This is a genomic window from Cytophagales bacterium, from assembly GCA_019456305.1.
GTDB lineage: Bacteria > Bacteroidota > Bacteroidia > Cytophagales > VRUD01 > VRUD01.
Map to the genome: position 1 here is coordinate 1 of VRUD01000013.1, position 57671 is coordinate 57671.

General features: G+C 39.0%; 44 protein-coding genes and 1 pseudogene (1 of these 45 running past the window's edge). 26 read left to right on the plus strand and 19 right to left on the minus strand.

Going from position 1 to position 57671, the window contains the following annotated elements:
• Window positions 1–224: 224 nt before the first annotated feature.
• Window positions 225–3737 (plus strand): DNA polymerase III subunit alpha, encoded by a 3513-nt coding sequence (gene dnaE, locus FVQ77_04250; protein MBW8049545.1) that lies wholly within the window; start codon window positions 225–227, stop codon window positions 3735–3737.
• Between the two features lie 129 nt (window positions 3738–3866).
• Here dnaE and FVQ77_04255 read toward each other — a convergent pair whose 3' ends face one another.
• Together FVQ77_04255 and FVQ77_04260 are read right to left on the minus strand one after the other, a co-directional pair.
• Window positions 3867–4049, minus strand: a complete 183-nt coding sequence (locus tag FVQ77_04255; GenBank protein MBW8049546.1) for a hypothetical protein — start codon at window positions 4047–4049, stop codon at window positions 3867–3869.
• Window positions 4050–4107: 58 nt separating this feature from the next.
• A complete protein-coding gene (locus FVQ77_04260) occupies window positions 4108–4566 on the minus strand; it encodes a hypothetical protein (protein ID MBW8049547.1) in 459 nt (152 codons plus the stop codon).
• Window positions 4567–4835: 269 nt separating this feature from the next.
• Here FVQ77_04260 and trxA point away from each other — a divergent pair, with 269 nt between their 5' ends.
• Together trxA and FVQ77_04270 are read left to right on the plus strand one after the other, a co-directional pair.
• Window positions 4836–5156: a thioredoxin gene (gene trxA, locus FVQ77_04265; GenBank protein ID MBW8049548.1), complete on the plus strand. Its 321-nt coding sequence runs from the start codon at window positions 4836–4838 to the stop codon at window positions 5154–5156.
• Window positions 5157–5233: 77 nt separating this feature from the next.
• A complete protein-coding gene (locus FVQ77_04270) occupies window positions 5234–5776 on the plus strand; it encodes a Uma2 family endonuclease (GenBank protein ID MBW8049549.1) in 543 nt (180 codons plus the stop codon).
• Between the two features lie 42 nt (window positions 5777–5818).
• Here the strand turns inward: FVQ77_04270 and FVQ77_04275 are convergent, their stop codons facing one another.
• Window positions 5819–6430, minus strand: coding sequence for a hypothetical protein (locus FVQ77_04275; GenBank protein MBW8049550.1), 612 nt, complete (start codon window positions 6428–6430; stop codon window positions 5819–5821).
• Window positions 6431–8860: 2430 nt separating this feature from the next.
• Between FVQ77_04275 and FVQ77_04280 the strand changes: the two genes are divergently transcribed.
• The 5 genes from FVQ77_04280 (at window position 8861) to FVQ77_04300 (ending at window position 13558) form a co-directional block, all read left to right on the plus strand.
• Complete coding sequence (locus FVQ77_04280) at window positions 8861–11227, plus strand: PKD domain-containing protein (protein MBW8049551.1); 2367 nt, start codon at window positions 8861–8863, stop codon at window positions 11225–11227.
• 87 nt (window positions 11228–11314) lie between these two features.
• Window positions 11315–11884: an AAA family ATPase gene (locus FVQ77_04285; GenBank protein ID MBW8049552.1), complete on the plus strand. Its 570-nt coding sequence runs from the start codon at window positions 11315–11317 to the stop codon at window positions 11882–11884.
• A gap of 4 nt (window positions 11885–11888) precedes the next feature.
• On the plus strand, window positions 11889–12113 hold the full coding sequence (locus tag FVQ77_04290; protein MBW8049553.1) for a hypothetical protein: 225 nt from the start codon (window positions 11889–11891) through the stop codon (window positions 12111–12113).
• Between the two features lie 99 nt (window positions 12114–12212).
• A complete protein-coding gene (locus FVQ77_04295) occupies window positions 12213–12569 on the plus strand; it encodes a hypothetical protein (protein MBW8049554.1) in 357 nt (118 codons plus the stop codon).
• A gap of 155 nt (window positions 12570–12724) precedes the next feature.
• Window positions 12725–13558: an acyltransferase gene (locus FVQ77_04300; protein ID MBW8049555.1), complete on the plus strand. Its 834-nt coding sequence runs from the start codon at window positions 12725–12727 to the stop codon at window positions 13556–13558.
• Between the two features lie 411 nt (window positions 13559–13969).
• On the opposite strand, the gene FVQ77_04305 is transcribed toward FVQ77_04300, so the two are convergent.
• Complete coding sequence (locus tag FVQ77_04305) at window positions 13970–14038, minus strand: hypothetical protein (protein MBW8049556.1); 69 nt, start codon at window positions 14036–14038, stop codon at window positions 13970–13972.
• A 247-nt stretch (window positions 14039–14285) separates the two neighbouring features.
• Between FVQ77_04305 and FVQ77_04310 the strand changes: the two genes are divergently transcribed.
• The 5 genes from FVQ77_04310 to FVQ77_04330 all read left to right on the plus strand — a co-directional run bounded on the left by FVQ77_04310 (window position 14286) and on the right by FVQ77_04330 (window position 19261).
• Window positions 14286–15011 carry a DUF2807 domain-containing protein gene (locus FVQ77_04310; GenBank protein ID MBW8049557.1) on the plus strand — a complete coding sequence of 242 codons (726 nt, stop codon included), beginning with the start codon at window positions 14286–14288 and terminating at the stop codon, window positions 15009–15011.
• 28 nt (window positions 15012–15039) lie between these two features.
• A complete protein-coding gene (locus tag FVQ77_04315; GenBank protein MBW8049558.1) occupies window positions 15040–16371 on the plus strand; it encodes an NAD(P)-dependent oxidoreductase in 1332 nt (443 codons plus the stop codon).
• A 197-nt stretch (window positions 16372–16568) separates the two neighbouring features.
• Window positions 16569–16796: a DUF433 domain-containing protein gene (locus tag FVQ77_04320; protein ID MBW8049559.1), complete on the plus strand. Its 228-nt coding sequence runs from the start codon at window positions 16569–16571 to the stop codon at window positions 16794–16796.
• Window positions 16797–16800: 4 nt separating this feature from the next.
• Window positions 16801–17163, plus strand: a complete 363-nt coding sequence (locus FVQ77_04325; protein ID MBW8049560.1) for a hypothetical protein — start codon at window positions 16801–16803, stop codon at window positions 17161–17163.
• A 4-nt stretch (window positions 17164–17167) separates the two neighbouring features.
• The gene (locus FVQ77_04330) at window positions 17168–19261 is read left to right on the plus strand and encodes a VWA domain-containing protein (GenBank protein MBW8049561.1); all 2094 of its coding nucleotides are present in this window, start codon (window positions 17168–17170) and stop codon (window positions 19259–19261) included.
• 72 nt (window positions 19262–19333) lie between these two features.
• Here FVQ77_04330 and FVQ77_04335 read toward each other — a convergent pair whose 3' ends face one another.
• Entirely contained in the window at window positions 19334–19750 is a 417-nt protein-coding gene (locus FVQ77_04335; protein MBW8049562.1) for a DUF1987 domain-containing protein, read from the minus strand.
• A gap of 177 nt (window positions 19751–19927) precedes the next feature.
• Here FVQ77_04335 and FVQ77_04340 point away from each other — a divergent pair, with 177 nt between their 5' ends.
• Window positions 19928–20896, plus strand: coding sequence for a S1/P1 Nuclease (locus FVQ77_04340; GenBank protein ID MBW8049563.1), 969 nt, complete (start codon window positions 19928–19930; stop codon window positions 20894–20896).
• 194 nt (window positions 20897–21090) lie between these two features.
• Here the strand turns inward: FVQ77_04340 and FVQ77_04345 are convergent, their stop codons facing one another.
• Window positions 21091–22848 carry a BamA/TamA family outer membrane protein gene (locus FVQ77_04345; GenBank protein MBW8049564.1) on the minus strand — a complete coding sequence of 586 codons (1758 nt, stop codon included), beginning with the start codon at window positions 22846–22848 and terminating at the stop codon, window positions 21091–21093.
• An 81-nt stretch (window positions 22849–22929) separates the two neighbouring features.
• Between FVQ77_04345 and FVQ77_04350 the strand changes: the two genes are divergently transcribed.
• Window positions 22930–24120, plus strand: coding sequence for a hypothetical protein (locus FVQ77_04350; GenBank protein ID MBW8049565.1), 1191 nt, complete (start codon window positions 22930–22932; stop codon window positions 24118–24120).
• A gap of 128 nt (window positions 24121–24248) precedes the next feature.
• Here the strand turns inward: FVQ77_04350 and FVQ77_04355 are convergent, their stop codons facing one another.
• Window positions 24249–24578, minus strand: a complete 330-nt coding sequence (locus tag FVQ77_04355; GenBank protein ID MBW8049566.1) for a hypothetical protein — start codon at window positions 24576–24578, stop codon at window positions 24249–24251.
• A 109-nt stretch (window positions 24579–24687) separates the two neighbouring features.
• Between FVQ77_04355 and FVQ77_04360 the strand changes: the two genes are divergently transcribed.
• The 3 genes from FVQ77_04360 to FVQ77_04370 all read left to right on the plus strand — a co-directional run bounded on the left by FVQ77_04360 (window position 24688) and on the right by FVQ77_04370 (window position 27846).
• On the plus strand, window positions 24688–24918 hold the full coding sequence (locus FVQ77_04360; protein ID MBW8049567.1) for a hypothetical protein: 231 nt from the start codon (window positions 24688–24690) through the stop codon (window positions 24916–24918).
• A 177-nt stretch (window positions 24919–25095) separates the two neighbouring features.
• Window positions 25096–25320 carry a hypothetical protein gene (locus FVQ77_04365; GenBank protein ID MBW8049568.1) on the plus strand — a complete coding sequence of 75 codons (225 nt, stop codon included), beginning with the start codon at window positions 25096–25098 and terminating at the stop codon, window positions 25318–25320.
• A gap of 54 nt (window positions 25321–25374) precedes the next feature.
• Window positions 25375–27846: a hypothetical protein gene (locus FVQ77_04370; GenBank protein ID MBW8049569.1), complete on the plus strand. Its 2472-nt coding sequence runs from the start codon at window positions 25375–25377 to the stop codon at window positions 27844–27846.
• On the opposite strand, the gene FVQ77_04375 is transcribed toward FVQ77_04370, so the two are convergent.
• Both FVQ77_04375 and FVQ77_04380 read right to left on the minus strand, forming a co-directional pair.
• Window positions 27835–29004 (minus strand): site-specific DNA-methyltransferase, encoded by a 1170-nt coding sequence (locus FVQ77_04375; GenBank protein MBW8049570.1) that lies wholly within the window; start codon window positions 29002–29004, stop codon window positions 27835–27837. The genes FVQ77_04370 and FVQ77_04375 overlap by 12 nt on opposite strands.
• Before the next feature lies 1 nt (window position 29005).
• The gene (locus tag FVQ77_04380; protein ID MBW8049571.1) at window positions 29006–29209 is read right to left on the minus strand and encodes a helix-turn-helix transcriptional regulator; all 204 of its coding nucleotides are present in this window, start codon (window positions 29207–29209) and stop codon (window positions 29006–29008) included.
• A gap of 228 nt (window positions 29210–29437) precedes the next feature.
• Here FVQ77_04380 and FVQ77_04385 point away from each other — a divergent pair, with 228 nt between their 5' ends.
• Both FVQ77_04385 and FVQ77_04390 read left to right on the plus strand, forming a co-directional pair.
• On the plus strand, window positions 29438–30322 hold the full coding sequence (locus FVQ77_04385; GenBank protein MBW8049572.1) for a DUF488 domain-containing protein: 885 nt from the start codon (window positions 29438–29440) through the stop codon (window positions 30320–30322).
• A gap of 1 nt (window position 30323) precedes the next feature.
• A complete protein-coding gene (locus FVQ77_04390) occupies window positions 30324–31139 on the plus strand; it encodes a hypothetical protein (protein MBW8049573.1) in 816 nt (271 codons plus the stop codon).
• Window positions 31140–31175: 36 nt separating this feature from the next.
• Here the strand turns inward: FVQ77_04390 and FVQ77_04395 are convergent, their stop codons facing one another.
• The 7 genes from FVQ77_04395 to FVQ77_04425 form a co-directional block, all read right to left on the minus strand.
• Entirely contained in the window at window positions 31176–32039 is an 864-nt protein-coding gene (locus tag FVQ77_04395) for a T9SS type A sorting domain-containing protein (protein ID MBW8049574.1), read from the minus strand.
• A 271-nt stretch (window positions 32040–32310) separates the two neighbouring features.
• Window positions 32311–33324: a hypothetical protein gene (locus tag FVQ77_04400; protein MBW8049575.1), complete on the minus strand. Its 1014-nt coding sequence runs from the start codon at window positions 33322–33324 to the stop codon at window positions 32311–32313.
• Window positions 33325–33334: 10 nt separating this feature from the next.
• Complete coding sequence (gene nadE / locus FVQ77_04405; protein MBW8049576.1) at window positions 33335–35221, minus strand: NAD(+) synthase; 1887 nt, start codon at window positions 35219–35221, stop codon at window positions 33335–33337.
• 47 nt (window positions 35222–35268) lie between these two features.
• Entirely contained in the window at window positions 35269–35892 is a 624-nt protein-coding gene (locus FVQ77_04410) for a hypothetical protein (GenBank protein ID MBW8049577.1), read from the minus strand.
• Between the two features lie 310 nt (window positions 35893–36202).
• A complete protein-coding gene (locus FVQ77_04415; GenBank protein ID MBW8049578.1) occupies window positions 36203–38260 on the minus strand; it encodes an OmpA family protein in 2058 nt (685 codons plus the stop codon).
• A 184-nt stretch (window positions 38261–38444) separates the two neighbouring features.
• Window positions 38445–39497, minus strand: coding sequence for a type IX secretion system membrane protein PorP/SprF (locus FVQ77_04420; GenBank protein ID MBW8049579.1), 1053 nt, complete (start codon window positions 39495–39497; stop codon window positions 38445–38447).
• Window positions 39498–39705: 208 nt separating this feature from the next.
• Window positions 39706–41160: a gliding motility-associated C-terminal domain-containing protein gene (locus FVQ77_04425; GenBank protein ID MBW8049580.1), complete on the minus strand. Its 1455-nt coding sequence runs from the start codon at window positions 41158–41160 to the stop codon at window positions 39706–39708.
• A 1705-nt stretch (window positions 41161–42865) separates the two neighbouring features.
• On the opposite strand from FVQ77_04425, the pseudogene FVQ77_04430 reads away from it, so the two are divergent.
• Window positions 42866–43060, plus strand: a pseudogene (locus tag FVQ77_04430) (isocitrate dehydrogenase (NADP(+))).
• A gap of 1275 nt (window positions 43061–44335) precedes the next feature.
• On the opposite strand, the gene FVQ77_04435 reads toward FVQ77_04430, so the two are convergent.
• A complete protein-coding gene (locus FVQ77_04435) occupies window positions 44336–46156 on the minus strand; it encodes a T9SS type A sorting domain-containing protein (protein ID MBW8049581.1) in 1821 nt (606 codons plus the stop codon).
• 107 nt (window positions 46157–46263) lie between these two features.
• Between FVQ77_04435 and FVQ77_04440 the strand changes: the two genes are divergently transcribed.
• Together FVQ77_04440 and FVQ77_04445 are read left to right on the plus strand one after the other, a co-directional pair.
• Entirely contained in the window at window positions 46264–46626 is a 363-nt protein-coding gene (locus FVQ77_04440; GenBank protein ID MBW8049582.1) for a hypothetical protein, read from the plus strand.
• A gap of 178 nt (window positions 46627–46804) precedes the next feature.
• On the plus strand, window positions 46805–49708 hold the full coding sequence (locus tag FVQ77_04445; GenBank protein MBW8049583.1) for a TonB-dependent receptor: 2904 nt from the start codon (window positions 46805–46807) through the stop codon (window positions 49706–49708).
• A 705-nt stretch (window positions 49709–50413) separates the two neighbouring features.
• On the opposite strand, the gene FVQ77_04450 is transcribed toward FVQ77_04445, so the two are convergent.
• On the minus strand, window positions 50414–53947 hold the full coding sequence (locus FVQ77_04450) for a hypothetical protein (GenBank protein MBW8049584.1): 3534 nt from the start codon (window positions 53945–53947) through the stop codon (window positions 50414–50416).
• 299 nt (window positions 53948–54246) lie between these two features.
• Window positions 54247–55236 (minus strand): tRNA dihydrouridine synthase DusB, encoded by a 990-nt coding sequence (gene dusB / locus FVQ77_04455; protein ID MBW8049585.1) that lies wholly within the window; start codon window positions 55234–55236, stop codon window positions 54247–54249.
• Window positions 55237–55341: 105 nt separating this feature from the next.
• Between dusB and FVQ77_04460 the strand changes: the two genes are divergently transcribed.
• From FVQ77_04460 to FVQ77_04470, 3 genes are all read left to right on the plus strand, one after another.
• The gene (locus FVQ77_04460; protein MBW8049586.1) at window positions 55342–56322 is read left to right on the plus strand and encodes a CPBP family intramembrane metalloprotease; all 981 of its coding nucleotides are present in this window, start codon (window positions 55342–55344) and stop codon (window positions 56320–56322) included.
• 3 nt (window positions 56323–56325) lie between these two features.
• Entirely contained in the window at window positions 56326–57246 is a 921-nt protein-coding gene (locus tag FVQ77_04465; protein MBW8049587.1) for a phosphatidate cytidylyltransferase, read from the plus strand.
• A gap of 261 nt (window positions 57247–57507) precedes the next feature.
• Window positions 57508–57671 carry the beginning of a hypothetical protein gene (locus FVQ77_04470; protein ID MBW8049588.1) on the plus strand. Its footprint extends 5302 nt past the window's final position, so 164 of the gene's 5466 nt are visible here — the first part of the coding sequence; its start codon is at window positions 57508–57510; its stop codon lies off the right edge, out of view.

Here is a 57671-nt window from a genome sequence, read left to right on the forward strand (position 1 = left end):
TTTTGAAATTGGGATTTTATGAATAATTGAGGATAGTAATTATTTTTTATTTGTTATTATTTTAGTGAAACGATATAGTAGTTCTTAAACCGCAACGGCACATAGCATTGTCCGTTATAATAAACTACAAAAATACTTTAAATCAAGACTGTGGAAAAGATGTGTATAAATATTAAATTCCTTCTTTTATCTTGCCATCTAAAATCATAAATCTAAAATCCGAAATGCCTGACTTCACCCATCTCCACTGCCATACCCAATTTTCGCTGTTAGACGGGGCAGCAAAGATCCCTGACCTTATCAGCAGCGTAAAGCAAATGGGGATGAAGGCGCTTGCCATCACCGACCATGGCAGTATGTATGGTGTTCCGCAATTTGTTGCAAAAGCTCAAAAAGATGGAATAAAACCAATTATAGGTTGTGAGTTTTACATAGCTCCGGGCAGCAGATCTGATACCGGGACCATAGCCGTCAGCGATCCAACAAAGAAAAAAGCCAAGTATTCTTATCATCAATTGCTGCTTGCCAAAGATGAAACCGGTTATAAAAATCTTTCAAAATTGAGTTCCCTTGGTTTCCTTGAAGGCTTTTACTACAAACCCCGCATTGATCTTGAATTGATAAAAAAATATTCAAAAGGGATCATTGCTACAACGTGCTGTCTGGCTGGCCAGGTTCCTTCCACTATTCTTTATTCAGGTGAAAAGGAAGCTGAGAAAGTATTTTTAGAATGGCTCAAAATATTTGGTGATGATTATTATATTGAAATACACCGCCATGGTATCAAAGAGCAGGAAATTGTAAATGAAGTACTTCTGAAATGGGTAAAAAAGCATAATGTAAAGGTGATTGCAACCAACGATGTGCATTATGTTCACCAAAAAGATTCCATTGCCCAGGATATTTTACTTTGTCTTAAAACAGGTAAGGATTACGATGACCCCGACAGGATGCGCTTCAAGAATGATCATTTCTACCTTAAGTCGCCTGATGAAATGGCTGAACTGTTCAAAGATATACCAGAAGCGATAGAAAACACCGGTGAAATTGTTGAAAAAATTCAAACACCAGATCTGAAGCGGGATGTGCTTTTACCCATTTTCAAACTGCCCGAAGGATTTCGGTCAGAAGACGATTATTTGAGGCACCTTACCCTTCAAGGGGCTAATGGTAAATATGGTGCTATGACTGATGAACTTCGTACGCGTCTTGAACATGAATTGAATATCATTAAAAAGATGGGTTATGCCGGCTACTTTTTAATCGTACAGGATTTTATTGCCACAGCCCGTAAATTGGGTGTAAAAGTAGGCCCCGGAAGAGGTTCCGTTGCAGGATCAGCAGTTGCCTATTGTACAGGCATCACCAATATTGATCCCATTCACTATAACCTGATCTTTGAAAGATTCCTCAATCCTGAACGTGTAAGCATGCCCGATATTGACATAGATTTTGATGACGTTGGCAGGCAAAAAGTGATAAATCATGTGGTTGAAAAATATGGCCGCAACCAGGTTGCGCAACTCATCACTTTCGGTTCAATGGGAGCAAAAACATCCATAAGAGATGTAGCCCGAGTACTCGGATTGCCCCTCTCAGACGCCAATCATTTAGCAAAATTAGTTCCTGAAATCCCAGGCATGACCCTTGATAAAGCTTACCAGGAAAACCCTGAATTGGCACAAAGCAAAAGTTCAAATACACCTAAGGGAAAAGTTCTGCGGCTTGCTGAAACGGTGGAAGGTTCTCCACGTCATACAGGGATACACGCTGCAGGTATTATCATAGCTCCTAACGACCTGCTTGAGCTCATACCTGTCTGCACATCAAAAGAATCAGAGCTGCTGGTAACACAGTACGATGGCTCTGAAATTGAGCATGTAGGAATGCTTAAAATGGACTTTTTGGGTTTAAAAACTTTGACGATCATCAAGGATGCCCTGGAGCTGATAAAGAAAAATCATGGCGTTGAAATTGACATAGAAAACATCCCGTTTGATGATGAAAAAACTTTTCAGCTTTACCAGCAAGGAGACACCATAGGTACTTTCCAATTTGAATCAGAAGGTATGAGAACTTACCTGAAGGAGTTAAAACCAACAAGTTTTGAGGACCTTATTGCCATGAATGCCCTTTACAGGCCCGGGCCAATGCAATTCATCCCCAATTACATAAACCGTAAGCACGGCAAAGAGAAAATTGAATATTCGCATCCCTTATTGGAAGGTATTCTTAAAAATACTTACGGCATCATGGTATACCAGGAGCAGATCATGCAAGCTGCCCGGATCATAGCTGATTATACTTTAGGAGAAGCAGATATTCTAAGAAAAATAATGGGTAAGAAAAAACCGGAATTACTCCCGCCCGAAGAAAGAAAATTTGTGCCGCGTGCCATATCCAAAGGAATAGATGAAAAGAAGGCAAAAGAAATTTTTGAAATAATGGCACATTTTGGAGGATATGGGTTTAACCGTTCGCATTCTGCTGCATATTCTGTGATAGCTTACCAAACCGCCTGGCTTAAGGCACATTACCCGGCAGAATACATGGCTGCCGTACTTACAAATAATATGAATAATATTGATAAAGTAACTTTCTTTATAGACGAATGTAAAAGACAAAACATAGAAGTATTGGGGCCAGACCTCAATGAAAGCAATATTCATTTTGATATAAATAAAGACAGAAAAATACGATTTGGGCTGGGAGCCATAAAAGGAACAGGTGAAGCTGCTGCAATGGAAATCATTTCAGATAGAGAAAAAAACGGGCATTACAAGGATACTTTTGACTTTGCTCAAAGGATCAATCTAAGAACGGTCAATAAAAAAACATTTGAAAGTCTCGCATACGCAGGCGCATTTGAGAGTTTTTCAGAAATTCACAGAGCGCAATATTTTTATAAACAGGATAGTGAGCAGGAAATTCTTATTGAAAAAATCATAAAATTTGGAAATACCTTTCAATTAGAAAAAAATGCTGCTCAACAATCTCTATTTGGTAATGGCCAAAACGGAGCAGAATTATTTACTCCCAAAATACCTGATATCGAACCATGGGGAGAAATTGAAAAATTAAGATTAGAAAAAGAAGTCGTGGGTTTCTATATTTCAGGCCATCCGTTGGATCAATTCAGGATAGATCTGGATAGTTTTTGTACTTGCACGATTGATAAAATTGAAAATTATAAAAACAGAAGTATTACCGTAGCCGGCATTGTTAATAAAGTAAATGTAAGACAGGGAAAAACCGGGCAGCAATACGCGCTTTTTACAATTGAAGACTATGTTGATTCGTTGGATTTGGCAGTTTTTGGTGAAGATTACTTAAAAATGGCACATCTGCTGAACCCGGGTGAATTTTTATTTATCAAAGGGACGGTCGGGCTGCGTTATAATTCAACTGATAAATGGGATTTAAAGCCTCACGCCATCCATTTACTGAGCGAGATAAGAACCAAGCTCAGCAAAGCGCTTGCTATCCAGATAGACCTGCAAAAGATCAATGATACAGTGTTGAAAGAAATAGAACGTATAACACATGAAAATCCCGGTAAATGTGAGCTGAGGCTTTCTCTTTATGACTTTTCTAATTCGGAGAAATCCGAAAACAAAGATATGATCACCGTTGAAATGTTATCCCGTAAAATGAGAGTAAACCCTAATAATGACCTTATTGATAAATTGAGTGAAATGGATGGGGTTTTTTGTAAATTGATCCCTGTTGTGGTTTAAAAATATTTTTGTTATCAATGATCTTTTCGCATCTCTTTTCTCTCTAAATAAAAATGTACAATCGTCATTACTATGGCGAAAACTACAAACACGACTCCTGTTATTGCAACAATTTCCATAAGTTATAAATTATTTTTTGATTAAAAAATATCCCCATACAAATAAAATTATTGAAGTAATTAAACTAATAATTAACAAGTCAATCTGTATCCCTTTTTCTTTCATCATAATTATTTGACCAACTACGAATGCTATAAGAATAATCTTCCCAATATCGCAAAACAATTTTGCTAAATATTCTCTTCTATCCATTTATTTAATTGCCTATTTTTAAAAAGTGTAAGGTGTTTCCACCTTACACCATAGTGAATTATGCCTTTGGCTTATAAATAGCTCCTGCTATCAAAGCACCGGCAATCGCTTGCAGTAATGAATCTAACATCCATCCTAATGGAATGGCTCTACCCAGATCTGCATACATAAGCGCTCCGGTAGAACTTGGCACGCCCATAAGCAAGCCAATTACAATCCCTAAACACAGCGCTGTTTTAGGACCCGGTCCGCAGCACCCGTTTCTTGCCAAGGTATAAAGATAAGCAATACCGATACCTGCTAATATTGAAAGAACAGGAAAAGCCCATTCACCTAAGTAAGCAGGCTCAGAAAGCATAGAGGGACACGGCTCTCTTGTAGCAAAATACGTATAGTATTTCCCTAATAAAAAATCATTAATAAGCCATCCAATGATACTCATGCCTATCCCGGCAGCAATACCACCCGAGATCACCCGGCCCCAGTTGGTTTGGTTTTGTGTCGTTGTGTCTTCCATAATTGTTTGGTTTTAAAGATTTACGAGTATGATTAAAGTGTCAGGCAGAAATCATCCGAGGTACTCGGGATGAACACCACTTTTGACGTCACAAAGTTATTAAATAAAATTTATAAACCAAATGGATTCTTATATTTTTTATATCAATAATAAATTCGTACTTTTTCGCAACTGGTGGGAACTTTTTAATGCTAATAGTTATTATATTTGTATTAAAAAGATTCCAAACACTTTAATATTGCTCAACATAAATGTTGAGATACCAAATTATGACAAAACCAAAAGAAATTACCGATGCAAACTTCGATGAAGTGATTGCAACCGACAAGCCCGTTTTAGTAGATTTCTGGGCAGAATGGTGCGGGCCATGTAAAATGATAGGCCCGTTAGTAGAAGAAATAGCCACAGAATATGACGGTAAAGCAATTATTGGCAAAGTAAATGTTGATAACAACCCTAATTCTTCTGCCAAGTATGGCATCAGAAGTATTCCTACTTTATTGTTTTTTAAGAACGGAGAAGTAGTTGATAAGCAGATTGGGGCTGCTTCAAAAAGTACACTGGCAAAAAAGCTTGATGAGCATATGTAGGACGGATTGTTAATCCGTCCACGTAATAATGTAATGGGGGTAGATGGTTTTCCTTATTTCCTTTATACCTTCTTATTATGGTAATGGAAAAGACCTTAACACAAAACAGGATTTATACCTATGATGATCTGAATTATTTTCTACCCAATGGAAATTATGAGATCATTGATGGGAAAAAAGTAAATATGTCACCAACAGGATTTATACACGGAGAATTTGAATTTAACATTGCCCGGTTCTTAAAAGATCACCTTGAGAATAAAGGTTATGTTTCAGTTGGAGAGATTGGAATTGTCATAAGTAAAAAACCATTCAGGCTAAGAGCTGCCGATGTTGTATATATTAGCAAAGAGACCTCTGCCAGTAAACCTGAAGGGATACTTGAAATTGCACCTGATCTGATCTTTGAAATTTTATCTAAAGATGATACCATACAAGATATGAATGATAAGATCAAAGATTATTTGTCAATAGGTGTTAAAAAGATTGTAGTGGTTGATCCTTTTACCAAATCTCTTTCAATTTATCATCAAAATAAAAAAGATATAAACTTTTACAATTTTGATCAGCAATTTGAGTTGATTGATGGGATAAAAGTAATTACGAATAAAATTATATGACTATCTGCGCATACGATTATCTAATTTCTTTTTACCTTCATTCTATTCCCTAAAGTAAACTCGCTTTACTCTCTCACTCACATTGGTTAATATCTCATAAGGAATGGTGCCAATTGAATCGGCAAGGTCAGTGATGGGCAGGCCTTTCCCGAAAAGGATCACTTCATCTCCTTCCTGAGCTTTGAACCCTGTTATATCTACCATACACATATCCATACATACATCACCCATTACAGGTGCATAACTGCCATTGATCATAACTTTCCCTTTTCCGTTACCAAACCGCCTGTCATACCCATCGGAATAACCAGCGGCTATTGTTGCAATTGCCATATTTCTATCTGCTCTTCTTGTTCTGCTACCCTGCCTTTGGTTAGACAGGTAACCGATCGTTTCGCCTTTTTTAATATGCCTGATCTGTGAAATTACGGTCTTTAAGGTACCGACATTTTCTAACTCGGGCCAGTCCCCCCTAACAGCCCCCCTAAATCCCCCTGAATCGGTGAATGGGTGAATGGGTGAATCGGTGAATCGCTTCGTTTTCCCGCTCTCCGTTTCTCCGATTCCCCGTTTCTCCGATTCAGGGGAGTTGGAGGGGAGCTGGTAGAGGGGCTGGACACCATAAAGCCCGATACCCAGTCTTACCATATCCATTTGTGCTTCAGGAAAACGGAGAATTCCCGCAGAATTTAAAATATGTTTTACAGCTATATATCCAATTCCCTTTTCGATTCTGGAAGTCAAAGTTTTAAATTTCTTTATTTGTGTCTTTGTAAACCCATCATGCTTATGCTGATCTGCTCCCGCTAAATGGGAGAATATACTAACTACTTTTATACTGGAATTGCTTTTAAGCATCTGAATAAGTTCATCAATATCAGTTTTATCAAAACCTAACCGATGCATGCCGGTATCTAACTTTATGTGAATATTCAGTGAATCCTTGAAATCTGCTTGTATATCTTTTTTATCTATAAAATATATAAATGATTTTAAAATATTAAGACTGTATATTTCAGGTTCAAGGCTGTAATCAAGAATTTTTTTGTAAGTCTGCGGTGTGGGATTCATCACCATAATGGGCATTGTGATACCTTTTTCCCGTAATGCTACCCCTTCATCGGTATAAGCTACTGCCAGGGTTTCAACTACTTCGTATTGTAGCAGATTTGCAATTTCATAGCTTCCACTGCCGTATGAAAATGCCTTAACCATAACCATGATCTTAGTTCCTGGATTGAGCGCTGAACGGAAAAAGTTCAGGTTATGAGCAAGCGCGTCTAAATTTATTTCCAGAACGGTACCATGTACCTTTTGCTCTAACAATGAAGTGATCTTTTCAAATTCAAAAACCCTGGCGCCTTTTACCAAAATACTCTGGTTTGTAAAATCATCCTTGTTAAATTTTTTCAAAAAAGACTCTGTGTCTTTATAGAATATAGTAGTGATGTGAGAAACTATATCTTTATTTCTTGAAATAACCTCTCCAATGCCGATTAACTTATTTACCTTTTTTTCTTTCAGGAGATCTCCTATATCAGCGTACAGTTCCTTTTCCTTTAAACCGGATTGCAGCACATCTGATAATATCAAAGTTTTACCAGGATGTTGATTTTGTTGAGCCAAAAAATCCAGCGCTAATCTAAGACCCGCCAGGTCATTATTGTAAGTATCATCAATGATCGAACAATTATTGATGCCTTCCTTGAGCTCCAACCGCATAGCTACTGCGGTGAGATTTTGCATCCTTGTGATTGTATCCTTCAAGTCAATATTGAGATAAAGCAACAAAGCAATACAATGGATTGCATTTTCAATAGAGGCATCATCATGAAAAGGAAAGTCAATTTCGGATTTCGGATTATTGATTGTGGATTTTAAATCCGAAATCCGAAATCCAAAATCCGCAATTTTAAAATCTGAATCATCATTTTTCGACCACTTAACTGTTTTAATCCCTGTTATTTTTTGAAATGCGACTATCTCTTTATGTAATTCCTCATCGTCTTTACAATAAATAAGCGCTTCTGAATTTTTGAACAACTTTAACTTTTCCCTGATCTTTTCAACTTTTGAACCAAAGCCTTCATCGTGAGCGGTACCTATATTTGTAAAAATTCCAATAGTCGGACGAATGACCTTTTCCAATCGTTCCATCTCACCGGGTCTCGAAATTCCCGCTTCAAATATCCCGATCGTGTGATTATCATTGGTCTGCCAAACCGATAAAGGAACTCCTACCTGCGAATTGTAGCTCTTAGGGCTTTTCACCACAGTTTCATCAGGGCTTAGCAACTGTGATAACCACTCTTTAACGATGGTTTTACCATTGCTGCCTGTTATGCCAATTACCGGTATATTAAATTGCGACCTGTGATGTGCAGCTAATGTCTGCAAGGCGGAGATACTGTTTTCTACCTCTAAAATATTCGCTTCCGGCAAAAGTGTTGGCCAGTTCTCCCTCCCGAGTACTCGGGAGGAGTTAGAGGGGGGCTGCTCTTGCTCAATCACAAATTGCCTCACCCCTTTTGCATACAACTCTTCCAAAAAATGATGACCATTGTGCCTTTCTCCTTTTAGAGCAAAGAAAAGTGAAGAAGCAGGCGCAACTATTTTTCTGCTGTCTAATAATAAATGTTGAACAGGCAGGTCGTTAAAGAATTTTATCGTATTTCCTTTGATGATTTTTGCAGCTTTTTGGGAAGTGAGCATAGTTATTAATTAAGGATTTATGGTTATAAATTGCAAGTTTTATTTTTATATGGTATTATTGCTACAAAATTATAAAAATATAGTATTATAACATTTTTTAGTATTGGTATTTTATTTTTTTCAATTCTAAGATATGAGTCCACTCTAAAAAGTCTTTTTTGCCACAAAAGCACAAAAACACTAAACCCCACTAAAAATTAACTAATTGATTTTCAGGGTTTTGTGGGATTTAGTGCTTTGGTGTTTTAGTGGCATTTTTATTTTTTGGACTTATTAGAGTGGACTCAAGTTTTAAATGCTTAAAATTTTATTCATTTTTTATTTTTATTAATTAACATGTTTAGTATATTGCAAACTTAAATTAATATCATCATGAAAACTTCAACATCTAATTCCGACCTGTCTGCTCCCGATGGTATCGGGACAGGCGAACAGGCAGGAAAAAATTTCTTCTCCTTTCCGGAATTGTCAGGAGTAAAGAAATTAGCAGCAGCCGTAGTAATTCTTTTATGCGGACTGACTATCAGCTATAAAGCAAATGCACAATGTTTTGCAGGCTTTTACTATTTTATAGATACTGCTACCAATACTGTCTCGTTTCTTGATACGTCATATTCTCCTGTAGCGCTAATAAACAGTTGGTATTGGGATTTTGGAGATGGCTTCGTTGATAGTATTCAAAACCCTACGCATATTTATGCTGTTGCCGATACTTACTACGTATGTCAAACCATCTGGGATGATAGCGCTTGTACAAATACTTTGTGTATATGGGTAATAACAGGAGCAGGTAGTGTTTGCACTAATCCTCCTGCTGCTGGTTTTACTTACAGCGCTTCCAACCTAACGGTAAATTTCACTGATCTTTCTACACCGGCAGTATGTATTACAAGCTGGTTATGGGATTTTGGGGATGGCAATACAGATACCATCCAAAACCCATCTCATACCTATGCAGCAGTCGGAACGTATAATGTTTGTTTAATCATTTCAACCTTTGCGGGAATTGACACGTTATGTTATTCGAATGTAACAGTAGTCGGTGGTAGTGGTTGTTCTGCAGGCTTCAGCTATTCGGTAGATTCTACCAATACTGCCTGGTTCACTGATACATCATCCGGAACTGGCGGAGTAATTGCCTGGTATTGGGATTTTGGTGATGGCAGCGCTGACTCTCTTCAACAAAATCCGTCACATACTTATGCTGTTGCTGATACTTACTGGGTATGCCTAACCATCTGGGACAGCAGCAACTGTACAAATATCTGGTGTACCACTGTAATAACAACCATTATTAATTGCAATAATCCTCCTGTTGCTAATTTTACTTACACCATTCCAAGTCCGTATACAGCAAATTTTTTTGATGCCTCAACACCCGTAGCATGCATTACAAGCTGGTCATGGGATTTTGGTGACGGCAATACAGAGACCATCCAAAACCCATCACATACCTATGCTGTAAACGGTAGTTATATCGTTTGTTTAATCACTTCAACCATCGGAGGAAGTGACACTGTATGTATGAGTGTAACAGTGGTTGGTACTTGTTTTGCAGCCTTCAGCTATTGGGTAGATTCTACCAATACTGCCTGGTTTACTGATTCGTCATATACTTGGACGATGCCACCGCAGGTATGGAGTTGGGCCTGGGATTTTGGAGATGGAGATACTTCTGCCTTACAGAATCCTACACACTTTTATGCTGTTGCTGATACTTACTGGGTATGCTTAACAATCCTGGTGGATAGTGCTTGTACAGATACGTGGTGCACGATGGTACTAGCCAATGGTGTACCTTGTCAACGTACCATATCAGGCCAGGTATCAGACAGCGCAGGCGCAATCATTAGCGGAACAGTTGATCTTATAAATTATAGTCCTGTTCCCGGACAAATGACGATAGCTGCCACTACCGTACTTGATAGTTTATTACCAGGATATTATACCTTTACAAATGTATCTCAGGGGCAATACCTTATAAGAGCGGAAGGTGACAGCTTATTGTATCCTAATACTGTTCTAACTTATTATGACAGCACCAACCACTGGCAAAATGCAACAACCGTGGATGCATCATCAGTGTGTGATACCACCATCATTGCTAATATCCAACTTGTAGAATTTCCTACTAATATTGGCCCGGCCAAAATAAGCGGGCAGATAACATCATCAGGCCCGTTTAAAGACGGTAAAAACCCTATCGACCCGGTGCCAGGTATTGATATAGTAGTTGAAGAAATTGCCACAGACAAACTAATAGCTGGTACGACTACTGATGGTTTGGGATTTTATTATTTTGAGAATATACCCCTCGGAGATTATAGACTCTATGTGGATATTACCGGACTTCCGATGGATTCAACTTATTATTTCAGCGTAACCAATGCTGATACACTATTTACAAACCTTGATTTTTTTGTAGATTCTGTATCTATTACCCTTACTCCATTAACATCTGTTCAGGAAAATCTGAATGATCACACTATAAAAATTTATCCGAATCCATATAAAGATTTTACCAACATTGAGTTTACACTGAAAGAAACAAGCAGTGTTTCCCTTGAGGTATATAATATCTTAGGAGCTAAAATAAATACGATTGAAAACAGTAAAAAGCAACCCGGACATCACAACTATAAATTCAGTGTCAAAGATCTGGGATATCCTGCGGGACTATATCTTATTAAATTAAATATTGATCTTAACAGCTATTCATTAAGGATTTTAGAGTTTTAATTGAAAACCTAATAGTTTTTTCTCTCTACTGTCTTAAACGATGATTTATTGTTTTTTTAATCTTTTTAAAAAACATCAGTGAATCGGGTGAAAAAAGAGATAATCATAATTGGAGGCGCTAATGGTTCTGGGAAGACTACTTTTGCGAAAACATTTATAAAAAAGTATCCTTATGATTTTATTAATGCTGACGAAATTGCAAAGGAACTTAGTCCTGACGATTTAACAAAGAGTCAATTAGAAGCCGGTAAAATATTTTTTAAAAAGATTGATAAACTTATAAATAAAAATAAAAGTTTTATCGTTGAGTCAACATTATCTGGAAAATATTTATTAAGATTAATCCATAAGGTAAAAGAAAAGAGTTATTTAGTTAAGATTATTTATTTATTTTTACACGAACCAGAAGTTTGTATTAACCGTATAAAAGAGAGAGTTTTAAAGGGGGGACATTATGTACCTGATGAAGACGTAATAAGAAGGTATTATCGTAGTAAGAAGAATTTTTGGACTGTTTATAAACAATTAGCTGATAAGTGGTCTATAGTATATAATTCTGAAAAACAATTTATTGAGATTGTGAAGGGTTCAAAAGATAATTATTCTATTAAGAATTTGCAATTATTCAAAACTTTTATTAACGATATAAAAAAATAACATTATGGAAGTAAAAAAATTTGATGATATTGAGCTTTATCAGTGGGCTGATGAAATCCAAAAAATTGGAAATGAAGCCGTAAATCAAGTATTAAAAGAAAACAGAGAAAAAGGTATTCCAATAGTATTTTCAGAGAACGGCATTATTTATTACGAACTACCTGGTGGAGAAATAACTACTGTTAGTCCCTTTACTGGAAATGATGATAAAGGTGAAAAATCTAAATAATAATTTCACGAATCACATAATTAATCTACATCGTTATTAAAATAATTTTCTATTAAATCCTTACACCAAAATTTTTGGTGTAGATAAACGCTTTTTATTATGAAACCTATGACACCAAAAGAAGTAAGAGAAGGTGCAATCATGACCTTAGACAAAGGGGAAAACATTGTTGGAATGTGGGCGTCACCACCTATTCCTCAAACCGGTTTCTATAAGCTGCTGGCAAAACAAAAAAAAGACGGCACTATTGAATGGGCTCATTTAGTACAAAGGGCTGATGGGTCTAAAGAACTAATGTTTCGGGGAACGGCTAAATCAAAAAAAGAGCTCAACAAAGTGGTGGATTTAGCCAGCGCCCAACTTAGCAGGATTTTTGGCCCATCTATAAAATTAAAAGCCGCTAAAGCCGATTTTTATTCTTTGGAAGGCCAGAAATTTGATGATACGGTGAATTAAAGTACGATTTACGAAGTACGAATGACGAATATCGGTTTCTTCATTCGTACTTCGTAAATCGTACTTCGTAAATCGTACTTCGTACTTCGTACTTCGTACTTCGTACTTCGTACTTACAAATAATGTCAAGAAAAATAAAATCCGGATTGATCCAGATGAGCCTCCCTAAAACAGAAGGGGAAGGCACCATCGCAGAGATCAAGGAAGCAATGCTGGAAAAGCATATTCCCTATATTGAAGATGCAGGGAAACAGGGCGTACAGATCCTTTGCCTTCAGGAAATTTTCAATACACCCTATTTTTGTCCCGGACAAGATAAGGCCTGGTATGCATCTGCGGAGCCTATTCCGGGGCCAACTACCGAATTAATGCAATCTTATGCCAAAAAATATGATATGGCCATGGTGGTTCCGATCTATGAAAAGGAACAGGCAGGGTTTTTATATAATTCAGCGGCTATGATAGATGCTGATGGTAAGTATATGGGAAAATACCGCAAAAATCATATCCCGCATACCTCCGGCTTTTGGGAAAAATTCTTTTTTAAGCCTGGTAATCTTGGGTATCCTGTGTGGCAGACTAAATATGCCAAAGTGGGTATTTATATTTGCTACGATCGGCACTTCCCCGATGGAGCAAGGGTACTTGGATTGAATGGCGCTGAGATCGTTTATAATCCCTCTGCTACCGTTGCAGGACTATCGCAATATCTGTGGAAATTAGAACAACCTGCACATGCCGTTGCCAATGGCTATTTTATGGGCTGTATTAACAGGGTAGGCACGGAGAAACCATGGAAATTAGGTAAGTTTTACGGCACTTCCTATTTTGTTGATCCTAAAGGCCAGATTATTGCCGAAGCATCCCAGGATAAAGATGAGCTCCTGGTTGCTGAGTTTGACCTGGATATGATAGAGGAGGTAAGATCAACCTGGCAGTTTTTCAGAGACCGCAGGCCGGAGACTTATGGGAAGCTGGTGGAGCTGTAAGTTAGATGCTGGATACCTCTTAATCGTACCATAGTGGAATTGAAAAAGTCTACTATTTAAATCCATATCGAGAAACATATTATAATAAAAAAAACGGTATGGTTTATTATCAATCACCAAACGGTACTCAATGGATACTTATACTTTAAAAATTATAATATTTATTTTGATTATTAGTACTCTAAAACTTTCTGCTCAAAATGATACCTTATCAGATAGTGAAAGTGTACTTAAAGATAGCTCCATAATAGATAATATTAATATTCTAAAGATAAACTATTTTGATTTAGGTAAAAGGGATGCTAAAATACATTATAAAAAATTTACTCCATATTGTATTGGAGCTATATCTGGATGCGCTTTACCATTCGGTTTGTGGAATATTTTAAGTGGAGGAGCTTGGAGTCAAATCTATTTTCTATATATTACACCTGTTACTATTATTACGCAAGCTATTCCTTCTAAATTAAATAATCCTATTAATCCTTACAATCAATTATTTAAAAATAATGAGGAATATTATAAGGGTTATAAGAGAGGTGTATATAATATAAAAAGTCGTAAGTTTATTATAGGATTTGGATATGGGTTAATTATAGCAGTTGAAACTATAGGTATGATTATGCTGCTTGACTATTTGGCAAATTCAGGTGGTTAAATTTTTTAACATCCTTATAAACTTAAATCAATAAATAAAGATAAATAAACTCCTTAATATTATTACAAGATGAAAAATGTAAAAACTATCTTAAACCAATTAATCTTCCTTAGTCTTTTGCAATTATCATTACCTTATTCCAAGTGCCCGGGACAATCAGTCAAAGGTAATGGGAATATAATAAAGCAAGAGCGAAAAGTTCCTGCTTTTAACGTGATTGAAATTCATGACGCATTTGAGGTATATTTATCACAAGGATATAAGGAAATCGTGACGATTGTGACAGATGAGAATCTACTCGAAATAGTTGTAACAGAAGTAAGAGACAACATACTGGTGATTTCAAATAAGCAAAAAATAATAAGATCAAAAAGCACTAAACTATACATTACATTCAAAGAGTTAAATAAAATAGATATTTTAGGTGCAGTTACCTTAAACGGAGGTTCTAAATTTAAATTTGATATTTTAAAACTCATGGTAACCGGAGCCGCTACAATAAATTTAGACCTGGTTGCCAATAAGCTGGTATCAGACTTGATAGGAGGGACTGAAATCAAACTAAGTGGAAATGTCTCAATAGTAAATATGAATATTTCAGGCGCTGCAAATTTATCCGCTTTTGACCTTATTACAGATAATTTTAAAATCTATATTTCCGGAGCAGGTAATGCTAAGATAAATGTAAATAAACAGTTAGACGTATCAATTTCCGGGGCAGGCAATGTTAAATACAAGGGTAATCCTTCGATCAAAAAAAATATTTCAGGAGTAGGTACAATACAAAAGCTGTAATTGATGATTAATAAGTTTATTTAAATCTATGGCAGAATTCCAAAAACCACAATCAGAAAAAGAATTTGATAAAAATTTCGCCCAGATAAAGCCGGTGATGAACGAAACAGAGGCTTATTACGAAAGCTCAAGGTGTTTGTTCTGCTATGATGCTCCTTGTGTTGCTGCCTGCCCTACAGGAATAAACATCCCTCTCTTTATCAGGCAGATCAGTTCAGGAAATCCGATAGGCGCTGCACAAACCATTTACGATTCAAATTATTTTGGATTTGCATGCGGGAAGGTTTGTCCAACCGAGGTTTTGTGTGAAGGATCGTGTGTTTATAATGAACAGGATATAAAGCCTATTGAAATAGGACGATTGCAGAGTTACGCTACAAATGATGCTATAAAGAAAAATAAAAAACTGTTTATTCCCCCGCCAGATAACGGCAAAAAAGTAGCGATCATAGGTGCCGGGCCTGGTGGAATATCCTGTGCCGCAGAGTTGCGAATGCTCGGCTGCCAGGTAAACATATACGAATCAAAAGAAAAGCCATCAGGGCTGACCGTTTATGGTGTTGCGCCTTACAAAATCACAAATGAAGAAGCGCTGAAAGAAATGGAATACCTGGAAGAGCAATTTGGTTATAAAGTAAAGTATAATCATCCAATTAAAGACAAAAAGCAGTTAGAGGAATTAGAGCAAAATTATGACGCCATCTTTATCGGGATAGGTTTGGGGGAAACTTCAAGCATAGAACTGCCGGGCGAAAACCTTGAAAATTGCATTGGTGCAGTCGAATTCATTGAAAAGCTGCGAATGGAGCATCATAAAGTTAAAGCAGGCAAAAAGGTGATCGTATTAGGTGGTGGCAATACTTCCATGGATGCCGCATCGGAATCATGTAGAATGGGAGCAGAACAGGTAATACTGGCATATCGCAGGTCAAAGAAAGAAATGCCTGCCTATGAGTTTGAATATGATCTGGCAAAATCTGTGGGGATAAAAAGCTTATTCAACGCAGCACCGGTTGAGATCATTGGTAATGAAGTAGCAGAAGGAGTGAAATTTATCAGGACAGATTCAAAGAACGGCAAATTAGAAACAATTCCCGGAAGTGAATTTGTGGAGGCATGTGATATGGTGATCAAAGCAACAGGCCAATCAAAGCAGGTAGAACTTTTGAGCCTGATCCCCGGTTTGAAATTAGATAAAGGTAAAATAATAGTAAATAAAGAAAACTACCAGACAGGAAACCCAAAATATTTTGCTGCCGGTGATTGTGTGAATGGCGGCAAGGAAGTGGTCAATGCCGTGGCGGAGGCGAAGGTTGCTGCGAATGGGATTCACAGGTATTTTAAATCTAACAACAGATAACGTGTTGTCGGGTGTTTCCACCCGACACCCCTGTCGAGTAGAAACACCTGACAGCACTACAAGAAAAAAATCTTCTTAAGCTAAATTAAATCCCAAATATTTTCATCTTCCATTCATTCTAACGTTGTTCCATTATTGCAAATTAAATGTGTTTTTCTTACTTTTGTGGATTGGATATCAAAAATAGATAATAATTTATGAATGACCGGATTATAATAGACCCAGATATACAACATGGCAAACCTGTAATTAAGGGTACAAGAGTTCCTATTACACGTATTATTGGAGGGATTGCAGGAGGTATGACGAAAGAAGAAATAGTACGTGAATACGAAGTCACGGAAGAGGATATTCGTGCTGCTCTGAAATATGCTTGTGAGCTTATTGAAGAAGAAGAATTTCACCCTCTTCCAACGATAGAATAAGGTTATGCGATTTTTAATTGATGAGGATTTGCCACGTTCAACTTCAGATCTTTTGCAACGTTATGGACATCAAGCAACAGATGTGCGTGACATAGGTTTAAGAGGTGTAAAAGACACACAAATTGCTTCCTACGCTAAAAGTAAAGGCTTGTGCATACTAACAGGAGATTCTGATTTTGGGGATATACGTAATTATCAACCGTCTCAATATAATGGAATTGTCGTTTTAGGTATTCCTAGAGATTCAACAGCTATGTTTATTCTCAATCTATTAGAAGGATTGCTTAAACAAGATAAGGTGGTTACGGAAATGGGTGGCAAATTATTAATCGTTGAACCTGGGCGTATTAGAGTAAGAAAAAAATAGTTTAATGGATAAATTCCAAATAATCACCCAATATTCCCCATGGTTAATATTGCTATGTTTGATTGCAGGATTTACCTATTCTTTTATTTTATACCGCAAGCCATCTCCCTGGAATAAAACAATAAATCAAATTCTTTCAGTCGTTCGCTTCCTGCTGGTTTCGTTCCTTTGTTTCCTGTTATTAAGCCCTTTCGTAAAACAGATCAGGAATTTTATTGAGTTACCTACCGTTGTCTTTGCTGTTGACAATTCTCAATCAATAACATTAGGATCGGATTCCACGCAATTACAAAAATACCTGTCTGAAGTAGAAAAGGTAAAAACAGCATTGGAGTATGAGGATATTAAGGTAGACCTGCAAACATTCAATGAAGATGAAAAATCAAATTCCCTTAATAATATAAAATTCAATAAAAATTCAACGGATATAAGCCGCCTGCTAAAAAATGTAGAATCAAATTATGAAAACAGGAATTTAGCCGGGGTCATATTAATATCTGATGGTATTTATAACCAGGGTATCGCTCCGAATTTTTTCAATTACAATTTTAACATTTTCACCGTTGGGCTCGGTGATACTATACCCAGGAAGGATATTAATTTAAGGGCGCTTTATTACAATAAAATTGCCTATGCAGGTAATAAATTTCCGGTCGTAGCTGAAATTTATAATACCGGATTTAAAGGTGAAACTATCAATGTCTTTCTGCGCCAGCATGGAAAAATAATAGCAAAGAGACCTTTCAGGATCACTAATAATAACAGCATTAATGAGATAGAATTTTATATTACCTCTTCACAAAAAGGGATCCACCATTATGAAGTAATGACAGAGCGCCAGGATGGAGAGTTTACATACATCAACAATACAAAGCATGCATACATTGATATTATTGAAGGAAAAGAAAGGATCCTGCTTGTGGCATTAACGCCTCATCCGGATATTAAAGCAATAAGAAGCGCAGTAGAACAAAACGAAAATTACGAGTTTAACACCTACATTTTAAATGTAGAGCACGGGCACAAAGAATTTAATGTAGAAAAGTATGACCTGATCATCTTTCACCAGGTACCCAATAAATACAATAAAGGAAATAAACTTATTCAAAAATTCCGCAATATACCCCACTGGTTTATCCTGGGGAGCCAATCAAATTTCCAGACGTTCAACCAGGTAAACAACGGCATAATGATCCACCCAAGAGGCAATCAAACAGATTTGGTAACTTCATCTTTTAACCCGGATTTTGATAAATTCCGGTTTTTAGAATCCAGTCAGGCTATCCTGCAAAAGCTGCCGCCTTTGAAAGTTCCTTTTGGTGAATATAAGATCTCTCCAAATACTGACGTGATCTTCTTTCAGAAAGTTGGAAGTATAACTACCGGCAAACCCTTATTTATAGTAAACGCAGATCCGGACTACAGATCAGCGGTTTTATTGGGTGAGGGTATCTGGAAATGGAGGCTGCAGGAATATTTACAGACAGATAAGTACAATACATTTGATAATTTGATCATTAAACTGATCCAATACCTGTCAGCCAAAGAAGACAAAAGAAAATTCAGGGTTTATCCAATTTCAAATGAGTTCAACAGCACGGATAAAATAATTTTTGAAGCCCAAATTTATAACGATGTTTATGAAAAGGTATATGGCAAGGAAATAGCGCTTAAGATCACCGGTGAAGAAAATAATTTCTGGTCATACAGTTTTGTGAATAGTGAAGATTATTCAAGATTTGAAGCAGGCAGCCTGCCGCAGGGTATTTACAGGTATCATGCTTCCTGTAAAATTTCCGGTAAAACCGAAAATAGCGCAGGAGAATTTACCATTAAAGAGCTCCAGCTTGAAGCAACCAATACAACGGCAGATCACAATATGCTCAGACAATTAGCGGAACAAACTGGCGGCAAATTCTTTCTGTCTGAAGATATCAAGCAGATTGCCGGACATCTTATTGATAGCAATATTGCAAAAAATATTATTCACAGTAAGGAAGCATTATCAGAGCTGATCAATCTCAGGTGGCTGCTGTTTTTGTTCCTGTTTCTGGTCTCTTTGGAATGGTTTGTCAGGAAGTATAAAGGAGGGTATTGAGAGACGGGAAATGGGGAAAGGGTTTAGGTGAATATACCTGATAATTATTTTATTATACTTGTTTTCAAATTATCAAATCTTTTTAACCGTTACGCCCAGATCAACCATTTCCTGTAATTCTTTCCCTACATTTTTCATTTCAGTATCATTTTCTTTATAACACCAAATTATATCAACCTGGTACCCCTCTTTACTTATTTTTTCAAGTTTATAAAGTAATTCCAGAAAGCATTTGTATGATGATGAATTAAAATAATCAAGATTAAAGACAATTTTAGTATATTTGTTCGGTTTGGCACAATATTGATCCAGCCAATCCAGTATTGGACTGTAATATTCTGAAGTATTTTCCGGAAAAGAGTTGCCGGAAATTTCAAATTTGTTATTTTTGGGGTCAAATATTATATTAGGAGTATCCTCTTCGGCATTGAAATTAAGAATGTCCATGATTATAAATGTATAAAACAGCAATAATACAAATAAGAACATAGTTATACAAATTGATTAAAAAAATTTTAACACAGAGGGCACAGAGTTTTACGAGTTACACAGAGAAAGATTAAAAGGTATATTCACAGAAATATTGTCGGCTAAAAAATAAAATTAGTTACTCTGTGTTAAAATATTAATAACATTGAAATTCCGATAAAATAAAATCAAATTCAAATGCGAAAAACAATATTATCATTTTTAATTATCATTATTATTAATATTTGCGGCTACACCTGGGGTTTCTTTGCCCATAGAAGGATCAACCATCTTGCGGTATTTACCCTGCCGACTGAGATGGTCAGCTTTTATAAGAAACACATTCTTTATATCACTGAAAATGCAGTGAACCCTGACAGAAGGCGCTATGCGGTAGAAGGAGAAGCGCCCAGGCATTATATTGACATTGATCATTTTGGGAAAGATGCTATTTATACGATGCCCCGAAGATGGGAAGATGCAGTTGCAAAATACACAGAAGATACCCTTATGGCTTACGGTATCGTGCCATGGCATATCAACACGGTGAAGTATTGGTTAACAAATGCATTCAGGGATAAAGATGTAAACCGCATTTTACGTATTTCGGCAGACCTCGGCCATTATATTGCAGACGCCAATGTGCCGCTTCATACCACCGAAAATTATAACGGTCAGTTTACAGGCCAGTATGGGATACACGCATTCTGGGAATCACGATTGACGGAATTATATTCGGATGAGTATGATTTTTTTGTGGGACAGGCAAGCTATATTAATGACCCATTGGAAACTGCCTGGAGTGCGGTTACTCAGGCCCATCTTGCTTTGGATTCGGTATTTTCATTTGAGCGGCAATTAAACCAAAAGTTTTCCGGGGATAAAAAGTATAGTTTTGAGGACAGGCTTAACCGGACTACACGCGTTTATTCAAAAGCTTATTCTAAAGCATACCACCAGATGCTCAATAACCAGGTTGAAAGGCAGATGAGAAGAGCCGTCAAGATGACAGGTGACTTCTGGTACACCTGCTGGGTAGATGCAGGCCAGCCCAACCTGGATGAACTGACCGGAAATGAATTAACGGAAGATGAAATTAACAAACAGAAAGAAGAGGAAGAAAAATGGAAGAAAGGAAAGCTGAAGGCAAGGAAGCATGAACGTTGATATAAAAGTTGCTGGTTACTGGGTACTGGTTGCTGGGTAAAGGTAGTGATTACTGTCAGAAAGAATTACCAACCTGCCTGCCGAAAGCAAATAATCCAGAACCCAGTAACCAGAGCCCAGTAGCTGTTCATTAAGAGCACAAATAATAGATTGAAATATAAATTTCATTTAAACATTGAAATTCCGACTTCAATTCAAATGTCCGCCTCAAAATGCAGATAAAATCCATGTTCCCCACGACCATTCACACTGTATTCAATCCTAAACACTGTATCATAAAAAGTCACAATATCCAGCCCAATTCCTCCACCTTGAAGAAAACTATTGGTTAATGGATTGTTTTTTTTTGTAAAACTTTTATTTACCACATATCCTGCGTCTGTATAGACCTTTAAATAAAGCGCAAAAGGAATGGTTTGAAACTGCCGGATCGGGATCAAAGTTTTAAGTTCTTTTGTAGTTGAAAATAGCTGCTTTTTCAGGGTAACTTTTCCCAGCAAATAGTGCTGTCCGTCAATCACATAAAATTCATAGCCCCTTACAAAGTCCTGGTAATAGCCAAATGCCATGGAATTAAACCAGGGCTGTATTTTGGGGATGGAATTTTTTGTTTTGATCAACCAAGCCAGGTAGGTCTTTTTCCCAACATCCCAAAATTTTGAATAACCGGCTGTAAATTCCAATTGATTGATGTCATTGAATATGCCTGTTCCGGGCTTTTTTACTTCAAACATAAAATAACTTCCTTTAAGAGGATAGTATTGTATATCTCTGAAATCTCTTTTATAGGCATAGCTGACCTGGAAATATTTTTGTTCATGATCCCCCTTATTATTAAAATAATTCGGATTCAGCGCTATTACTGTGTCAGCAATGGTATTGTAGTTGAATTTTATATCAAGAGAATGGCTTATGTGTATTGCTTTTCTTCTAAAAAGCTTCACCCCGGCATTGAACCTTTCTCTGATGAATTCAGGGTCCTCATAAAAAACAAGCTTATTTTCGAAGGCTTTGACCGTATCTCCTGTCTTATAAGCAATCTCCCTGTTTCTTGAATAAGATATTGAAGGCCTCATGCCTACAATTTGTTTTTTGTCAATATAGGGGATGTTGTAATAAAGTTCATATTTTCTTGTATAGCCTGATTGTAAAACAACCTTTAGCCGTTCATTTTTACCCCTGCAGTTTTCCTGGTAAAATCTGATCCCGTATTCAATCCTGTCAAGGTCTTTATTTTGCTCGTCCCACCAAACATTGAAATTCCTGTCTGCCAATTCTAAGATAGGGATAGGGAAGGTGTACCAGCGTTCTTTTACAATAATAATTATATCTATGAATTCATTATTTTCTGATCTTCCCTCATTCCCCTGCCCGCCTGCCTGCGCCTTTGGGGCTCCGGCAGGCAGGCGTTTTACGTCTGAATATACCAAACGCTCTGCGCTTAGCTCTACTGTTACAAACAAGCCAGTATTAAAAATATTATTCCGGTTAATTTCCAATAGGTGGTCTATAGATCCTTCAGTCAAAGTATCACCAACACCAAAATTCAATTCTCTAAGGATTATAAGATCTTTTGTTCTTGTATTTCCCAGTGTAATAATTTCCTTGATGATGATAGATTTTTTGTCAAATTGTAGAGACGTTGGGTAGAGACGACCAAATTGGGCGTCTCTACCCAACGTCTCTACAATTTGACTTGTATCCTGATCCGAATGACTTGGTAATGCGTTGATATTATAGATAAGAACATAGCTTTGCAAATTGATTAAAAAAAATGCCACTAAATCACGAAAACACAAAATCCCACAAAAAAAAGGTTTATAAAATAATTTAGAGGGATTTTGTGTTTTAGTCCCGCCAAAGGCGGGATTGTGGCAAAACATTGAAATTCCGATACGTTTAAAATAGAAAAAAATAATGATACAACATTTTGTTTCTTTTGGAAATGTCATAACTTTGTCTAAATGTTGAATTAAACTGATGCCAATATACGTATGTATAATGCTAATCCCGCCTTTGGCGGGACTAATGATATGAAAAACTATTTAACATACCTGTTTTTAATGATGCCTTTTTACCAGATTACCTATGCACAGGTCAATCCTGCCTCAACCATAGTGACTTTTCAAAAAACTTTTGGAGGAAAAAATGATGATATTGGCAATTCAGTTCAGCAAACTAAAGATGGGGGTTATATTATCACAGGCGGTACGAGAAGTTCCGAAACAGAGCTTGATGATGTACTTCTGATAAAGACCGATGCTCTTGGAGATATTATATGGGAAAAATCGTTTGGAGAAAAAGGTAACGATGCCGGCTGGTCAGTTCAACAAACTGCAGACGGTGGCTATATTATTGCAGGCGAGATGAGCCATTCCAGGGCAGCGAAAACCTATGTCTATCTTATCAAGACCAATGCTAAAGGAGATGTTCTGTGGGAAAAATCGTTTGGCGGAAAAGATTACGATGCCGGTTATTCTGTTCAGCAAACTGATGATAATGGGTATATTATCACAGGCGAAACCAGCAGCTTTGGAGCGGGGGTAGATGATGTTTATATAATTAAGACCTCTGTTAAAGACGATGACCATTTGACAAAGACCTATGGAGGTAAAGACAGTGATGTGGGTTATTCAGTGCAGCAAACTGCTGACGGAGGCTTTATTATCACAGGACTTACCAGCAGCTTTGGAGCAGGAGGCTTTGATGTTTATTTGGTCAAGACCGATGCCCGGGGAGAAGCGCTTTGGACAAAATCCATTGGGGGGAAACAAAGCGATGCCGGCAGATCAGTACAGCAAACTACTGACGGGGGTTATATTATAACCGGATTTACCGAAAAAGGAAATTTTGACGTTTATTTGATAAAGACCAATGCTGCCGGAGATACAATGTGGACAAAAACCTTCGGAGGAACAGGCAGTGATGTCGGCTATTCAGTACAGCAAACTACTGATGGGGGGTATATCATCACAGGAGAGACCAGCAGCTTTGGAGATGAAGACTTTGATGTTTATTTGATAAAGACAAATTTCAATGGCACAACGCTCTGGACAAAAACCTTTGGGGGAAAGGGCATTGATGTTGGCAGATCGGTCTGGCAAACTGCTGACGAAGGCTTTATTATCACAGGATGGACTGAGAGCAGGGGGGCAGGCGGTGTTGATGTATTGTTGATCAAAACCGATGCCAAGGGGAATTGCAAGGAACCCTCTAACAAATGACGAGTGATGAATGAAAAATGAAGATGGGTTATGGATATTGGGATGCTGGTTTTTATTCGTATCATTTGTAAATCAAAAGCATGGTCATAGATTCAGGAATTTTTATTGCTAAGCGCAGATATACAGATTCACATATTTATAGTCTTAACATTTGCGACACTAGTATAAGTAATACTGTTTTTGTATCTTGATTTTTTTTCAACCAAGTCTAACAGACTACGTAAATTCTCATTTAATTTAATAAACCTTACCTTTTTGCCAAGCAAATTTAATTTAGTCCTATGGCTGTGCAATTCGTCAAAAAAGGATCTTGTTGCATAAGATATTTCAGAAAAGTCCAGATTGATGTTATTCTCAGTTGATTTCGAGAGAATATCAAATAGATCACGTGCTGCCTGTCGGGTAATTAAACCCGAGGCATTAAATAGTTGACTGATATTTATTACTTCATTTGACATAGTCATATAAGTTAAACGTAGAAACAGGCTTGTTAAGTTTCATCATAACGATTGTTCCCTTCCAATAGTATTTGGCAAAGTTAATGAATTTTTTACCAAATTTAGCAGAATGCCAAAATGCAGCATCACCAGACATGATGAAAAACTCTCCATTGAATTCTCTTTCTTTAAAGTTGAGCGAGGGAAAAAGAGATTTTTATTTGATTTTCTACGAATGTTTCTGGTTAAACGAAAACCCATGCGGTGGGGTATGCTCTTTGCCACCGCAGGTACGAGGATGGCAATTGATAAAACTGCTGTGAGCCTTCAATACCCTACAACTCTACTTGAACTATACTAGGCTTTGACGTGAAGTATCTATGGAATATCCATGCCTTTGAAGTGGGGGAATTAGCGATGTGTTATGAGCGATCTCCACTTCTACATAATACAAAATATAAGCTATAAAAAAATAATATAGTAAATAATTTGGCATTTATGAACATAAATAGTTATATTTGCAAAAAATGTCTCAATTATGAAAACAAAAAGAGAAAGATTTGAAATTATTGCTTCAAATAGAGTTCAAAAGATTATTGATACTCTTGATAGCTTGAGTAAGTGTTCTAACAGAAATAACTATGAATATAATGAGATAGATATAAGAAAGATGGAAAAAGTATTCAAGGAAAAAATGAATGAGGTATTAGCTTTATTCAATAATGGTCTCAAGAAAGGGTATAAAACAGAATTTAAATTTTGAAGCAATAAATAATCGAGCATTACATGCTATATTACATCAATACTTGTATAGAATATGAACAATGAACAGGTCAAGCAATTGTGTCTGAGTCTAATGACGGCAGATACCGAACGAGATATTATTTCAATTCTCAAACAACATGGTTATTGGGAGAGGTCAGAGTTTTGGCGATATTATGGAGACAAAGAGAATAATTACAGTGCTGCAGGTAACCAGGCTGACGAAGCTGAGGCAGCACTGGTGGAGAAAATTACGAATTCCAGGGATGCGATATTGATGAACGAGTGTTGGATGAAAGCTATAGAGCCAAAAAGCGATGAGGCACCGTCTGGCGTAAAGGAGGCTGTTGCAGAATTTTTTGAAGAAAACCCAAAGAACGAATTGGCGGGGCAAATAAAAGAATGGTCAAAAGAGAAAAGGCGTGAAATTGCTAAAAACATATCTGTTTATATAACTGGAAATAAGCCAGCAAAGGATTTGTTTCCTTGCATTAATATTGCCGATAAAGGTGAAGGTCAAACACCACTCGAAATACCTAATACCATACTCTCATTAGGAGAATCTATTAAAAGGAAGATACCCTTTGTGCATGGGAAATGGAATATGGGTGGCACTGCAGCATTGGTTTATTGTGGAAAGGCCAATTTACAATTAATTGTAAGCAGAAGGAATCAGCAGTTGATCAAGGATGAGGAACGGAAAGAAACTGATAATAATTGGGGTTTTACTATTGTGAGAAGGGAAGACCCAGTTGGCAAAGAAACATCATCAACGTACAAATATCTAGCACCTGTTGAAGCAGAAGCAAACCCTGGTAAGGGTGAATTATTAAACTTTAATAGCAACACCTTCCCAATTTTTGCAAAATATAATGAGCCGTATTCTGTGAAATCAGAGTGGGGTACACTTGTAAAACTATATGAATACGAGACCAGGTACAAGCAAAATGTGCAGGGAAGTGGAGGACTGTTGCGCCCTTTAGATTTGTTGGCACCTGATCTTGGCTTGCCCTTCCGTCTGCATGAATGCCGATACGAAGGAACTCCTGGCTCTTTTGAACATCAAGTTAATGGCCTGCGTGTAAGGTTATACGATGACAGAGGAAATGCGCTCGAACCAGGATATCCAACTTCGCATAATACCGTAACTAATGGAGAACCATTTTCATTCTCTTTATATGCCTTTAAGGATGACAAGGCAAAAACATACCGTGACAGCGAGAAAGGTGTCATTTTTACTCTCAATGGTCAAAGTCAGGGATGGTTTGATGATAGAATTTTCACAAGAAATAAGGTTAGTTTGGGATTCTTGAAGAACTCCTTGCTGTTAATTGTAGATTGTAGTGGTTTAAGCTATCGGGCGCAGGAGAAACTATTTGTAAATGATAGGGTGCATATAAGAAAGGGGCCATATAGAGATAAAATCGAAGATGAAATAATCGACTATCTTGCTAATCACCAGGGGTTAAGCGACTTGCAAGAAGAAAGGAAAAGGCAATTGCAAGCTGACAAACTTGATGATTCAAAGCCATTGGAAACGGTGCTGTCAAGTGTGTTCAAACATTCAAGTGCCCTATCAAAAATATTCCTGAAAGGTCAACGGCTTTCCAACGCTTTTAGATCCGAAAGGGTTGAGGGTAAAAACAAGGATTACAAAGGCCTTCCGTATCCGACATATTTCAAATTCAAAAAACTTGATTATGGTAAAGTGCTTGCTCGTGATGCATTTCAGTCGACCAGGTCAAGAATTGGATTTGAAACCGATGCTGAAAATGATTATCTGATAAGAAAAACTAATCCCGGTAGCTTCAAGTTGTTCCTGAAGGATGAAAAAGGAAACCTCATTGAGGCAAAGCAAAAGCACGTAGTCTATGGATTGAGCTTACTAAATGGCATTGCGATCGTGAATATTGATATTGATTCACAAATGAAAACAGGGGATAAGGTACGCTTTATGCTTGAAGTGACTGATCCTATGCGAATTGCGGAACCCCCATTCCAAAATGAGTTTGTACTGACTATTTATCCGAAACCAACCAAAAGAACAGGGGGTAAATCAATGAGGTCTAAACCACCAACCACTATTCCAGGTAAAGATAGAGATAAATCGGGTGGGGTTAAATTTCCAAAAATTTACCAAGTCAACGAAAGTGAATGGGGTAAGCATGAGTTTAATAAGTTCTCGGCAATGAGAGTTGTTAAATCCAAAATTAATGAAAACGGTAAGAATGAGGTTGAATTTACATTTTATGTGAACATAGATAATATCTACTTGCAGCATGAGGTAAAGGATAATATTGAGGATAAAAAAACAACAGAGGCTTATTTCAAATATGGTATGGCTTTGCTTGGCATATCAATTATTTATGACGACCAGCAGAACAAGGATGAACAAAATAAGTATGAGGGTATTGAAGAAAGAATCGCTGGATTTTCAAGGGCAATGGGACCAATGATAATACCCATGATTAAAGAATTTGGAGACCTTGACTTAAAAGATGAACTGCTTGAACAGTTAGCTGATTAACCTGTGAAATAGTACAACCTCATTTGAACTGGGAGTTTTGCCTTTATTTTGTGTATACCATTTGCGGTTGGGTACTTCTCTCCAAATTCTTGATTTGAATGGCTTAATTTCATAGAACCCAGCCAATTTCATCACTTCAAGATACTTAGGTAGCTGCCATTCAGGTTTGGAAAACGCTAATACCTGGACAATAAGGGTTTCGTTGTCACAAACCTTTGCGACAGAAGAAAAGGTATCCTTGATATTTTGGAAGTAATTAATAAGCCCTTCCTGCTGCCGATTGCCCATCGTGTAATGAGTCAACCCATGCCCGTCTAAACTATTTGCAATCCAGAAAGGTGCCGGGGTTTCTTTGCTACCATGTATTTGCCAACGGTGATAGACCACGTGAATACCTGGGTAAGGTGGAGATGTGAGAACCAACTTTGGTGAGTTCGATTTTTTAAGCGTTCTTGACCGTTTGATTTCAATTGCTGGTTTATTGATTTGCAAAGACATAACATCGTTTTTATGTTCAGCAAGTGCGAATTTGAGTTGGGTAGAGCCAACGAGCATTTGCTCTATTGTAGTCCATAATTTAGCACGGAATCTCTTTGCGGAAGGGATTTCTTTTTTTGAGTCAAGTGCCCATTGCCCTGTCTTCAACAAAACACAACGCAAAAAATTCTTTACTTTTACTGTAGTCCTTACTTTTTCAAGGTCATTGATAAACTGTTCGGATAATTTGCGAATTGGCCATGTGGTTTTGTTAGATAAGTTTCTTTGGTAGCCAGCTTCAATCCATTGTTCAGGTCGTTCTGAGTGAGATTTGCAGTTCATTTTTTTAATTGTCAAGGCAGTCCACTTTTTAACAAATTCAGTTTCTTTCTCTGTTAATGGGGAAGTTTTGACTGAGGCAATAAAGTACGCCAAACTGCTTATGTCAAACCCAATGGCAGGTCTATTAAGAATCTGCGCTTCAACTAAGGTTGTTCCTCCACCCATGAAAGGGTCGAGAATAAAGTCTCCAGGTTCAGTGAATGATTCAATTGCTTCTCTGGCGAACAATGGTGAGAATCGAGCCGGATAATTATAGAAATCATGGGTGTATCCTGATACCGTACTTCGGTCATTAACGGCTTTTACAAAAGTATCCAGATTTATTCCTTTTGCTATCATGTTAGTTTTTTGTTGATACGAGTAGTTCTCTTATGTCCACATCTAGGATTCTTGCTATTTTTTTTAAATTTGTTAAATGCGGTTGTGATTTATTGTTACAAATCGATGCAATGGAGGTGGTGCTTTTTCTAAGTTTCTCCGCAAGCCATTTTTGTGTTTTACCTTGAATTACAAGTATCTCCTTTATTCGATTGATACGCTCCATGATTTGTATATTGAATGTAAATATAAGTTCTGCTTATATTAATAGAAGCAAGAATTTCACAAATATAAGAATAATTAATGTTAATAACTAATATTTGAATGTTGATAAAAGCAAGCTCTTTTGCAAAGTTTTGGTTTGCCTATCAACAACTTCCTGTTGGTATCTTGTATATCAGATTATTAAAACCAGATGAAACATATTAACTTTGCATTCGTAGGATTCCAACTAATGTATTACCGGAGAAAAATATTGCTTGCGTTGTTAGAGAAAATGGGCGGTAAGCTACTGCCTACCGATATGCAAAAACTACTTTTCCTGTTTTGCGAAAGACAAAGGGAAAAGAACTACGAGTTTGTACCATACCGTTTCGGTGGTTTTTCCTTCCAGTCGTATGCCGACAAACGTACCCTTACAAAATATGGTTATTTAAGTGATGTGGACGGATGGGAACTGACCGATAAGGGCAGAAACTTCAGCAGTACATTAAAAAATGAAGATCAAACTGCGTTGCAACAGGTTGCGGCAAGGTATGGCAAAATGCGGGGCAACCCATTGGTGAAGGAAGTTTACCGGAATTACCCGTATTATGCCATTTACAGCGAAATATTGGAAAAGGTGCTGTCACAGGAAGAAATAAAGAAAGTGGAAGCGCAGAGGCCAAAAGAGAACAGCGAAGCGTTTTTTACGATCGGCTACGAGGGTATCTCGCAGGAACGATATCTTAACAAACTGATAAAAAACAATGTGAAGCTGCTTTGTGATGTGCGGAAAAATCCGCTTAGCATGAAGTACGGGTTTTCAAAAAATCAACTAAAAGATGCTTGCGAGCATGTCGGCATACAATATTTGCATATCCCTGATTTGGGAATTGTCCCGGAAAAGCGAAAGGAACTCAACACCAAAGAGGATTACGAAAGATTGTTTGAGGAATACGAGCGCACCACTTTGCGGGAAGAAAAGGAGTCGTTAGACCGGTTGCTGACTTTGTTGAAACAATACAAGCGGATTGCCATTACCTGTTTTGAAGCATGTGAAACGCAATGCCATAGAGGCAAGGTAGCCAAAACGTTGCAAAAAATGCCGGAATGGAAATATCCTGTAAAGCACCTGTAAAATGGCAAAACAACGCGTATTGATTACCGTCAAGACCTACCCGACCATTTCTAAAAAATACGATGAAATAGTTTGCACTGCCGGATTTACGGCAGAAGGCAAATGGATTCGTCTTTACCCGATTCCATTTCGCAAGCTGGATTACGTTCACCAGTACAAGAAGTACGATTGGGTGGAAATGGATTTAACCAAAAACACCAGTGATTTCAGGCCCGAAAGCTACCGGCCTGTTAATATAGATGTTGACGAACCTGTTAAAGTTGTTGGGCATATTGAAACAAAAGACAATTGGGCCGAACGGAAAAATATTGTATTGAATACGGTGTATGACGATTTAGAGCGATTGATTTTAGAAGCAAAGGATAAAAAGGTTTGTACTTCGCTTGCGGTTTTCAAGCCGACAAAAATTCATGATTTTATTTGCGAAGCAGTTGAACGGGAATGGGATAACAAGAAGAAAGAACAATTGTTACAAATGAAACTGTTTGAGCAAAAGAGGGATTTTGAAGTTGTTCGGAAACTGCCCTACAAGTTCAGCTATGTGTTTGAAGATGTAAACGGCAAGAAACCAACTTTGATGATAGAGGATTGGGAAATTGGCGCTTTATATTGGAACTGTCTTGCCCGCAATGAAGGTGATGAAAAAGCAGCTTGCAAGGAGGTAATAGCGAAATACTTTGATGATTTTGCCAAAACCAAAGACCTGTATTTCTTTTTAGGAACTACAAAAGTGAATCATTTTGTAGCAAAGAACCCTTTTATCATTATAGGAACTTTCCATCCTAAACCGGTAACTCAATTAAAATTAGACCTGTAAAAAGCGGGCGGGGAAATTTAGCTCTTTCAGATTTTTTTATTTTTCAATAATTAATTTAATAGTTTCAATCTCCTTCGTATCAGCAGTGTGTACTCTTATTAAATAAATTCCATTGCTAAAGTTTGAGAGGTCTATCCTGTTTATTCTATTGTTTAGCTGTCCGCTGGTAATAATTTTACCACTATTGTCAAGGATATCAAATTTAAAGTGGTTATTCTCTTGTAATACTAGGTTGCAATGATCCTTCGCAGGATTGGGGTAGATCTTTGATATTATTTTAAATTCGTCAATGTCTGTTTGAACGATCTCTGTTCTTTCTTCTTCTTCAATGTTTTCTTTGCCGTTCAATTTAGGTTCCCATTCTATCAAAGTGTACGCTGGCAGACTGTCAATTATTGAAGTATATATTTTTCTCAATTCTATTTTGTCAGGCCTCAGTATAATTATGTCTTTTTCTTTGTCAATGAATTTTACTATGTTTTTATGATCTCCTTTTTCAATTATTTCATCTAATAAAAACATTTGTTCCAACCCGGTATTCAGTCCTTTTATTGTTTCATAATTAATTTCTACAGCATATATCCAATAAGCCGTGTCATTTATCTGTTCGTTGAAGTAGTACAGGCCTTTGTACTGACAAACTGTTCCTGAAAAAATAGTGTCATTTGTAGATTGGTTTACTACGAAATTGTACCTGTCTGGTTTTCTGAAAGATACATTGTATTTTATTGTGTCATTGCCGTTTGTGATCAAAAAATTTTCTCCAAGTATATAAGTTAAATTTTTGTTTCTTTTAGGGAAGGGGCTGTCAAATGAGGATTTAGGGTTAAATTCAATCTCATTGCATTTAATACAACAAAAACAAATGAAAGCAATAATTATGGCTTTTAGTCTGTTCATTTTTTATATTGTCACTTTGCGCATGGCGCATGGAGCATAGCGCATAGCTCCCATACTCCAGGCAATCTAATCATGCCTGTCTTTCATTAATCTTACGGGTGATACGCAGGTATGTTACAAATTTTCAAATTACCAAAGAATCTAATTCCTTAATATTTCTGATTTACTTTTCATTTATTGTTCTTTACAAAGAGTCTAATTCCTTCAGTTCCTTCTCAAACCCACCGCTCAATATAGGAAACCTGCACCATGATATTTTTTTAGATACATACTACTTTTTTCCTTTTAATTTTTTGACTTCCTGTTCCAATCGTTTCATTTCCTCTGCATCCAATGCTTCAATTTGTTGTTTACGGAATGTTTTATATTCGTTTTCTGCCAGTTCCTTTGCCATTTTATGCGATATTCTGCCGGCATCCAACAGTATTTCCCGTTCGTTCAGTGTCAAAAAAGCATTGAGTTTTTTCTCCCAGTCGTTCATGTACATAGATTTGCGGTTACGCGCCTGCAATTCTCCAAATGCTAAGTACTGTTCTACAATAAGATTCAATTCAGTCAGTTCATCCTGTGAAAGATAGTTTTTAGCTACGGCAACATCTGTTTTGCGGATTTTTCCTTCAGGGCTATTTTTCCATGAGGTAAGTCCCATGCTGGGCTTTTTTGCATTCGTACGCTTGTAAATTATTTCTGCTGCTGTATGACCGTGTATTGCCCAGTGCATTTTGTTTTGCACAGCGGCAAAAAACCTTTTGGCTTGTTCACTTTGGGTGTCATAATCAATGCTTGTGGTGTAAATATCTTTTATCTTAGCGTAGAAAATCTTTTCAGAGCTTCGGATGTCCCTGATTCTTTCTAATAGTTCATTAAAGTATTGATTTGTGTGGCCTGTTTCTTTAAGGCGTTCATCATTGAGGGTAAAACCTTTGATAATGTATTCTCTGAGACGTTGGGTAGCCCAGATCCTAAACTGTGTGCCCCTATGCGACTTCACCCTGTAACCAACGGAAATTATAACGTCTAAGTTGTAGTATTCCAGGTCGCGTGAAACCTCTCTGCTGCCCTCAGTTTGAACTGTTCGGAAATTCCGAACAGTTGCTTTGTCCTGGTGAAGCTCGCCTTCTTCAAAAACATTGCGAATGTGCTCGCTGATAGTGCTTTTTGCCTTCCCGAAAAGCTCGGAAAGCTGGTTTAGCGTAAGCCAAACCGTTTCATTGTCTAACCGCACCTCAATTTTGGTTTGTCCGTCTTCTGTTTGGTACAATAATATTTCCGATTTACTTTTCATTTATTGTTCTTTACAAAGAGTCTAATTCCTTCAGTTCCTTCTCAAACCCACCGCTCAATATAGGAAACCTGCACCATGAGCGCGGGTCTATATTGAACTCATCAAGGTAAAATGAGGGCGCTATCCTTTCCCGTTTCCATTGATTTTTTGCCCATAAGGTGAAGAATTTTCGGATGTGTTTTTTTAGAAGGCTGTCATTTTCCAGGCCTTTTAGCTGATCATATACTTCAACAGGAGAAAGGCGATCGCTTATAGCAGCTTTTTCAATTGCAATTAATGTGGAATATGGCATCAGATCGGCCTCATCGGTTTGGTTTTTTTCACTGGGTCGTAATTCGGCACTTGGCAAAAACGCATTTACATTTTTTAATGCTTTATACCCTAACGTTCTCTCTGCCCATTGCAGCCACTGCCGGATAAATACTTTATCAATTCCCGCAATAGGAGCCAGGCTGCCTGAAGTATCGCCATCCATGGTGGCATAGCCCACATCCCCTTCACTCCGGTTGGAAGTAACGATCAAAAGGGCATTTTTTGAATTTGCCATCATCCATATTAAAGGAGAGCGGGTTCTTGCCTGGATATTCTGCAAGGTTATATCATCATTTTTCCAGTCAAATTTTCTGCCAATGGCAGATTCTATTTTTTTGGTAAATAGATCTATTTCTTCATCTATGTTCCAGTGATAAAATACTGCACCAATTGAATCTGCCAATGTCTTAGCCGATTTGTAAGTTTCTTTACTCGAATTTTTGGTACCCTGGTAAACACAGGTAAGGATTTTTGATACTAAATATTTTACCGTTTCTACATTTGGACCCAGTCCACTACAAATGTTCAATTTTTCCAAAAATCGTGAAGTACCAAGCTCATCTATCGCCCTTTTCACCATTTCAGCCACCAGCACCGCACAAGTTGAGGAGTCTGCGCCCCCGCTTAATGAAATTACAAAGCCTTTGCTTTTACTTTTTCGTAAATAATCAAAGAGGCCTAAGGTGGCAGCATTTAAGAACTCTGTTTCTTTTTTCTGCTCAACAGTTTTTGCACCTTCGATATTTTCAAAACCTCGCAGGTTTTTTATAGGAGACGTTTTAAAATTAATTTCTGCAGTTACCAGGTTAACATCTTTAAATGACAGTCTTTTATTTCTCTGCAACAATTTCCCGTTCTGTGCAATAAGAATTTCCCCATCAAAGATCAATCTGCCAGCTTCATTCCCAAGCAGATTAGCATACACATAGGTACAATTAAACTTTTTTGAGCTATTAGTAACCAACTCCTCTCTCTTTTGAGATTTCCCGATCGTAAAGGGGCTTGCACTTGGATTTAAAATCAAGTTCACATTTTTTTTAGAATGCCTTATACAAGGCCTGTTTTCATGGAGGGCGTCCTCACAGATCTCAAAACCAATTTTGATTCCCCCGGTATCATAAATCACATCTCCAAATTTATATTTACTATTATTGCTGCTGCCGCTTCTTTTGTTTGTGATCCTTAAAAGATCAATTAAATCCGCTTTCCAGGGCGTGAACCATCTGTGTTCGTAATGCACACCGTCATTGGCCAAAAATTGTTTGGCGGTAAATCCTAAAATTTTTTTATTCTTTACCAGGCACACAGTATTATAAAGATTTCCATTAAAATAGACCGGCAAACCGATACTCACGATGATATTACTGCACCAGGGCAGGATCTCAAAGAGTTTATCCAATGCTTTTTTGTGAAGCCAGTGACTGAGAAAAACATCTTCACATCCATAGCCCGTCAAGCACAATTCAGGAAGGCAAAGGATCTGAACATTTTGGGATTGAGCTTGTTTTATCGCAGTGATAATATTTCTCATATTGTTGTCCCAGTCAAGAGGAGTTTGATTTAGGGCTGCGCCAGCGATCTTCATAAGTAAATCCGAATTGCATTCGGATATTAAATTATTTTCATTTTTAATTAATAAAATTTAACTGGTTCAGATGAAAATAAATAAAATTCTCCATTTGTTTGATAATAGTGAATTGTAAAAGTATGCTCCAATGATAATGTTGGATTTTGATTAAGTACCAATCCAAATCCCTCTGGAGCTTGTTGTGGATTGGATGACAAATACTGGTTAAGACTTGATTGTATTTTTCCATAAAATGTTATATCAAAAAAAATATTCAATGTGTCTCCAGCTAAATAGCCTGGTTTGAAATTTGCATTACTTTTTATTATCACGTTTTGAATCTCTTCATCTGTACCTAAATATCCAGGACCTGCACAACTGCAAGCAAAGGTTCTATTTATAAATAAATTATCAGGTAGTAATATTGGTGGATCTATTTGACCATAATAATTAACAATAGCTTGAATATTTAATGCAAACTTAGTAGCATTTACACTATCTGTTGATAGTAATTTTTCATAAATGAATCTTTCTTTATCTATCCCAATTATCTTATAGTTCTGTGTAGTAAAACCTTGTATATCATAATATGGCGGTGCATCTTTACAATCGCACTTATACTTCGTGCAATTAGGTACACCTGTTATAAATAAAAGAATAAATAAAAAAATAAATATTATTTGTTTCATAATAAAACTATTTTTTAATTAAAATATGAGTCCACTCTTAAAAGTCTTTTTTGCCACAAAAGCACAAAAACACTAAATCCCACTAAAAATTAACTAATTGATTTTCAGGGTTTTGTGGGATTTAGTGCTTTGGTGATTTGGTGGCATTTTTATTTTTTGGACTTATTAGAGTGGACTCAAAGGTATTAGTTAAAATAATAAGTAAAGTGCAAAGTTTAAAAAGAATAGATTTAATATGCAAGAAAAAGATTGATTATTTAATTTGAAAATAGTCATCAAATTTTCAAATTAAACCATCTTCCATTACCTTTCAGTCTTCAACCACCTCAAACTCTGTTCGCCTGTTCATCTGGCGGCCTTCGGGGTTGTCGCTGCCGTCAGGGTTTTCATTGGGGGCAATGGATTTTGTTTCACCGTAGCCAACTGCTTTTAACCGTTGCTTATCAATTCCCTGCTTCACCAAATGATCCACAACTGCCTGGGCACGTTTTTCTGATAATCGTTGATTGAAATCCGTACCGCCTTTGTTATCGGTATGACCTGAAATTTCAATCTTCAGCCTGGAATAATGTATCAATAACTCATGCAACCTCTCAAGCTCTGCTATCGATGTGGGCCTTAAAGTTGCCTTATCATAATCAAAAAAGATATTATTGAGCACAATTTTTGCTCCAACCCGGATTTTCTTCAGCGCTAAATTCTTTTCAATTTCCTGGTATTCTTTTAAAACAGGTATATCAAAATTCTCTGAATGAAATAAGTACCCCTCTTTACTAACATTAATGCCGTAGTTCCTGCCCGATGGCAATGATATAAGGTATTTGCCTGTTTGAGTATTAGAAGACAATTCTCCAATAACTTTATTTGAATCATTATCAATGATCTGGATATCAGCCCCTAAATACCCGGAAGTGATCTTGTCAGTAATGACACCGGTTAAAAGTGTGAGCTTTTTGGATGGCTTTGGGAAAGTGATCTTATAAAGGTCTTTTTCACCTTCCCCGTCTTTACGGAAAGATGTATAATATCCTCTCTCGCCATTAGCAGATAAAACGAAATATATATCATCGTTGTTTGTATTGACAGGATACCCAAGGTTTCTGGGTTCAGACCAAACTCCTTTATCATAGGTCGCCTCAAAAATATCGTAGCCTCCCAGCCCCTGGTGTCCCTTTGAACTGAAATATAAGGTTTTTCCATCAGGGTGAAAGAACACACCATCTTCATCGTATTTTGTATTGATCTTACTGCCCAGGTTTACAGGTTTATACCATGTGTTACGGTCTTTCTTTTTGCTCATATAAATATCTCTGCCTCCCTGTCCACCCGGTCTGTCACTTACGAAAAAAAGCGTGCTTTCATCGGCAGATAAAGAGGCTGATTTTTCAGCAAATCGCGAATTAATACCTTCCGGTAAACGTTCGGGTGGCGCCCAGACGTAACCATGCACATTGGAAACATACAGATCCCCTCCATCCCCACTCTCATCTTTATAAATAAACAATTTTTGCCCGTCTGCTGATAAGCCGATTACCGATTCATGCAGATCGGTACAGATCGGAGTTTCCATAGATAATGCCGGCAGCCATTTACCCTCTACGTTAATAGTTACATAAATGTCTTCAAAAAACCTTCCGTCAATAGGATCTTTTCCACCACCGGTAGTTTCTTCCCTGCGGGAAGTAAAGTACATGACCGACTCATCAGCAGTGATCACAGGGCCGTATTCAGGGAAGGTAGTATTAACATTGATTCCCAGGTTTTCTATTACCACATCTACAGGATCTTTTACAAATCTTTTTGCCTGCCGGCACTCTTCTATTCTTCTATCAATGATGGCCCCGATATTTGTCACTTTAACTTTTGCGGATTTTTGAAAATTTTGATCTTCCCTGATGATCTTGGCAATTATTCTTGAAATATACTTTTTACTTAGTTCGCCTTGCGAAAGAGTGCTTTTGTAGTTATCATATCCGGCTATGGCTTTATCAAGCTGGTAATTAAGCTGATAGGCTTTGGCTAATAAGTAATGAACCTCAGGGTTGCCTTCAATTTTTCCAGCCTTTTCTAGATACGGGATTGCTTTTGTTTTATCATTGGTATTCAAATAGCACAGCCCGATCATATAACTCAAAACATTATCTTCCGGGGCCGACTTAGATGCTTTCAAGTACAGCTCAAGGGCAGTATCGATTTTAGGGATCAGCCCGTTCAAAAGCTTATCTGCTTTATTGATATTTGCAGCAGCACTGCCTGCATCCTGGGCAATTATCGGGCATGTGTACAGACAAATGATTAAAAGAAATAAACCAATTATTGCCCATACTGAATATCCTGAATTCTTCATGGTAAATATTTTTATTTTCATTGTATCGGAATCCGATAGCTATCGGATTCAATGTTTTGCCACTAAATCTCTAAAACACAAAATCCCACAAAAGCAGTAAGCAGTCCCGACAAATCGGGATCTCTGTTGCACTCCGATAGGCAGTTGACAGCAGGCAATATTGTCAACTGTCAATTGTCAACTGCCTATTTCTTTTGACTAATCCCTACCTGTCAAACCTCGGGCATGGTAAAGACCTCCTTCTTCTCTTGGTAGGTAGAGGCGCTTCATAAATAAGTGAGATCTCCGGCCCTCCCCTGCCATTGCTTGCCAGTCTTAATGACGATACATTTATATCATAGCTTATTCCCAGAGTAAAATTCTGGTATTCTCCCCCTATCATCATTACCAACGCATCACCTAACCGGTACCAGCTCCCCAAAAATACAGTTCCGCTTACATCGTACTTGTAATCTTCTACTAATTTATATCCCACAGATGTTCCTAAAGTTAGCTCCTGTGCCTTTTTCTGACGCATATACAATGCTGATGGCCTGATATCCCATTTCTTATTCAAACTTAGTTTTGCATTGCTATGGATTGTTACCATTCTGCCTAAACGGTCTAATTGACCCTCGAAATTCAGAACAAAGTCATAAAACGACTCTGGTGGAGCAAGCAAATGAAATAATCCTATTCCGGTAGCTACCTGTACCTTATCATTTGGTATGAAACTCCATAATAAGCCTGTGTGTACATCTAAATGTGAAAAACTTTTAGTATCATTTATCCCCTCTCCATTGTCGGGTCCCAAATTACCGGTATTTGGATCCCATTGCTCATTAAAAGTTAATTGGCTGTAGTCTAATTTACGCTGTACAAAGCCTGCCTGGACGCCCCCGGATAAATAATTCCATTTATTGATCCACTTAAAATAGGACCCGGAAAGCATAAACTTCAGGTTAGTCAAATTTCCCGTACCGGCCTTATCTTTTAATATTACCAGGCCTGCTCCTACCCAGTCTTCGCCCAATTCATCACCCAAAAAGGTCATATCAGCCGAAAAAGACATGGTAACAAAAGGAGACGCAAAACCCCTCCATTGGTTCCTGTAGTTGAGGATACCCCTAAGCTCACCTTCAATGGCTCCCGTCAATGCCGGGTTTACATTTAAGGGGGAAAAATAGAATTGTGATAGATGAATGTCTTGGCAGAAACAGTCAGCAGTACGCAGCAGGCAGCAGGCAATTAGCGCTACTATGATAATAAACTTTTTCATAATTTTATTCTTTTATTGATGAAATTTTACTTTTTTCACTTCTTTTAATCAAAAAAATAGCAACTAATATTGCTATAGATCCTCCACCATAAACGATTATTGAATAAAGTGTCAAAGCATCCATTTTTTTATTTTTTTAAATGAAAACAAGTTTTCCGATATCATAAATTGCCTTGGCTAAATTTTCATATTTATTCATATTTCCAAATTATCTTATCAGTGTTACATCTCCATTTAAAGCCCCTTTTGTTCCATCGGTAAACTCAGCCTCGACATAGTAAACAAATACAGCCATATTCTGTTCTTTTCCATTGTGTTTTCCATCCCAGCCTACATCCGGGTCATTAACCGGAAAATCATTATTTTCAAATACTATTTCTCCCCACCGGTTATATATTACAAATTTGATCTTTTCTATATTGATTCCTCTGACGTAGAATTCGTCATTCTTTTTATCATTATTTGGAGAAAAGGCATTGGGGAGCCATAGCTGATTTTCTATACAAGTATCTTTCAAAGTTACGATCACTGAATCTACATTGGAGCAGCCATTTACATCAGTAACTTTTACAATATATTCAGTTGTAATCTCAGGATTTGCTACAGGATTAAAAATGTTTATATCACTTAATGTCGGATCAGGATTCCATAAATACTTAATACCACCCGTTGCATTTAATGAAATACGCTCTTCGGGGCACACTGAAAGATCATTTCCTGCATCGGCATTTGGTAAAGCATTCACGTATATAAATTTATTTTTAAAAACCGAACAATTAGCATTGGAAAAAGTATAAGTCAGCATTACGGTATCTCCTCCGGTTAACACAGAATCAAAAATGCCTAAGTCAGGATCAGTTATTCCTGCTCCTGACCACATCCCCCCAAGCGGACTATATCCACCTAGCGTAAACGACACGTTACCTTCACAAACAGAAGTATCATTCCCAGCATCTACAGATGTAAAAGGGATTACAATAGTTACTATCGGATTACCCGGAGTGCTTTGACAACCTGAACAGGTTACCTCGACTGTTAAGCTGTTTGTATCACCAAGAAGATTTGTAGTAAAAATACTATCTGTACCGCTCTGTATCAAAATGGCATTATTATAAAAATCATAATTACCACACCCTGCCGGCTCTGCTGTAAAAGTTATGCTTTCACCACTGCAAATAGAATCATCAGAAGCTGTTAAAGTTACTATTGGCAATGGGTTGATGATAATGGTAACAAATGAAGAAGGGCTTACACAGAGACCCACGGTTTCAATTACGTAATAAATTGTTGTTCCTATAGTAGTATCCGGAGAAAATGTTGTTCCTGTACCTATGACTGTGTCTAATCCAGGGTCTGAATACCATGTCAGAGTTCCGCCCATTGATGCTGATGCCGTCAGATCAGTCATTGAATCACCATCACAATAAGTTGCATTGGTTCCGGCCGAAGGTAGAGGAGGCGTACCTGGCGCAGTCATAGTTACTGTATCTCCAAAAACCCCGCAATTATTACTATCGGTAACCACAACGTAATAATTGCCGGAAGTCAATCCTGTAAAATTTCCACTACCGGTAAAGGTAGCGCCACCATCAATAGAATATAATAACGGAGGCGTACCACCTACTGCATAAATAGTAATTGTACCATTATCTACCCCGCACATATCAGGGTTTGTTGATGATGTAGAATCTATAACAGGCAAAGGGTTAACCGTAATTACAACAGAATCAAGTGGACTTTGACAGCCGCTTGCAGTTTGGGTTACGTAGTAAGTAGTTGTGCCGGTACCGGGAGAAATAGTAAATGGGGAGTCGGTTCCGATTGAAGTTGTAAGCCCCGGATCGGAGAACCATTCAATGTTAGTACCCGTTGCAGTAAGGTCTGCTACTGCACTTCCATCACAGTAGGTAGTATCAGCTAATGCTGTTGGAGCAGCAGGTATTGGATTTACCGTAAAAATTAAAGCATTGCTAATGGGACTCACACAACCATTAATGTCAACAACACCTACCGTAACGCTGTCTCCATTGATTAAAGTGGTCGTGGTGTAGGCGCTGTCCGGGCCACCCTGTACCAAAGAACCGTTAATTATAAATCCATATAAGCTGTAAACAGGTGGGGATGCGGTAAAAGTTACGCTATCTCCGGTACAAATCGTATCACCGTCTGAACTGCTTAAACTCACACTGGGCACAGGATTCACAGTGATAAGAATAGAATTGCTGGTTGGGCCGGGACACCCGAGAATATTAGGAACTACCACAGTGATGGTGTCTCCGTTTGAGAGGGTATCTGTTGAAAAAGTATTTGATGGCCCTGATTGTACAGAGGTGGTATTAACCCAAAATTCATAGTTAATATAAAAGGTTGGTGTAGCAGTAAAGGTTATGGTGTCACCCTGGCATATCGTGCTATCCGGGTCATTAATGGTCAAAGTAGCTTTTGGCGTAGGCACTACTATGGGCGTTAATAAAGCGATGGGATTGGTGAAGCATCCACCGGCAGATGCTATTACCTGTACACTATCGCCTGGCGCTAAACTGTCTGTTGTATAAATATTACTCGCACTATTCTGTACGGAAACACCGTTAATTAAAAATTCGTAGCTGACAAAACCTGACGGCACTGCCGTAAAAATGATGGTATCCCCTTCACAGATGCTGTCATTCGTAGCTGTTAAATTTAAGGTTAAAGCGCTTGTATCAACAGTAACCGTAATAGTATCTATTGGTTTTCCACAACAGGAATCAGCGGGCGTCAGGTTTAAAATGATATTATATGTTCCCACGGTATTAAAAAAAATGTTATTTACGTTTTGCAGGCCGGCTCCTGCCAAAGTATCAGGAGATGCACCTCCACCGAAAGTCCATTCATAAAATACACCCGAAAGTGTGGATGAAAAGTCTATTGGACAGCCTGCTGATATGGTTGTATCGTTAGGGCTGATAAAATTCCCTGAAGCAACCCCTGATCTGAAAATATGTACATAATCAGTAAAGGTTGTTGTTCCGAAAATAATGGTTTTTCTCCCCAGAGTTGAATAAGTTACAGAAAACGGTCCGGTACCGGTTGCACTACCAGGTGTAGCGTTAGCACCAAAATCCCAGATATCGGATGTTGGAGCAGTAAAGATAACTTCCACATTGGTACAGCCCACGTTGAGTACACTGATAAACGGAAGGTTACCCGGAACAGCAATAATGCCTAACACTATTGCAGCAGTACCACCCGGGTGTTCGTATAGTGGTAAATTTTCGCCTGATTGTCCATCTAGACCATCTCCACCAGCAACGCCATCACCACCACTGCCGCCATGTCCGCCACATCCGATATCATCATTAGAAAATTGATATCCTAGTCCCACGGCACCACCGGTACCGCCACTACCTCCAAAACCGCCATTTCCACCCAAACCAAATGAACCTGAAATTAAATTACAATCCTGGATTACACCACCTGCACCATTGTCGAATAAATAAACGGCATAAGAAGATCCGCCACCTTCGCCACCGGTTCCTCCAGCGCCACCTTCACCGCCTCCACCTCCACCGCCTCCGCCATCACCTGCACCGGCAGAGCATCCAAAAAGTACCTCTTTCTCACCGGCACCACCGCCTCCGCCATGCCCCCCTTGTCCACCGCAGCCATCAGTACCTGAAAACCCGGGAGTTCCAGTAACCCAATACCCACCCGCATGTGAACCGGTTCCTCCGGGCAATCCGGTACTTCCGGGAGCTCCAGAGATGCCGGAGTTGCCGTCTTTACCTGATAAATTAAAATCGCAATTAGCCCCATCGTTACAGCTTCCACTTTGAATACCCGGACCACCACCACCAGTATTCGCACCTCCACAAGCCGGGCACCAGCTACCATTCCCGCCAGATCCTCCATTTAATGCATCACCCAAAAAACTGCTGGTTGCTTGACCACCGCTTGCACCACCACCACCACCGCCACCGGCACGGCAGTTGCTAGGAATTACTCCCGCACCACCATTATCTCCCACACAACCACAACCTGATGACAATGTACCTCCGGAACCTCCGGTACCGCCTCCTACACCGCCACCGGTACCGCCAGTACCACCCTGACCTTCTTGGTCCCACGTATCATCAGCCCCTCCTGTTCCATTTCCACCGGGATTACCAGGTAGCCCGTTGGCACCCGTTATTCCATTTACACCATCTCCACCATTACCGGCAGTTACGGCACAACGAGTGATGTTGTAATTAGAACAACTGATCAAATGAATACCATAAACAGTTATCCCGGTGTTGACCGGTGCATCTACAACAGTGATCGTCAGATCCTGCAGCCTGAAATTAGAAATAGTGTTACCTTCCAGGGCGATCAATGCTTTATTTATATTATCAGGGTTAAGTGAATCCCTTGCTATAATGCTGCTGTCTGCATTGGTTTTTACCCAGGTGACCGGGTCAAAGCCGCCTTCAATGGTTGTATTGGCAGGTATCTGTAAGGTATTTGAAATATTGTAAACGCCATCAGCCAGCCACACGATCGTATCGGAAGCAATAACGAGGCTTAATCCATAGGTTAAATTGGCAGGTGTAGCCTTGGTGCCTGCAATGCCACTTGTTGCGCCTGCGGGAATTACGTATATGACGCCACATTCCTGGGCGTAGGATTGAATCCCTGTAAAATCGGGAGAAAATTGAAAATTGAAAAATAATGCTAGAAATACGCCAAACGATTTAGCCTTTAATAAATTTAGTTTCATTTTATTTTAATAAAAGTAGCTACAAAAATATACAAAGTAACTAACAAAAACAAAATACCGGTAAATAATAAATATAAAACATACTCATCGCTATAAACTTTTAAAACTTAATTAGTTTTTGAATATCTAACCTTCCTTCTCTTATTAATCGGAAAAAATAAATTCCTTTATTCACACCTGTTTTTGAAGCATCTATAAAGTATCTGTATTTACCACGCTCTTGTTTTTCCTCAACCACCGTATAAACCTTTTGCCCAAAGATATTATAAATTTCCAATGATACAAAACCTGAAGCATTCAGGGTATATTGAACCTGTACTTTATCGGAAAAAGGATTGGGATAAACGATTAGAGATTGATGATTATAAATTACAGATTGATCAATACCTGTCGTAGTATCTTCTACCTTGATGATCGTAAAGTTATCAAAAACTACTGCGTTTGTATCAATGAAATATGCATTCAACGTGTCCCCGGTTATCTCAAGCGCCATTGAACCGAGAATATAATCACCTGTAAACATTACAGGGTGGTCTAATTGCCCATCGCCTGCAAAGTTCCCTTTTTTAGCCGAGCTTCCAACAACAGCATAAACTGTTCCGTAATTGGCATTCGGGCCGGTAGTATACTTTATATATGGTGTACCATCTAACAGACTGCCGCTTGATGAATCAAGCAGCATGGTTGCAGTATCAAATGTATTGGAAAATCCATAATGGCCGCGTATCAGGTAGGAACGTTCGTAGTTATGACTATGCCCGCACAATACCAGATCAACACCATGATCTTCAAGGACCGGAAGAATGCTGTCACGCATGGCTTTCATAAAAAACTCAAATCCTGCAGGAGTATTTGGATAAACATTATCAGAATTGTGAGTGCCTTTTGAATAGGGAGTTTGATGCCAATAAGCAATGATCCATGGCTGATTTGTATTGGCAAGATCATTTTTAAGCCAGGAGATCATATCTGCACGGGCAGTAAAATCTATGTTGCCTGGCCAAAACACACCATTCCACTTTGCACTTTCTGAGTTCAGTGATAAAAAATGTACATTTCCATAATCAAATGAATAATACTCTTCTATTCCGCTGGAACTACCACCTGCTTCTCCACTGACAGGCATGGTAAAAATATCATAATAAACTCCTGTATGGGGTGTTGTAGTTGTATCAACGCTTGAATAGTCGTGATTGCCCGGACTGGGCCAAAGCACTGTCTTTGCAAATATCTCCGGATACATATCAAAAACATTTGTCTGATATTCTAATTCTGTTCCTGTGTCATAAGCATTATCTCCAAGCCATAGCCATACATCAGTATGCTGATTTCCCATATAGCTCTTATAAGCATCGCGTACAGCTCTTTGACCATTATTGCCTTCTCCAAAATCACCGATTGCCCACACCCTGACCGGCTGTACAGTACCCGGTAAAGGGGATGTTTGAAAATATTGCATACTATCCGGTCCTGTCAAAATAGAATCGCTTGTTGCAATTGCGTAGTAATAACGGGTGTTTGGTGATAGACCTGTGATCTTTACTTCGTGTTCGGTGGTAAGCGCAGCACTGTCAATGATTGACATTCCTGCAGTATCAGGCTGCAAACCATAATAAACCCTGCTGTTTACCGGAGTAAGTGAATCTGTTCTCCAGCGAACCACCATGCTATTGGGTGTACCAACTTGTAAATAGGGGCCTCTTCTGACTGATATGTTTTGGGCTTTTGAAAAAGTTGGCAGTAGGCAGTTGACAGTTGGCAATAGGCAGTAAACAGCAAGGAGTAGGCAGATCCCCCGGGTACTTGGGTAAATCTTAGCGGAGTTTATCCCGACACAGTCAGGGCTCCGATAGGTAATAGGCAATATTGCAACTTTTGTTCTGCACATGATGTGCAGGATTATTTTTTTGATTTTTTTCATTTGTAAATAATTTGTTTTTTGAAGTTCAAATAAAAACAAACAAAGATAAGTAATAAAATTTTATTAATACAAAATTTTATTATTTTTGCAATTAAAATAAAACTACCATGGAACCTACAATAACTTATGTAACATTGATAGCAGGATTAGTTACCATTACCTGGTTTATTAGGGATGTGAGGAAACAAAACAGTAAATCGCTTAAATCAATTGACCAAACTCAAATGAAGCAAAGTGAAATATTGCTGAAAATAGAGGAAGGGCAAAGAAAGGGTTTTGAAGTATTAGCAAAAATTCTTGAAAGAGTAGAAAAAAGCAGTGAAGCAACAGCCAGGATCCTTGAAAGAATAGAAAAAAGCAGTGAAGCAACAGCCGAGACCCTTGAAAGAATTCAAAAAAGCAGTGAAGCAACAGTAAAAAGCAGTGAAACACAAACAAAGATTCTCGATAAAATACTGGCAAAAGCTTAGAAAATTAACAATATAATCATGAGTCCACTCTAAAAAGTCTTTTTTGCCACAAAAGCACAAAAACACAAAATCCCACTAAAAATTAACTAATTGATTTTCAGGGTTTTGTGGGATTTAGTGCTTTGGTGTTTTAGTGGCATTTTTATTTTTTGGACTTATTAGAGTGGACTCAATCATTATGACTAAAATAAGAATTTTATCAGTAATTCTAATATTCACATTATTTCAAAGTGTTAATGCTCAAATTAAAATTTCGGGCAAGGTTTTAGATAATAGAAACAAGGAAGCCCTGGTTGGCACCAACATTGTGATCAAAGGAACAACCACAGGCACCACCACTAATTTTAATGGAGCATTTGAACTTGAAGTTGACTCATTGCCGGTAACATTACAAATCTCATTCATAGGTTATGTGAAAAAGGATTTGCGGGTAACCAATGCTGCTAAAGCCTTGAACATCTCGATGGAAGGTTTAGCGTTTACAGGGCAGGAAGTTGTGGTAACAGCTTCCAGGGTGGAAGAGACCATTATGGAATCTCCTGTTTCAATTCAAAAAATCAACGCCAGGGAGATCCAGGGTGCAGCATCAGGGGATTTTTACCAGGATATCGGCAATTTGCAAGGAGTGGATGTTGCTACGGCCAGTATGGGTTTTAAAGTTATAAATACAAGGGGGTTCAATACTACTTTTAACACCCGTTCCGTACAGTTTATAGATGGTATGGACAACCAGGCGCCAGGCCTCCAGGTCTCCGTTGGCAATCTTGTGGGCGCTTCTGAATTAGACCTTGAAAGTGTAGAGTTAATATCCGGTCCTGCTTCAGCATTATATGGTCCAAACGCTATGCAGGGAGTAGTCAGCATGACCACAAAAAACCCATTTGATTATACCGGATTAGACGTTTTGGTAAAAGGCGGGACAAGAAACCTTTTTGACGGGCAATTTCGATATGCCCAGGTTTTAGATACCTCTTTAATTCCTTCTTTACCATCTTTTTTAAACAACAAACTTGCTTTTAAATTTACCGGCTCTTATATGCAGGCAGATGATTGGGAAGCTATTGACACTGCTGCAAACAGGTATGGAGATGAATTTCTTGGAGGCGATGATCCGTTAGAAGTAGATCTCAGCAGTATCGTAGCTCAAGCACAATATGATACACTAAACTTTACACCGGATGAAATAGATGACTGGATCGCTTTAAATAATTTTCTTGGTTTCAATCGCGGCCTTTTCCCCGGGAAAATAAATATCCCATCAGCGCCTGGATATATGGAATCAGACCTTGCTGATTATTCCACTAAAAGTATAAAAGCCGGAGCAAGCCTTCACTATAAATTTAACGATAGTCTCAAAATATCCTACGATTATAAATTCGGACTTGGAACAGCAATTTTCCAGGCTACCAACAGGTTCAGTATCAAAAATATACAATTCCAGCAGCACAAATTAGAGCTAACCGGTAAAAACTTTTTCGTAAGAGGATACACAACGCTGGAAAATGCAGGCGATGCTTACGATATTGTATTTACAGGAATTTTCTTATCAAAGAAATCAATTGAGGATCTTTATGTTCCTGACTATTTAAGTGAATATTTTGATATTTTAGATACGCTAACCAATGGATTCGAAAGCAGTGACGACGGCAATTGGTGGAGTGAAGACAGACAGGCAATCATTGACAGCGCTCATTCTGCTGCTGTAAGTGCGGCTGCAAATTCATGGTATCAACCCGGTACGGCTCAATTTGATTCTGTTTATAATGCAACAATCAATATTCCTACCCGAAAAAAAGATGGCTCTAAATTTGTTGACGCCTCCTCTCTGCAGCATTTCGAAGCGCAATATGACTTTACTGAAATGCTTGGTAACAAATTAAATCTTGGATTATCCAGTATTATTGCAGGCGCTTCGTTCAGAAGATACAACCCTCATTCTTTTGGGACAATCTTTTCAGACACATTGATCAATCGCTCCGATGCTTTGGAAAGTGGAGATATTGACATCAATTCAGAATACGTAGATATTTCCACATGGGAATATGGAGCTTATACTCAAATCTCAAAACGCTTCTTAGACAACAAATTAAAAATAACCGGCTCCATCCGTTTTGATGATCACAAGAATTATGATCCGCAGCTTTCCCCCAGGGCATCAGCCGTTTACACGTACAAGGATAATAATTTCCGGGTTGCCGTCCAATCAGCTTTTCGAGCTCCTACATTACAGAACCAATACTTGTATATAGACCTTGGTGCACTATTTCTGGAAGGTAACCTGAACGGTTCAACTAATTATACACGAGGATCTGTTGATGCATTCAATGATATGTTTGATATTACAAAAGTCTCTCTTAATCAGTGGGTATATAATCTTGATCATATAGATTCAATAAGTAAAGCAACGCTAAAGATCATAACACTTGCCCCCCTGCAACCCGAACATGTTAACTCTTTAGAAATCGGTTACAGGAGTATTTTTAATAATGATCTATACGTTGATATGACTGTATATTACAGCATTTATTCTAATTTTATAGGCAACAGAAGAGTAATAAGGCCTTTGTTTTCCGGGACAGGTGTTCCAACAGGCGAAGATAGCATTAATGCTATTATTGCAGGTACCTCCAAACTGTATCAGATACCGGTCAATGCAAAAGAAGATATAACAACTTATGGCGGTTCAATTGGTATATCGTATTTTTTTGGCAGGGGACTGACGGCTAAGCTCAATTATACCTATGCTTTTATGGATACATCAAATCTTGGCGAATTCATTCCCGGTTTTAATACACCGAAAAATAAGTTTAATGTCGGCTTACAGGGAACCAGCATTTATAAAGGATTGGGATTTTCTGTTAATTATAAATGGATAGAAGGTTTCAGTTGGGAAAGTTCATTTGGTGACGGGAACGTACCAACTTACAATTTGTTGGATGTACAGTTAAACTATAATTTTTCCGATCTACATTCCATACTTCGGGTTGGCGCATCCAACCTGCTGAAAAATAGCCATATTGAAGCTTTTGGCGCTCCTGCTGTTGGGAGGATAATTTATACTTCGTGGACGTTTAGCCTGTAAATTCGATTTGAAAGTAAATTTTTCATTTTGGGGCATCTCTAAAAACTACATATTTTTTAAAACACACCCCTTGCCCCTCTTGATAGAGGGGAATGTATGGTGTAGTTTTTAGAGATGCCCTTTGGTATTTATTTAAAGTTGTTTAAAATTCTTTGTTTGTCCTCATTCTCTTTGTTGTTCTTGTGATACAGCTCTACAAAAATTTATTATTCCTGGTTTAGTTGTTTTAGTGTGACGGGTTCCGAATGTGGATTTCCGTGATCTCTTATTGTGAGCCCGACTTGGAGTCGGACTCCCATGGGGTTCGGACTCCCACGCTATCGGAGTCCCACTCCGAGTGGGGCTCCGAATAATGAGGATTTCCGTGGTCTCTTATTGTGAGCCCGACCGGGAGTCGGACTCCCATATTCCCCAGTACGGTCGTTCCTCCCTACGGGGTAAACCTCACTATGGGGCAGGCTGGGAGTCGGACTCCCACGCTATCGGAGTCCCGTTCGTTCCCCAGTACGGTCGTTCCTCCCTACAGGGAATTAACGATGCCATCGCTTTATTTAGTTAACGACCAATTAATTATACTGCTGTTGTTTTAAGCAATGATGTTGTTAAATATATTGGTTTTTAGCGATGGCATCGTTTGTCCGAACCCCATGGGAGTCGGACTCCCATGGGGTTCGGACTCCCACGCTATCGGAGTCCCACTCCGAGCTACATCAACCCTCTCACTCTCGCCAGACTCAGTCCGGTTACTTCTGCTATAAATTGGATATCTGACCCTTTTGCCAGCATTTTCCCTGTTATCTCATACCTTTCATCCTTCCTCGCCTTCTTCACGATCGTATTCTCCACCCTCTTAGTGAGCATTTTTACGCTAAAGTCTCGCTGTGTTTTTACCTTCAGCCTGGCGGTGGCGCGGGCGATGCGCAGGACGAAGCCCTCAAACGGAATGAGCAATGCGCCTATGGACACATTAAGCACGATCTTCAGGATAACGATACCGGTGATGTAGGAGGCAAGCGCCTCCTCGGTGTAGTTTTGCGCGTACTCCAGCACTAAGAAGATGAACATATAAGCAAGTACTTTTATGAGCTTCTGGCGTTTTTCTCCTGTGCCGCGCAGCATTAGTATAATACAGAACAAGCCGAACAACACCCCGCCCTGCAGCGCATAAAACCACCACGTTAACCACCAGGGCGGCAGGATGCGAAAGCGGTACTCCCCTATAGCACTCTCATGCCCATACACATTCTTTGCCTTTACCCTGAAGGTGTATTTGCCGGGGTCTAAGTTGGTGAAGTTGGTTTTGGTTTCTGTGCTCCACGGGCTCCAGTCTTTGGTAGTACCCTCCAGGAAAAAGCTGTACTGCGTTTTCTCTTCCTTTACATAAAAAGGCGCAGCAAAGCGGAAAGTGAAATTATTCATGTCATAAGGGAGTACGGGCGCCATTGCTGCCGGCTGTTTTTGTACTACACGCGGCGCTGCCGTGCCGGTATTATAACCAAAGCCGCCATACAGCACCGTATCTCTTATCACACCCGGTTTCCCCCCTTTGGTGGGAGGGCGATGTCCAGTGGACATTGAGCCAGCCTGTGGGAGGGGGGCTCTCACTTCGGTGACCATGCAGGGGTAGGGATGCTCATAATTCAATACAATCGAAGGATCATACCGCAGTAGCCCGTCATCTCCGCCTATCCATATTAACCCATCCTGCGCAGGGTAAATGACGCGTGGAACCCCTATATTCATGCTCAAAAAAGGGATGGTATCCACCATGTATGCACCTTGCGGGGTTAATTTGCAGTGAACGACCTTACTTTTACTTGACATCCACACATCCCCGTTGGGCGCCTGGAAAAAGCTGTATACCGGCCTTCCCGTATCTGCAAACATTGCTCCAAACTGGGTGCAGGGTATGATCCTGTAGCGCTTCCTGTCAGGGGTAGAGACACGGTGCACCGTGTCTCTACCCCCTCCTGGGGCTGCTTCGTACAACCCCTTATCAGTACACACCATCACCTCCCAGGTTCCATCAGGAGATTTCCAGGGGAAAACCCCGGTATATCCTTCCGGTACTTCCCTGCCTGCCTGATAATGCTCATGCCCGGTCACATTTCCATGCTCATCCACGAGTATCCGGTGCACTCCCTCATAGATTGTGCCTGCCCACACCTCGGTAAGGGTTGTATCGGAAGGCAGGGGACGGGTAACTATATCATATATTTCTCTTATCTCCTTATTCGAAAGGAGTTGTTTTGACTCCCAGCCTGGGTGACCCTGCCGTTGAGCTACTCTGTATAAACCATCCCTGCCGCCTGTAAATATAGCTCCCCTGTGGCTGATGGCAAGGCCTTGACTTTGTGCTTTCAGTATTTTCTCAACAATTACATCACTTTCAACTGATTTTCCGACTGCCGACTGTTTACCCCGTAGGGAGAAACGACCGTACTGGGGCCGACTGCCGACTTGTTCACGGGCGGGTTGTATGGAATATAAGCCGACATTTCCTGCAAGGATAAACCTGCCGGTTGGAGGATGGTACCGGATGTTCCGACACTGACTTTCAATGCCCGGTACTTTTTGAAACAGGCTGCCTGTTGCTGCGGAACCGGTCATTTTCGCTTTGCTTTCCCTGCCGCCAGCGCTGTAATAACAGCCCTGTGCTGTGGCAAGCCACACAGCAGCAGCCGGGGTATTTTCATTCATGATGGCAATGGATTGAATTTTTCCATCTATCCCATCATTGTATCCATACCAGCCAACGGGTGAGGGAAACTCTAACCGGCTGATACCGTTGTTAGTGCACAGCCATACAGCGCCCGGGGGCGCTGCTTCCATAGCGCCTGATGCAGCGGGAAGATACAACTGGTTCCATATAAGGTTATCACTCAGCCCCTCTTTTTTACTTAAATGGAACAGCGGGGTCAAAGCCATGCCGCCTGCCCCGTTGGATCCTTCTTCCATCCAACCTGGGCCGGTCAGCTCCAAACCAACTATTCCGTCATTTCGTGTTCCTGCCATGTACAGGGGAGGGATGCCGCTGAAAGAGAGCAATGCCGCGTTATAGGGTAATGCAGAAGGGTTGTAGCGCACGTATTGTCCGTTCCTGATGAGCAGCCCTCCCGGACCCGCCTGCCATAGGCCTTTGGCCTGTCCGCCAGACAGGCGGGCGGGCAGGTTTTGAAAATCCGGCAGCTCCGTATCAGCGCCCGTCACCCCGGGGTAAACCTGCCCTGCCGCTTTGTCGTACCGGTAAAAGCCACCGGGCTTCACATACAAAAGCAAGCCGGTATAGTTACCGGCAGCCATCGCTTCCCCGGTTGCGTCCGGATAAACCTGCTGTACGGGATGAAGGGCATAAATGCGTCCTTCTTTTACAATGGTTTTGGTACCGGGAAGCAGCTCCCATGCTGTTCCGCCTGCCCCGTCCGTAAGATTAGGATCAAAGGTAAGGATGCCCAATCCATCATGCTGGATATAAAGCGATGCCTCTGTATCTTTCCGGTTTCCCCCGGCATTGCCGGTTGCAGGGGCAGTTCCTCCGGCTTCGACCAGGGCGGGTGCATAAAATGAACTGAAAAACAGGCCGGAAGTGGTGGTATTTAACTTTTCCGTGTTTTCCTTTTTGGCGCTGCCGGCCTGCCCCGTACCGGAGGCCGGGGGTATTTGTTCCTGCCTGCCTGTTATTTCATTGTAAACCGAGTCAGGCAGGAAAACCTCCATCTTTCCTGTTTCTGGCTGATAGAGGAACAGATGGGAGTATGCATTAAATACAATACCAAACCGGGTGGCATGGGTCTCCCATACACTGGAGAATTGCCCCGTACCGGAGGCCGGGGGTATTTTGTCTGTCAGCGACACATATTCCAGCGCTCCGGTAATGGTACTTGCATTTAATATTTCGTACTTCCCTGTTGGGGCGATATATCCGAACTCACCGCTGCCACCCGCATAAATAATGCCTGAAGCGGTATCTAAGTCCATGCTGACTATATAATTCCCGGCTCCCACCGGCACATGGCTCCAGGAGGCGCCATCGTAGATGAATATTTCATCTGCGGTTCCAAAATATGCCCTTCCGGCTTTGTCTGTTGCGGCACAGAATACCTGGCTGTGTGCTTTGTATTGTTTTGGAGTAAAATTGGTGATGGCCGGTCTATGGGGCAGTTGGGCAGTTGCTTCAAGCGTGCATTGAAGGAGCAACACAGCAGTTGCGATAAATCGGATGTAGTTTGATGTTTTCATGGTTGATAATTGTTAAGATAAAGAACTACAGGAATAAAAGTAAAAAGTAAAAAGTAAAAATATGGAGGCAGTTTTTTTCATTTTAAGTAATGAGTCCACTCTAATAAGTCTTTTTTGCCACAAAAGCACAAAAACACAAAATCCCACTAAAAAGAATTGTCATTGCGAGCGCAGCGAAGCAATCCATTCATAGAAAGTAGTACAATTAAACAGATTGCTTCGGTCGCTGCGCTCCCTCGCAATGACAGTTTTGTGTTATTATTTTCTTTTTGTTCGTAAGATCATTTCGCAATCCTTCTCTACGACACAACAAGCTCATATTTTTCTCCCACTTCATTCAAAATCTCACTGACCTCCTTAAGTGTTTCTCCCGTAACCAGCCTTGTCCGCAAAGGTTTAAAATCCGGGAACCCCCTGAAATAATTACTGTAATGCCTGCGCATTTCAAAAATGCCGGTTCGCGGCCCTTTCCATTCTATGGATCTTGCCAGATGCTTTTTACAGACTTCAACCCTTTCTTCTATATCAGGAGGAGGTAGTTTTTCACCGGTTCTGAAATAATGCTTAATTTCATTAAATATCCAGGGATATCCGATAGCTGCTCTTCCGATCATAATTCCATCTACACCATATTGAGCCCTGTATTCCACGGCTTTCTCAGGGGAAACAACATCGCCATTTCCAAATATAGGAATATGTATGTCATCACAATTTTTAACTTCCGCTATCAATGACCAGTCTGCATTTCCTTTATACATTTGTTGTCTTGTACGGCCATGTATTGTGAGGGCTTTAATTCCGGCATCCTGCAGGCGCTTTGCTACTTCAACTATTTTAATTGAATGATCATCCCAGCCTAAGCGCGTTTTAACGGTAACAGGCAAGGTACATTTTTTCACAATTTCTTCGGTCATTTTCTGCATTTTGGGCAAGTCTAACAGGATACCTGCTCCGGCACCCTTGCAGGCAACATTTTTAACAGGGCAGCCATAGTTTATATCAATCAGCTCAGGATCAGCCGCTTCAGCAATAGCAGCAGCCTCCCGCATTGATTCGATCTTATCCCCAAATATCTGGATACCAATTGGCCGTTCATAATCGTAAATGTCTAACTTTCGCACACTTTTCTCAGCGCTTCTGATCAGCCCTTCTGAAGAGATAAACTCTGTGTAAAGCAGATCTGCCCCCTTGTCCTTACACACAGCCCTGAACGGAGGATCACTGACATCTTCCATGGGAGCGAGTAATAATGGGAATTCTCCAAGTTCTAAATTGCCGATACGTACCATGTGAAGGGTGCATAGCGCATAGCGCATGGCGCATGGCGCATAGCTGCCACCGCTCTGCTCTCTGCACTATGTTTTTACAAGTTTTTCCCGTAAATTTACGCAATTATGTCTTTAAATCCAAAACTTGTTCCGGGCGAAGCGAGGAATCTAATCCAAAATCCACAATATTCGAAACTCGAAACTCGAACTGCAACCCAAAGCACCTTGCTATCCCTGGGCATGCTGATATTATTCATTTTTGCCGGATGGTTGATATTTCAATTTATTGCAGCAGTGGCAGTTTTGCCATTCTTTGATTTTGATATTATCACCATGCAAAATGTTTTCAGTGACCCTGTAAATAATCCTGAATCAAAAATCCCATTCCTGGTAATTCAGGGAATTGTATCATTAGGTATGTTTATTATTTCGCCTCTACTATTCATGTATTTCATTGATAAGAGCAATCTTTACAATTTTCTCTCCTCCCTTGTCCCCCGTCTCTTGTTCCTCGTCCCGATGGTGATAACTATAATTATAGTAATCGTATTGATGCCTCTGAATTCAGCCATAATTGAATGGAACGCTAATATAAAATTCCCGGAGATTCTTTCTTCTTTCGAACAGTGGGCTGCTGAAAAAGAATTAATGCTTAAAGAGCTAACAAATTTAATTACAGATTTTACCAGCTTCCCGCAATTTTTACTGGGGGTTTTGGTAATAGCAATCATTCCTGCAGTAGGAGAAGAGCTCGTTTTTAGAGGGTTGGTACAAAATAAATTGTTTCAGGTAACCAAAAACCGGCACATTGCTATATGGATCTCTGCTTTCTTGTTCAGCGCTATCCACATACAGTTTTATGGCTTTTTCCCCAGAATGCTGCTTGGAATAATTTTTGGCTATCTTTATCTCTGGTCGGGAAATTTATTGATTCCGATAATTGCTCATTTTATAAATAATTGCTTTACTGCCGTGATCATTTATCTAGGAAAACTAAATATTATTACCTTTGATATTGAATCAACCGAAGCTATGCCAATTGAGCTTGTGATTACCTCGTTGGTATTAACTATTGGATTAATTTTTTTGTTTAGAAAATCTGTGTAATCTATGAAATCTGTGGTTAAAAAACGTATCCTCGTTGGTATTATCGGAGCCGCTCTGATAATTTTCTGCATTTGCTTCAGTGCATGGACCTATTTTGCTTTGTTCTTCCTGATATGTCTTTTCAGCCAGTTAGAATTTTACAAAAATGTGGCTGCGGGTCGTATTTGTAATCCGGCTCTATATTTAGGGCTCATCTGCGGGCTAACTTTATTCACATCAACTTTCTTAATAGAAAAAGAAATTATTAGCCAAAACTATTATTATCTTTTATTCCCATTTTTAAGTTTAATTTTTCTTTTTGAACTCTTTAAACCGGCATCCAGTATCCAGTCAGAGCGAAGCGGAGATCCAGATCTACCAGGGCATCCAGCATCCAGCTTCACCAACATTGCTTTTACTTTTTTAGGAATAATCTACATTGCCCTCCCACTTGCACTGTTAAACATTGCAGCCTTTTCAACAGAACATTCTGCTATCCAACATCTAATATCCAGTATCCGGCATCCAGCATCCAGCATCCAGTATTATAGTTACCAGGTCATTTTAGGGATTTTACTCATCGTATGGGCTAATGATACACTGGCATATTTTGTAGGGATCAATTTTGGCCGAACAAAGCTTTTTCAGCGCATCTCACCGAAAAAAACCTGGGAAGGAACCATCGGGGGTGGTGTTGCTTCGCTCATCACTGCCTTGATTTTATCTTTTTATTTCAAAGACCTGCTGTTGTGGCAATGGATGACTTTATCTTTGATAATAATCATATCATCTACATTAGGCGACCTTGTGGAATCATTATTCAAACGCAGCCTTAACATAAAAGATTCGGCAACAACAATTCCCGGCCACGGAGGATTTCTTGACAGGTTTGACGGGCTGTTCCTGGCAGCGCCTTTTGTGACGGCATTTTTAAAATTTTTGTAACCCATGACGAAAAAAAGAAAGAGCGTTGCAGATGAAGCGAGCCCAATTTAAATATGAGTCCACTCTAAAAAGTCCAAAAAATAAAAATGCCACTAAATCACCAAAGCACTAAATCCCACAAAACACTGAAAATCAATTAGTTAATTTATAGTGGGATTTTGTGTTTTTGTGCTTTTGTGGCAAAAAAGACTTTTTAGAGTGGACTCAAAATATCAATGATAAATATTCGTTTGTATATTATTATTTACCTAAATTTGTGTTATGATCTTTAAAAAAATTATATTGTCATTCAGCTTTGCTTTTGCATTTGCTTTTCTTCTCCACCTTTCCTCCTGGATTTTTTTCTCCCCCTTTGTGGGAGATTCAGAGGGGTCCTGGGTTGGGGGTGAAGTTTTTGCACAAACACTCAAATTCTCTGATGAGCC

Bases quoted from the DNA above. Each gene is read 5' to 3' on its own strand.
- dnaE (MBW8049545.1), top strand. From the start codon at position 225: ATGCCTGACTTCACCCATCTCCACTGCCATACCCAATTTTCGCTGTTA.
- FVQ77_04255 (MBW8049546.1), bottom strand. From the start codon at position 4,049: ATGGATAGAAGAGAATATTTAGCAAAATTGTTTTGCGATATTGGGAAG.
- FVQ77_04260 (MBW8049547.1), bottom strand. From the start codon at position 4,566: ATGGAAGACACAACGACACAAAACCAAACCAACTGGGGCCGGGTGATC.
- trxA (MBW8049548.1), top strand. From the start codon at position 4,836: ATGACAAAACCAAAAGAAATTACCGATGCAAACTTCGATGAAGTGATT.
- FVQ77_04270 (MBW8049549.1), top strand. From the start codon at position 5,234: ATGGTAATGGAAAAGACCTTAACACAAAACAGGATTTATACCTATGAT.
- FVQ77_04275 (MBW8049550.1), bottom strand. From the start codon at position 6,430: ATGGATATGGTAAGACTGGGTATCGGGCTTTATGGTGTCCAGCCCCTC.
- FVQ77_04280 (MBW8049551.1), top strand. From the start codon at position 8,861: ATGAAAACTTCAACATCTAATTCCGACCTGTCTGCTCCCGATGGTATC.
- FVQ77_04290 (MBW8049553.1), top strand. From the start codon at position 11,889: ATGGAAGTAAAAAAATTTGATGATATTGAGCTTTATCAGTGGGCTGAT.
- FVQ77_04295 (MBW8049554.1), top strand. From the start codon at position 12,213: ATGAAACCTATGACACCAAAAGAAGTAAGAGAAGGTGCAATCATGACC.
- FVQ77_04300 (MBW8049555.1), top strand. From the start codon at position 12,725: ATGAGCCTCCCTAAAACAGAAGGGGAAGGCACCATCGCAGAGATCAAG.
- FVQ77_04310 (MBW8049557.1), top strand. From the start codon at position 14,286: ATGAAAAATGTAAAAACTATCTTAAACCAATTAATCTTCCTTAGTCTT.
- FVQ77_04315 (MBW8049558.1), top strand. From the start codon at position 15,040: ATGGCAGAATTCCAAAAACCACAATCAGAAAAAGAATTTGATAAAAAT.
- FVQ77_04320 (MBW8049559.1), top strand. From the start codon at position 16,569: ATGAATGACCGGATTATAATAGACCCAGATATACAACATGGCAAACCT.
- FVQ77_04325 (MBW8049560.1), top strand. From the start codon at position 16,801: ATGCGATTTTTAATTGATGAGGATTTGCCACGTTCAACTTCAGATCTT.
- FVQ77_04330 (MBW8049561.1), top strand. From the start codon at position 17,168: ATGGATAAATTCCAAATAATCACCCAATATTCCCCATGGTTAATATTG.
- FVQ77_04335 (MBW8049562.1), bottom strand. From the start codon at position 19,750: ATGTTCTTATTTGTATTATTGCTGTTTTATACATTTATAATCATGGAC.
- FVQ77_04340 (MBW8049563.1), top strand. From the start codon at position 19,928: ATGCGAAAAACAATATTATCATTTTTAATTATCATTATTATTAATATT.
- FVQ77_04345 (MBW8049564.1), bottom strand. From the start codon at position 22,848: ATGACATTTCCAAAAGAAACAAAATGTTGTATCATTATTTTTTTCTAT.
- FVQ77_04350 (MBW8049565.1), top strand. From the start codon at position 22,930: ATGAAAAACTATTTAACATACCTGTTTTTAATGATGCCTTTTTACCAG.
- FVQ77_04355 (MBW8049566.1), bottom strand. From the start codon at position 24,578: ATGTCAAATGAAGTAATAAATATCAGTCAACTATTTAATGCCTCGGGT.
- FVQ77_04360 (MBW8049567.1), top strand. From the start codon at position 24,688: ATGCCAAAATGCAGCATCACCAGACATGATGAAAAACTCTCCATTGAA.
- FVQ77_04365 (MBW8049568.1), top strand. From the start codon at position 25,096: ATGAAAACAAAAAGAGAAAGATTTGAAATTATTGCTTCAAATAGAGTT.
- FVQ77_04370 (MBW8049569.1), top strand. From the start codon at position 25,375: ATGAACAATGAACAGGTCAAGCAATTGTGTCTGAGTCTAATGACGGCA.
- FVQ77_04375 (MBW8049570.1), bottom strand. From the start codon at position 29,004: ATGATAGCAAAAGGAATAAATCTGGATACTTTTGTAAAAGCCGTTAAT.
- FVQ77_04380 (MBW8049571.1), bottom strand. From the start codon at position 29,209: ATGGAGCGTATCAATCGAATAAAGGAGATACTTGTAATTCAAGGTAAA.
- FVQ77_04385 (MBW8049572.1), top strand. From the start codon at position 29,438: ATGTATTACCGGAGAAAAATATTGCTTGCGTTGTTAGAGAAAATGGGC.
- FVQ77_04390 (MBW8049573.1), top strand. From the start codon at position 30,324: ATGGCAAAACAACGCGTATTGATTACCGTCAAGACCTACCCGACCATT.
- FVQ77_04395 (MBW8049574.1), bottom strand. From the start codon at position 32,039: ATGAACAGACTAAAAGCCATAATTATTGCTTTCATTTGTTTTTGTTGT.
- FVQ77_04400 (MBW8049575.1), bottom strand. From the start codon at position 33,324: ATGAAAAGTAAATCGGAAATATTATTGTACCAAACAGAAGACGGACAA.
- nadE (MBW8049576.1), bottom strand. From the start codon at position 35,221: ATGAAGATCGCTGGCGCAGCCCTAAATCAAACTCCTCTTGACTGGGAC.
- FVQ77_04410 (MBW8049577.1), bottom strand. From the start codon at position 35,892: ATGAAACAAATAATATTTATTTTTTTATTTATTCTTTTATTTATAACA.
- FVQ77_04415 (MBW8049578.1), bottom strand. From the start codon at position 38,260: ATGAAAATAAAAATATTTACCATGAAGAATTCAGGATATTCAGTATGG.
- FVQ77_04420 (MBW8049579.1), bottom strand. From the start codon at position 39,497: ATGAAAAAGTTTATTATCATAGTAGCGCTAATTGCCTGCTGCCTGCTG.
- FVQ77_04425 (MBW8049580.1), bottom strand. From the start codon at position 41,160: ATGTGCGGGGTAGATAATGGTACAATTACTATTTATGCAGTAGGTGGT.
- FVQ77_04435 (MBW8049581.1), bottom strand. From the start codon at position 46,156: ATGAAAAAAATCAAAAAAATAATCCTGCACATCATGTGCAGAACAAAA.
- FVQ77_04440 (MBW8049582.1), top strand. From the start codon at position 46,264: ATGGAACCTACAATAACTTATGTAACATTGATAGCAGGATTAGTTACC.
- FVQ77_04445 (MBW8049583.1), top strand. From the start codon at position 46,805: ATGACTAAAATAAGAATTTTATCAGTAATTCTAATATTCACATTATTT.
- FVQ77_04450 (MBW8049584.1), bottom strand. From the start codon at position 53,947: ATGAAAACATCAAACTACATCCGATTTATCGCAACTGCTGTGTTGCTC.
- dusB (MBW8049585.1), bottom strand. From the start codon at position 55,236: ATGGTACGTATCGGCAATTTAGAACTTGGAGAATTCCCATTATTACTC.
- FVQ77_04460 (MBW8049586.1), top strand. From the start codon at position 55,342: ATGTCTTTAAATCCAAAACTTGTTCCGGGCGAAGCGAGGAATCTAATC.
- FVQ77_04465 (MBW8049587.1), top strand. From the start codon at position 56,326: ATGAAATCTGTGGTTAAAAAACGTATCCTCGTTGGTATTATCGGAGCC.